This is a genomic window from Leptolyngbya sp. CALU 1928, assembly GCF_056784215.1.
Genome location: NZ_JBXBCE010000018.1, coordinates 460,784 through 515,688, shown reverse-complemented (window position 1 = coordinate 515,688; position 54,905 = coordinate 460,784). Strand labels below are relative to the sequence as shown.

The 54,905-nt window shown below is 49.1% G+C and carries 61 protein-coding genes and 1 tRNA gene (2 of these 62 running past the window's edge); 37 read left to right on the top strand and 25 right to left on the bottom strand.

The genetic code is table 11. The annotated features are described in order from the left end of the window. On the top strand, positions 1-171 hold the end of the coding sequence (locus tag AC1S5B_RS25180; protein WP_482038406.1) for an O-linked N-acetylglucosamine transferase family protein. The gene continues 2,859 nt to the left of window position 1, outside the view; 171 of the gene's 3,030 nt are visible here — the last part of the coding sequence; its start codon lies off the left edge, out of view; it ends in the stop codon at positions 169-171. Here the strand turns inward: AC1S5B_RS25180 and AC1S5B_RS25175 are convergent. Then, a complete protein-coding gene (locus AC1S5B_RS25175; protein ID WP_482038405.1) occupies positions 155-787 on the bottom strand; it encodes a Maf family protein in 633 nt (210 codons plus the stop codon). The two genes, AC1S5B_RS25180 and AC1S5B_RS25175, sit on opposite strands and share 17 nt — an antisense overlap. Positions 788-905: 118 nt before the next feature. After that, positions 906-1,445, bottom strand: coding sequence for a photosystem II reaction center PsbP (gene psbP / locus AC1S5B_RS25170; RefSeq protein ID WP_482038404.1), 540 nt, complete (start codon positions 1,443-1,445; stop codon positions 906-908). A 106-nt stretch (positions 1,446-1,551) separates the two neighbouring features. Between psbP and AC1S5B_RS25165 the strand changes: the two genes are divergently transcribed. Further along, positions 1,552-1,893 (top strand): hypothetical protein, encoded by a 342-nt coding sequence (locus AC1S5B_RS25165; RefSeq protein WP_482038403.1) that lies wholly within the window; start codon positions 1,552-1,554, stop codon positions 1,891-1,893. A gap of 119 nt (positions 1,894-2,012) precedes the next feature. Here AC1S5B_RS25165 and AC1S5B_RS25160 read toward each other — a convergent pair whose 3' ends face one another. From AC1S5B_RS25160 to AC1S5B_RS25150, 3 genes are all read right to left on the bottom strand, one after another. Beyond that, entirely contained in the window at positions 2,013-2,219 is a 207-nt protein-coding gene (locus AC1S5B_RS25160) for a glycogen debranching protein (protein WP_482038402.1), read from the bottom strand. Positions 2,220-2,368: 149 nt separating this feature from the next. Next, positions 2,369-3,031 carry a transposase gene (locus AC1S5B_RS25155; protein WP_482038401.1) on the bottom strand — a complete coding sequence of 221 codons (663 nt, stop codon included), beginning with the start codon at positions 3,029-3,031 and terminating at the stop codon, positions 2,369-2,371. Continuing rightward, entirely contained in the window at positions 2,923-3,312 is a 390-nt protein-coding gene (locus tag AC1S5B_RS25150; protein ID WP_482034976.1) for a helix-turn-helix domain-containing protein, read from the bottom strand. The genes AC1S5B_RS25155 and AC1S5B_RS25150 overlap by 109 nt, the downstream gene beginning before the upstream one ends. A 160-nt stretch (positions 3,313-3,472) precedes the next feature. On the opposite strand from AC1S5B_RS25150, the gene AC1S5B_RS25145 reads away from it, so the two are divergent. Beyond that, positions 3,473-3,676, top strand: coding sequence for a hypothetical protein (locus AC1S5B_RS25145; RefSeq protein WP_482038400.1), 204 nt, complete (start codon positions 3,473-3,475; stop codon positions 3,674-3,676). Positions 3,677-3,743: 67 nt separating this feature from the next. Here the strand turns inward: AC1S5B_RS25145 and AC1S5B_RS25140 are convergent, their stop codons facing one another. Then, positions 3,744-4,547 (bottom strand): ion transporter, encoded by an 804-nt coding sequence (locus AC1S5B_RS25140; protein WP_482038399.1) that lies wholly within the window; start codon positions 4,545-4,547, stop codon positions 3,744-3,746. Between the two features lie 91 nt (positions 4,548-4,638). Here AC1S5B_RS25140 and AC1S5B_RS25135 point away from each other — a divergent pair, with 91 nt between their 5' ends. Next, positions 4,639-5,544 carry a DMT family transporter gene (locus AC1S5B_RS25135; RefSeq protein WP_482038398.1) on the top strand — a complete coding sequence of 302 codons (906 nt, stop codon included), beginning with the start codon at positions 4,639-4,641 and terminating at the stop codon, positions 5,542-5,544. Positions 5,545-5,581: 37 nt separating this feature from the next. On the opposite strand, the gene mdh is transcribed toward AC1S5B_RS25135, so the two are convergent. Further along, positions 5,582-6,607 (bottom strand): malate dehydrogenase, encoded by a 1,026-nt coding sequence (gene mdh / locus AC1S5B_RS25130; protein WP_482038397.1) that lies wholly within the window; start codon positions 6,605-6,607, stop codon positions 5,582-5,584. Positions 6,608-6,789: 182 nt separating this feature from the next. On the opposite strand from mdh, the gene AC1S5B_RS25125 reads away from it, so the two are divergent. Both AC1S5B_RS25125 and AC1S5B_RS25120 read left to right on the top strand, forming a co-directional pair. Continuing rightward, positions 6,790-7,299, top strand: coding sequence for a GNAT family N-acetyltransferase (locus AC1S5B_RS25125; protein WP_482038396.1), 510 nt, complete (start codon positions 6,790-6,792; stop codon positions 7,297-7,299). A 33-nt stretch (positions 7,300-7,332) separates the two neighbouring features. Then, positions 7,333-7,572 carry a 2Fe-2S iron-sulfur cluster-binding protein gene (locus tag AC1S5B_RS25120; RefSeq protein ID WP_482038395.1) on the top strand — a complete coding sequence of 80 codons (240 nt, stop codon included), beginning with the start codon at positions 7,333-7,335 and terminating at the stop codon, positions 7,570-7,572. 112 nt (positions 7,573-7,684) lie between these two features. On the opposite strand, the gene AC1S5B_RS25115 is transcribed toward AC1S5B_RS25120, so the two are convergent. Continuing rightward, a tRNA-Gly gene (locus AC1S5B_RS25115) sits at positions 7,685-7,755 on the bottom strand. A gap of 78 nt (positions 7,756-7,833) precedes the next feature. Here AC1S5B_RS25115 and AC1S5B_RS25110 point away from each other — a divergent pair. The 6 genes from AC1S5B_RS25110 (at position 7,834) to AC1S5B_RS25085 (ending at position 10,696) form a co-directional block, all read left to right on the top strand. After that, on the top strand, positions 7,834-8,712 hold the full coding sequence (locus AC1S5B_RS25110) for an urease accessory protein UreD (RefSeq protein WP_482038394.1): 879 nt from the start codon (positions 7,834-7,836) through the stop codon (positions 8,710-8,712). 53 nt (positions 8,713-8,765) lie between these two features. Further along, positions 8,766-9,068, top strand: a complete 303-nt coding sequence (ureA, locus tag AC1S5B_RS25105; protein ID WP_482038393.1) for an urease subunit gamma — start codon at positions 8,766-8,768, stop codon at positions 9,066-9,068. 8 nt (positions 9,069-9,076) lie between these two features. Further along, positions 9,077-9,592 carry a GNAT family N-acetyltransferase gene (locus AC1S5B_RS25100; protein ID WP_482038392.1) on the top strand — a complete coding sequence of 172 codons (516 nt, stop codon included), beginning with the start codon at positions 9,077-9,079 and terminating at the stop codon, positions 9,590-9,592. Positions 9,593-9,604: 12 nt separating this feature from the next. After that, complete coding sequence (locus tag AC1S5B_RS25095) at positions 9,605-9,949, top strand: urease subunit beta (RefSeq protein ID WP_482038391.1); 345 nt, start codon at positions 9,605-9,607, stop codon at positions 9,947-9,949. A 137-nt stretch (positions 9,950-10,086) separates the two neighbouring features. Then, positions 10,087-10,314 carry a hypothetical protein gene (locus AC1S5B_RS25090; RefSeq protein WP_482038390.1) on the top strand — a complete coding sequence of 76 codons (228 nt, stop codon included), beginning with the start codon at positions 10,087-10,089 and terminating at the stop codon, positions 10,312-10,314. Beyond that, positions 10,298-10,696 (top strand): type II toxin-antitoxin system VapC family toxin, encoded by a 399-nt coding sequence (locus AC1S5B_RS25085; protein WP_482038389.1) that lies wholly within the window; start codon positions 10,298-10,300, stop codon positions 10,694-10,696. Before AC1S5B_RS25090 ends, AC1S5B_RS25085 begins: the two co-directional genes overlap by 17 nt. 116 nt (positions 10,697-10,812) lie before the next feature. Here the strand turns inward: AC1S5B_RS25085 and AC1S5B_RS25080 are convergent, their stop codons facing one another. Next, positions 10,813-12,588: a serine hydrolase gene (locus AC1S5B_RS25080; protein WP_482038388.1), complete on the bottom strand. Its 1,776-nt coding sequence runs from the start codon at positions 12,586-12,588 to the stop codon at positions 10,813-10,815. A gap of 301 nt (positions 12,589-12,889) precedes the next feature. On the opposite strand from AC1S5B_RS25080, the gene AC1S5B_RS25075 reads away from it, so the two are divergent. Beyond that, positions 12,890-13,456, top strand: coding sequence for a DUF1499 domain-containing protein (locus tag AC1S5B_RS25075; RefSeq protein WP_482038387.1), 567 nt, complete (start codon positions 12,890-12,892; stop codon positions 13,454-13,456). 24 nt (positions 13,457-13,480) lie between these two features. On the opposite strand, the gene AC1S5B_RS25070 is transcribed toward AC1S5B_RS25075, so the two are convergent. Then, entirely contained in the window at positions 13,481-14,374 is an 894-nt protein-coding gene (locus AC1S5B_RS25070) for a LysR family transcriptional regulator (protein WP_482038386.1), read from the bottom strand. A gap of 214 nt (positions 14,375-14,588) precedes the next feature. Between AC1S5B_RS25070 and AC1S5B_RS25065 the strand changes: the two genes are divergently transcribed. Continuing rightward, entirely contained in the window at positions 14,589-15,080 is a 492-nt protein-coding gene (locus tag AC1S5B_RS25065; RefSeq protein ID WP_482038385.1) for a redox protein, read from the top strand. 39 nt (positions 15,081-15,119) lie between these two features. Here the strand turns inward: AC1S5B_RS25065 and AC1S5B_RS25060 are convergent, their stop codons facing one another. Next, positions 15,120-15,998, bottom strand: a complete 879-nt coding sequence (locus AC1S5B_RS25060) for a carbonic anhydrase (RefSeq protein ID WP_482038384.1) — start codon at positions 15,996-15,998, stop codon at positions 15,120-15,122. Between the two features lie 562 nt (positions 15,999-16,560). On the opposite strand from AC1S5B_RS25060, the gene AC1S5B_RS25055 reads away from it, so the two are divergent. Then, positions 16,561-17,196 (top strand): hypothetical protein, encoded by a 636-nt coding sequence (locus tag AC1S5B_RS25055; protein WP_482038383.1) that lies wholly within the window; start codon positions 16,561-16,563, stop codon positions 17,194-17,196. Between the two features lie 132 nt (positions 17,197-17,328). Here the strand turns inward: AC1S5B_RS25055 and AC1S5B_RS25050 are convergent, their stop codons facing one another. Continuing rightward, positions 17,329-17,604, bottom strand: a complete 276-nt coding sequence (locus AC1S5B_RS25050; RefSeq protein ID WP_482038382.1) for a hypothetical protein — start codon at positions 17,602-17,604, stop codon at positions 17,329-17,331. Positions 17,605-17,829: 225 nt separating this feature from the next. Here AC1S5B_RS25050 and AC1S5B_RS25045 point away from each other — a divergent pair, with 225 nt between their 5' ends. The 5 genes from AC1S5B_RS25045 (at position 17,830) to AC1S5B_RS25025 (ending at position 21,549) form a co-directional block, all read left to right on the top strand. Then, positions 17,830-18,357 (top strand): RDD family protein, encoded by a 528-nt coding sequence (locus AC1S5B_RS25045; protein WP_482038381.1) that lies wholly within the window; start codon positions 17,830-17,832, stop codon positions 18,355-18,357. 48 nt (positions 18,358-18,405) lie between these two features. Then, positions 18,406-18,600 carry a 50S ribosomal protein L33 gene (rpmG, locus tag AC1S5B_RS25040; RefSeq protein WP_482038380.1) on the top strand — a complete coding sequence of 65 codons (195 nt, stop codon included), beginning with the start codon at positions 18,406-18,408 and terminating at the stop codon, positions 18,598-18,600. A 105-nt stretch (positions 18,601-18,705) separates the two neighbouring features. Next, a complete protein-coding gene (gene rpsR / locus AC1S5B_RS25035) occupies positions 18,706-18,921 on the top strand; it encodes a 30S ribosomal protein S18 (protein ID WP_171573157.1) in 216 nt (71 codons plus the stop codon). A gap of 193 nt (positions 18,922-19,114) precedes the next feature. Then, positions 19,115-21,112 carry a ribonuclease catalytic domain-containing protein gene (locus tag AC1S5B_RS25030; RefSeq protein WP_482038379.1) on the top strand — a complete coding sequence of 666 codons (1,998 nt, stop codon included), beginning with the start codon at positions 19,115-19,117 and terminating at the stop codon, positions 21,110-21,112. Then, positions 21,109-21,549 carry a C6orf136 family protein gene (locus AC1S5B_RS25025; protein WP_482038378.1) on the top strand — a complete coding sequence of 147 codons (441 nt, stop codon included), beginning with the start codon at positions 21,109-21,111 and terminating at the stop codon, positions 21,547-21,549. Before AC1S5B_RS25030 ends, AC1S5B_RS25025 begins: the two co-directional genes overlap by 4 nt. Positions 21,550-21,551: 2 nt before the next feature. On the opposite strand, the gene cax is transcribed toward AC1S5B_RS25025, so the two are convergent. Together cax and AC1S5B_RS25015 are read right to left on the bottom strand one after the other, a co-directional pair. After that, entirely contained in the window at positions 21,552-22,643 is a 1,092-nt protein-coding gene (cax, locus tag AC1S5B_RS25020; RefSeq protein ID WP_482038377.1) for a calcium/proton exchanger, read from the bottom strand. 101 nt (positions 22,644-22,744) lie between these two features. Continuing rightward, positions 22,745-24,328 carry an NAD(P)H-quinone oxidoreductase subunit N gene (locus tag AC1S5B_RS25015; protein WP_482038376.1) on the bottom strand — a complete coding sequence of 528 codons (1,584 nt, stop codon included), beginning with the start codon at positions 24,326-24,328 and terminating at the stop codon, positions 22,745-22,747. 712 nt (positions 24,329-25,040) lie between these two features. Between AC1S5B_RS25015 and topA the strand changes: the two genes are divergently transcribed. After that, the gene (topA, locus tag AC1S5B_RS25010) at positions 25,041-27,923 is read left to right on the top strand and encodes a type I DNA topoisomerase (RefSeq protein WP_482038375.1); all 2,883 of its coding nucleotides are present in this window, start codon (positions 25,041-25,043) and stop codon (positions 27,921-27,923) included. A gap of 113 nt (positions 27,924-28,036) precedes the next feature. Beyond that, positions 28,037-28,741 carry a CADD family putative folate metabolism protein gene (locus tag AC1S5B_RS25005; RefSeq protein WP_482038374.1) on the top strand — a complete coding sequence of 235 codons (705 nt, stop codon included), beginning with the start codon at positions 28,037-28,039 and terminating at the stop codon, positions 28,739-28,741. A 110-nt stretch (positions 28,742-28,851) separates the two neighbouring features. On the opposite strand, the gene AC1S5B_RS25000 is transcribed toward AC1S5B_RS25005, so the two are convergent. Continuing rightward, positions 28,852-29,523, bottom strand: a complete 672-nt coding sequence (locus tag AC1S5B_RS25000; protein WP_482038373.1) for a hypothetical protein — start codon at positions 29,521-29,523, stop codon at positions 28,852-28,854. Positions 29,524-29,712: 189 nt separating this feature from the next. Between AC1S5B_RS25000 and AC1S5B_RS24995 the strand changes: the two genes are divergently transcribed. From AC1S5B_RS24995 to AC1S5B_RS24985, 3 genes are read left to right on the top strand one after another with little or no spacing between them, the layout of a single operon-like run. Next, positions 29,713-30,384, top strand: a complete 672-nt coding sequence (locus AC1S5B_RS24995; RefSeq protein WP_482038372.1) for an SDR family oxidoreductase — start codon at positions 29,713-29,715, stop codon at positions 30,382-30,384. Positions 30,385-30,417: 33 nt separating this feature from the next. Beyond that, positions 30,418-32,052, top strand: coding sequence for a cyclic peptide export ABC transporter (locus AC1S5B_RS24990; RefSeq protein WP_482038371.1), 1,635 nt, complete (start codon positions 30,418-30,420; stop codon positions 32,050-32,052). A 1-nt stretch (position 32,053) separates the two neighbouring features. Then, positions 32,054-32,248: a hypothetical protein gene (locus AC1S5B_RS24985; RefSeq protein WP_482038370.1), complete on the top strand. Its 195-nt coding sequence runs from the start codon at positions 32,054-32,056 to the stop codon at positions 32,246-32,248. A 10-nt stretch (positions 32,249-32,258) separates the two neighbouring features. On the opposite strand, the gene AC1S5B_RS24980 is transcribed toward AC1S5B_RS24985, so the two are convergent. Further along, positions 32,259-32,714, bottom strand: coding sequence for an NIPSNAP family protein (locus tag AC1S5B_RS24980; protein WP_482038369.1), 456 nt, complete (start codon positions 32,712-32,714; stop codon positions 32,259-32,261). Positions 32,715-32,724: 10 nt separating this feature from the next. Then, positions 32,725-33,600, bottom strand: coding sequence for an oxidoreductase (locus AC1S5B_RS24975; protein WP_482038368.1), 876 nt, complete (start codon positions 33,598-33,600; stop codon positions 32,725-32,727). A 118-nt stretch (positions 33,601-33,718) separates the two neighbouring features. On the opposite strand from AC1S5B_RS24975, the gene AC1S5B_RS24970 reads away from it, so the two are divergent. From AC1S5B_RS24970 to AC1S5B_RS24960, 3 genes are all read left to right on the top strand, one after another. Beyond that, positions 33,719-34,666 (top strand): LysR substrate-binding domain-containing protein, encoded by a 948-nt coding sequence (locus AC1S5B_RS24970; RefSeq protein WP_482038367.1) that lies wholly within the window; start codon positions 33,719-33,721, stop codon positions 34,664-34,666. Between the two features lie 209 nt (positions 34,667-34,875). Then, positions 34,876-36,588 carry a M23 family metallopeptidase gene (locus tag AC1S5B_RS24965; protein ID WP_482038366.1) on the top strand — a complete coding sequence of 571 codons (1,713 nt, stop codon included), beginning with the start codon at positions 34,876-34,878 and terminating at the stop codon, positions 36,586-36,588. Between the two features lie 204 nt (positions 36,589-36,792). Next, a complete protein-coding gene (locus AC1S5B_RS24960; RefSeq protein WP_482038365.1) occupies positions 36,793-37,548 on the top strand; it encodes a 2-phosphosulfolactate phosphatase family protein in 756 nt (251 codons plus the stop codon). A 93-nt stretch (positions 37,549-37,641) separates the two neighbouring features. Here the strand turns inward: AC1S5B_RS24960 and petH are convergent, their stop codons facing one another. Next, complete coding sequence (petH, locus tag AC1S5B_RS24955; RefSeq protein ID WP_482038364.1) at positions 37,642-38,889, bottom strand: ferredoxin--NADP reductase; 1,248 nt, start codon at positions 38,887-38,889, stop codon at positions 37,642-37,644. 477 nt (positions 38,890-39,366) lie between these two features. Between petH and AC1S5B_RS24950 the strand changes: the two genes are divergently transcribed. Next, on the top strand, positions 39,367-39,891 hold the full coding sequence (locus AC1S5B_RS24950; protein ID WP_482038363.1) for a GNAT family N-acetyltransferase: 525 nt from the start codon (positions 39,367-39,369) through the stop codon (positions 39,889-39,891). Between the two features lie 7 nt (positions 39,892-39,898). Here the strand turns inward: AC1S5B_RS24950 and pyk are convergent, their stop codons facing one another. The 5 genes from pyk to efp all read right to left on the bottom strand — a co-directional run bounded on the left by pyk (position 39,899) and on the right by efp (position 44,916). Then, entirely contained in the window at positions 39,899-41,689 is a 1,791-nt protein-coding gene (gene pyk / locus AC1S5B_RS24945; RefSeq protein ID WP_482038362.1) for a pyruvate kinase, read from the bottom strand. Positions 41,690-41,977: 288 nt separating this feature from the next. After that, positions 41,978-43,276, bottom strand: a complete 1,299-nt coding sequence (locus AC1S5B_RS24940) for a HEAT repeat domain-containing protein (protein ID WP_482038361.1) — start codon at positions 43,274-43,276, stop codon at positions 41,978-41,980. 13 nt (positions 43,277-43,289) lie between these two features. Continuing rightward, entirely contained in the window at positions 43,290-43,640 is a 351-nt protein-coding gene (locus tag AC1S5B_RS24935; protein WP_482038360.1) for an ArsR/SmtB family transcription factor, read from the bottom strand. 140 nt (positions 43,641-43,780) lie between these two features. After that, a complete protein-coding gene (accB, locus tag AC1S5B_RS24930) occupies positions 43,781-44,296 on the bottom strand; it encodes an acetyl-CoA carboxylase biotin carboxyl carrier protein (protein ID WP_482038359.1) in 516 nt (171 codons plus the stop codon). Between the two features lie 62 nt (positions 44,297-44,358). Further along, the gene (efp, locus tag AC1S5B_RS24925; protein ID WP_482038358.1) at positions 44,359-44,916 is read right to left on the bottom strand and encodes an elongation factor P; all 558 of its coding nucleotides are present in this window, start codon (positions 44,914-44,916) and stop codon (positions 44,359-44,361) included. Between the two features lie 229 nt (positions 44,917-45,145). On the opposite strand from efp, the gene AC1S5B_RS24920 reads away from it, so the two are divergent. Beyond that, the gene (locus tag AC1S5B_RS24920; RefSeq protein ID WP_482038357.1) at positions 45,146-46,255 is read left to right on the top strand and encodes a peptidylprolyl isomerase; all 1,110 of its coding nucleotides are present in this window, start codon (positions 45,146-45,148) and stop codon (positions 46,253-46,255) included. Here AC1S5B_RS24920 and AC1S5B_RS24915 read toward each other — a convergent pair. Further along, on the bottom strand, positions 46,248-46,805 hold the full coding sequence (locus AC1S5B_RS24915) for a L,D-transpeptidase (protein ID WP_482038356.1): 558 nt from the start codon (positions 46,803-46,805) through the stop codon (positions 46,248-46,250). The two genes, AC1S5B_RS24920 and AC1S5B_RS24915, sit on opposite strands and share 8 nt — an antisense overlap. Positions 46,806-47,177: 372 nt before the next feature. Here AC1S5B_RS24915 and AC1S5B_RS24910 point away from each other — a divergent pair, with 372 nt between their 5' ends. Both AC1S5B_RS24910 and cobS read left to right on the top strand, forming a co-directional pair. After that, positions 47,178-48,536: a homoserine dehydrogenase gene (locus AC1S5B_RS24910; RefSeq protein ID WP_482038355.1), complete on the top strand. Its 1,359-nt coding sequence runs from the start codon at positions 47,178-47,180 to the stop codon at positions 48,534-48,536. 75 nt (positions 48,537-48,611) lie between these two features. Further along, the gene (gene cobS / locus AC1S5B_RS24905) at positions 48,612-49,388 is read left to right on the top strand and encodes an adenosylcobinamide-GDP ribazoletransferase (RefSeq protein WP_482038354.1); all 777 of its coding nucleotides are present in this window, start codon (positions 48,612-48,614) and stop codon (positions 49,386-49,388) included. A 66-nt stretch (positions 49,389-49,454) separates the two neighbouring features. Here the strand turns inward: cobS and AC1S5B_RS24900 are convergent, their stop codons facing one another. Continuing rightward, a complete protein-coding gene (locus tag AC1S5B_RS24900; protein ID WP_482038353.1) occupies positions 49,455-51,131 on the bottom strand; it encodes a NupC/NupG family nucleoside CNT transporter in 1,677 nt (558 codons plus the stop codon). Between the two features lie 469 nt (positions 51,132-51,600). Here AC1S5B_RS24900 and AC1S5B_RS24895 point away from each other — a divergent pair, with 469 nt between their 5' ends. From AC1S5B_RS24895 to AC1S5B_RS24875, 5 genes are all read left to right on the top strand, one after another. Continuing rightward, positions 51,601-51,888 carry a hypothetical protein gene (locus tag AC1S5B_RS24895; protein WP_482038352.1) on the top strand — a complete coding sequence of 96 codons (288 nt, stop codon included), beginning with the start codon at positions 51,601-51,603 and terminating at the stop codon, positions 51,886-51,888. 276 nt (positions 51,889-52,164) lie between these two features. Next, complete coding sequence (gene rfbF, locus AC1S5B_RS24890) at positions 52,165-52,938, top strand: glucose-1-phosphate cytidylyltransferase (RefSeq protein WP_482038351.1); 774 nt, start codon at positions 52,165-52,167, stop codon at positions 52,936-52,938. Positions 52,939-53,010: 72 nt separating this feature from the next. Continuing rightward, positions 53,011-54,135 (top strand): CDP-glucose 4,6-dehydratase, encoded by a 1,125-nt coding sequence (gene rfbG, locus AC1S5B_RS24885; protein ID WP_482038350.1) that lies wholly within the window; start codon positions 53,011-53,013, stop codon positions 54,133-54,135. Between the two features lie 12 nt (positions 54,136-54,147). Continuing rightward, positions 54,148-54,699, top strand: coding sequence for a dTDP-4-dehydrorhamnose 3,5-epimerase (gene rfbC, locus AC1S5B_RS24880; RefSeq protein ID WP_482038349.1), 552 nt, complete (start codon positions 54,148-54,150; stop codon positions 54,697-54,699). Further along, positions 54,696-54,905, top strand: the 5' portion of a protein-coding gene (locus AC1S5B_RS24875) for an NAD(P)H-dependent oxidoreductase (RefSeq protein WP_482038348.1). The gene runs 1,101 nt beyond the window's last position; the window shows 210 of its 1,311 coding nt (coding positions 1-210); its start codon is at positions 54,696-54,698; its stop codon lies off the right edge, out of view. The genes rfbC and AC1S5B_RS24875 overlap by 4 nt, the downstream gene beginning before the upstream one ends.

The following is a 54,905-nucleotide window of genomic DNA, read 5'->3' as shown; positions in this document are numbered from 1 at the left end:
AATATTGCCGTCAGATTAGCACAGGAGCCAGTTTGGAGGAGCGAAATTTCAACTGCAATGCAGGCACAGTGTTCGCAGGTATTTGATGACCCAACTTGCGTTACTGCCCTAGAAGAATTTTATTGCCGAGTGGTTGGGGAACGGTTGGAGGCAACTACCAAAAATCGGTGACATTGTAGCCAAATTCTGCCATCATCTGGCGTAATAACGGCATACTTAGCCCAATGACATTGGTGTGACATCCTTCTAGTTTCTCGACAAAAAAACTGCCTTTTCCTTCCAACGCAAAGCACCCGGCACAATACATCGGTTCACCCGTGGCAACATAATCTTCAATCTGGCGATCGCTGATGTTAGCAAAATGCACCTGCGTCACCTGACAGCGAACCAATGTTTTAAGGGACGTTTCAGAAGATTTTGTTCCAAGCAGCAGTTCAATCAGGGTATGTCCGGTGTAGAGTTCGCCGATGTGACCGCGCATTGCTTGCCAACGGGCGATCGCCTCTGCTGCACTGTCCGGCTTCCCATAAATCTCCCCATGAATCGCCAAAACCGAATCACAACCCAAAATCAGCATTGGCGTTGATGCCCCAGCCTTGGCTAATTGTGTCGCCACTGTATCCGCTTTACGCAATGCCAAAGTCCGCACCAGCAAATCAGCATCAGCACTAGTGATCTGAGATTCATCAAAATCACTTGCCTGCACGATCGGGTCAATTCCTGCAATTTGCAGCAATCGTCGTCGCGCTGGAGAAGCCGAAGCTAAAACAAATCGTGGAATTCCCATGAAAAGAGTTCTAAGTTTTGAAATTTAAGTTAGGAATTGGAAAATTTTGAATTAAGAAATTTAAGAAAGTTTTACTTCTCTCTTTTCTCGCCCTTGCCACCCAACACCTGACACCTAATTAATAGACTGAAAACGATCGCACTGTTTTTTCGATCATCTCTTTCATCCGTTCCCAGCGATCTTCGGTAGTAGAAGCGTTAATGGTGTAGAGTTTGCCCCGACTGACGGCGACGCTAGCCAGATTGTGACGAGCCTTATCACCGACCTTCACTGCATATTCCAGCAGATAGTAAGTTTTATCCCCGATTTCTCGCGCTTCGGCGTTGACCAATTCTGCTTCTCTGCCAGAGCCGGGAGGCGCGATCGCGCTTTTAGAAAGCTTATAGCCGACTTGAGTCGGATCGCCCAAATCTTTGAGCGATTTGCCAGTGGTCACTGGATTGATGACAACGCTAACATTTTCTGTCTGCTCAATAATGTCGTGGAATACAACATCCGGTCCATCTGACACTTTTACTTGGAGCCAACCGTTAGGATACAAAAACTGGTAACCATCCAAACTGTCTACAAAGCTTTTGAACCCAGTCGCGCTAGATACGCATCCTTGCAAACTCAGACTGATGACGACCATCAGCATTACCACTGTCCGCTTAAGCATCTCTCCAACTCCGCTGCTAGCCAATTATATTTTTTGTCTAGGCAAATGATTTCACTGCCTTGGTCAATTTTCCTATTCTCCCATCTCTTGTAACGAAAGATAAAATATGCTGAGAACTCTTGGTCTCTTGTTCACAACAACCATTGCCATTTTGCTGATATGGCAGAGTGGCACACGCGCTCAATCTACGTTCAACTTGCAGAGTGATATTAACCAATTGCGATCGCAGGTGCAGCAGTTGCGATCAGAAATAAGTCAACTGCGCCAGGGCAATGCCATTCCATCCAATCCAACCCCGGCGATTCCTCGCTCAACGCGCACTTCCACCCTGAGCGATCGCCAACTTATTGATCGGTTAGCGACGCTGGCGATCGAAGCGAAAGATCGGCTTAATGCACTGGAATCACGAGTTTCCAAGCTAGAGGCTCGCTTCAAGGAAGGCAGATAGCCTTTCCGATGGCAGGACGGTTTTTTGAAGCGGCAAAATAAAGAAAAACAGGTTTGAGAAGCTGCCTGGAGTCCGCGATAGCGGTTTATTCATGTCGCACTCTGCATCCCGCACTAAGCCTAATCCAGCTTCAAAGCGTTGACTGGAACCTCATCCCAAGATTGAACCTGACGCATACTTGCCGTCCATCCTTCTGATCGCTGCTGATCCGTTAGATTCTGTTTAAACGATTCATGGCAATCTTGCGCTTGGTTTTCATCGCAACACGCAATACAGGTGTGGAGGATTCCGCACGGATCAATTTGTTCATTCACCCAAATTTGCATGGCACCATCTCCCAACAGACTAAGCCTTTAAATCTTCACACATAAATCAAAATCAGACTTGATTTTTAACTGTAAATATCAAATTTTGCAAAGCAAAAATGTTTTTGGCTTAAATCAGATGAATAGAACTTATACAGCGGTTTGCAGACTCATGAGGGACAGTAGCAGCAGTGGGCAAACCAGTTTCGCAAATGCTTCGGATTCATTAAATCCATCGCCGTTGCAATCAGCGTATCGACCCGTTTCGAGGTCGTCGGCGAGAACTGCCTTAAGAAGGCTTTTAACTGCGACCACCAGTGTTCTATGGGGTTAAATTCCGGGGAGTAAGGAGACAGGTACAGCACCCTTGCGCCAACCGCTTCAATTAGAGGTGCTATCGCGTCTACTTTGTGGGTCGGCAGATTGTCCATGACCACAACAGCCCCTTGCCAGAGTTGGGGCACAAGACACTGGGAGACATAGACTTCAAAGGCAGCCGCGTCCATCGAAGCATCCATTGTCATTACAGCCAGGACTTTTGAGACCGAGATCGCACCAATGACACTCACCTTACTACCGCGATAAAAGGGTTTGAAGTCGTAAGCTCGTGCTCCAGACCTTGCACGGGCATGCGTTCGCATCAGTCCCAGCAAAACTCCCATCTCATCAAGAAACACTAAGTCCTTGAGGTCTACCCCCTTGACTTGGGTCCAATACTCCCCTCTTAAGCGTTGTACGCGTTCGCTCGTCGCTTGGTGGGCGCGGAGTGTTTTTTTTGGCGTGGTAAATCTAGTCGCTGGAATGTCCGACACATGGTGCTTTGGCTTACCCATAGTCCAGTCGCATCAAACAATAACTCACAGTATTCTGCCAAGGTCGCATCGGTCTGTTGCTCGAAGATCGCCATCAACTGATCTTGATGCTCCATCACCGCACTCACCGACCCACCCTGCTTGCGTGGCACCACATGACCTTCTGTCCGCTTCTGAGTGACCCACCGCTCGACACAGTTTTTGCTGACACAGAAGCGCTGCGCTACTTTTCTGAAAGAGCTATCTCCTTGTTCAATCGCACTGACAACTCGTTCTCGCAAGTCGATGGAATACGGCTTCATTCGTTACCTTCTTTTGCACCACTTTAGTGTCCCCTATCTGAACGCAAACCGCTGTATTTCATCGTTTTGAATCATCTCTTCATAGGGCTTTATCCTTTTTGATCAACAAGCCGGGAAAACTAGAGAAGCGATTAAAATCAGGGTGTAGTTAAGAAGATTTATGCAAACTCATTTAAACAAAGCAAATCCCATTTTTAGCTCTACGATCGAATCTATTCTTTCCTCTAAACAAGTTTCTCGCCGTCAATATCTGCAACTCACATCCATGCTGCTATCCAATCAGCAAGTCACCGAACTCGACCGATTCAACATCAATAGAGTTTTAGAAAAAGTAGAGTTGGGGCAGGTGGATGTCATTGATTAGATAGTACAGGTTTCAGGTTTCAGGTTTCAGGTTTCGGGTTTCAGGTTTCGGGTTTTATTACTTGTCCTTAATTCTCTACTCCTCGAATGGGGCACGCTTGTGCAAGTTTAGTGCCGCAGGCTCGACAGTATTGGGCATCTGCATCGTGAAACGCTAAGGCACAACCGGGGCAAATGATTTCTATCTTGTTAGCCGTTTTGACTAAGCGGCGAATTAGATCGCCCAGTTGCCAGGGAATTAGAGCAATGCCAGTGAGAATCATCAAAATGGTGAGGAATCGACCCAGTTCAGTCACGGGAGTGACATCGCCAAAGCCTACGGTCGTCATGGTGGCGATCGAAAAATAGACCGCATCCAAAAAGGTACCAAATTTTTCAGGATTTCTAAGATGTTCTGCCTGATAAATCAATCCTGAAAACACAAAAATAATAATAGACAGAGTGAGTAAGATGCGAGTGACGATCGCGCTGTCTTCCCGGCTGACGTAGCCTACAATCGTTTTGCCTTCCAGAAACCGAATCAGGCGCAATATCCGAAACCAGCGAAACACTCGGATAAACCGAATATCAAACACGCCAATAAATAGGGGCAAAATTGCCAGCAAATCAATGATGGCATAGAGGCTAAAGCAGTACTGCTGTTTGTTTTCTGCACACCATAGCCGCACTAAGTATTCCACCGCAAACAGATAGAGGATTGCCTGATCCGCAGTTTCTAGCAGCGATCGCACCGAGTCTGGCAGGGGATAGGTTTCTGCCACAAAAATGCTAGACGACACCAACACCAATCCAGTGATTCCCAGGTTCAACCCCTTACCAAGAGGCGTTTCAAAATCTTCTAGGTAAAAGCCAACTTGTTGCCGCAACTGCATAGAAATTAGGGTTGAAATGGTAACTTGAGAAGAATTGAAAAAAGCCTGATATGCCAACTTTACACTCCGTACCCTCCACCCCGCATTCCCAGTGACCCAATCTAAAGCTTCATCCAGTAAAGCGATTTTGGCGTTATTGCTGCTGGCATTTATCTGGGGCTACAACTGGATACAGATGAAAATTGCCGTGCAATATGCTTCTCCATTTACGTTTGCAGGCCTCCGTAATGGGCTGGGCGGTTTGGTGTTGCTGGGGGTAATGATTGGTTTGAGAAAACCCTTGAAGCCCCAAGCGATCGCAGGCTCTTTTTGGTTGGGTGTCCTGCAATCCTCTGGAGTGTATGGCTTGGCAAATTGGGCACTGGTCAGCGGCGGTGCCGGGAAAACGGCGGTTCTAGTCTACACCATGCCCTTTTGGGTGCTGCTGTTTGCGTGGTTTTGGCTAGGGGAACGGATTCACAAGCTGCAATGGGTGGCGATCGCCCTCAGCCTGACTGGGTTTCTGTTCATTCTCAATCCGCTGCACATGACCGGAACCCTACTGAGTACAATGCTGGCAGTGACGGCGGGAATTAGCTGGGGTGCGGGGGCGATCGTTGCCAAAAAAATGCAGCAGACGATGACACTCGATTTACTATCACTGACCACTTGGCAAACTCTGTTTGGCGCAATTCCCTTAGCGATCGCGGCGTTGATTGTGCCGTCTGAGCCGATCGTTTGGTCACCGGAACTGATCGGCGCATTAGTCTATAACGTGATTCCTGCCACCGCGATCGCCCAATTTCTCTGGCTCTATGCCCTGACTAATTTATCCGCTGGCACGGCGGGACTAGGCACTCTCCTCAATCCGGCTCTGGGTGTGCTGTTTGCCTGGATGCAACTGGGCGAAGTTCCCACCCAGAGTGAACTGATTGGCATGATGTTGATTTTCGTGGCTCTGTTGATGAATGCCCTGCAAGCTGTGGAGCGATCGCGCTTAGCTGCATCCCAGCGATAACCAGACTTGTCCTAACTCCAACGATTTATTCTAACCTTCACAGGCTCAACCCTAATTCAGCCAGCAGCACCACAAGGCGATCCAAATTTTGCCGGACGGCATCGGCTGAAGTTTGTAACTCCGACTGCTCTTGCGAGGTTAATTCCAGTTCCAACACACTTTCAATGCCCTGAAAGCCCAGACGACAGGGCACCCCCAGGAAAATATCCTTGAGTTGGTATTGTCCTTGTAAGTAAGCGGCAACGGGCAATATGCGCGGCTGGTTGAAAATGATCGACTCGACCATCACTGCAACTGCCGAAGCGGGAGCATAGTAGGCACCGCCTGTTTTCAGCAGTTCGACCACTTCTGCGCCGCCGTTGCGAGTACGATTAACAATTCCGGCGATCGCGGCTTCATCCAAAAATCGATCAATCGGGATGCCGTTCACCGTGGAATAGCGGGGCAATGGCACCATCAAATCCCCATGACTGCCCAAGACCATGGCATTGATGTCATTAATCGACACGCCCAATTCCATCGCAATAAAAGTTTGAAACCGAGAAGAATCCAGTACTCCCGCCATGCCCATGACTTTGTGAGTCGGTAAGCCGCTTGCTTTCCAGGCAACGTAGGTCATCACGTCGAGGGGATTGGTGACGACCAGCAAAATCGCATTCGGTGAATGTTCCATCACCTTGCGGGTCACATCCAGCACGATTTTACCGTTGGTCAACAGCAGATCATCCCGGCTCATTCCAGGGCGGCGCGGCAATCCGGCAGTAATCACCACCACATCACACTGGGCTGTGTCGGCAAAGTTGTTGGTGCCCACGATCTGGCGATCGTGGTGTTCTACGCCCCGCGCTTCCATTAAATCCAGCGCCACACCCTGCGGACGACCTTCCACCACATCCAGCAGCATGACATCGGCAATATTTTTTTCAGCCAGCCGTTGCGCCAAGGTTGCGCCCACGTTGCCAGCGCCAATTACCGCCACACGAGCGGTAGAACTAGGAACTTGAGAGGGACGAAGAGCCATCCCGTAAAGGTGAGAATCTGGATGATCAGAACTGGGAGTCATGGCGGTGAAATGCAGTCAGCAAAAAGAACTTGGCAAGATTTGAAAAGATCCTGAGCTTAAATTATGCTGCACTAGGCTGACAAAGTTGACGAAAGCCAGATTTTGATCGCCTTTGCACTTAAGTTCTCAATGTTTCTTTAAACAACCTGGTTAAGATCGAGGAATAACAGTTGATGATCGACATGGATATTCGTGCAGAAAAGCCAGGAGATGAGAATGCGATTCACCAAGTGAACAGGGACGCATTTGGGCGAGAGGCTGAAGCAGTTCTAGTCGATCAGCTAAGAGGTATTGCCTCTACGGTTTCGTTTGTGGCTGTTCAGTCTGGTCACATTGTGGGACATCTATTTTTTAGTCCAGTAACCGTAAACGGGCAATGTTCTAGCGATTTGGTGATACTTGGATTAGCACCCGTCGCCGTTCTACCCAAGTATCAGCGGCAAGGAATCGGCTCTTTATTAATCCAACGGGGTTTAGAGGCATGTCGCCAGTCCGGGTGTGATGCGGTGGTGGTGTTAGGCGATCGCAAGTATTATTCGCGGTTCGGGTTTGTGGCTGCCAGTACCCAGGGCTTGCGATGTGAGTATGATGTACCCGATGAAGCGTTTATGGTGTTGGAGTTGAACCGTGCAGCCTTGCAAGATTGCAGCGGAACTGTGCAATATCGGTCAGAATTTAAAGTGTGCGAGTAGCGATCGCTAAATAAAACCACTCATGAGTGCCTTATGACTGTTAGTGTGCATTTTTTGCCTGATGATGTGACGATTGAAGCGGCAGTCGGTGAACCTTTTTTAGAGGTTGCTAACCGCGCTGGAGTAACGATTCCCACAGGATGTTTGATGGGATCGTGCCATGCTTGCGAAGTGGAACTGGATGACGGGCGCAGCATTTGCAGTTGCATCAGCAGCGTCCCCCTAGGGCGATCGCACCTGACCGTCACCTTATTTTCTGACCCAACTTGGTGAACTAGGCAAAAGAGATCGCCCTTGAAAGCGACCCAGATTCTCAAACAACGAGCGTTGGAAGAAACAGAGGCGTGATTCTTCAACCCAATAGTTATTGGAGGTTTGTCTTCAAAGCGGGTAGCGAGAATCGAACTCGCAACTAAAGCTTGGGAAGCTTTCATTTTGCCACTAAACTATACCCGCAGAAAAAAGCTTTGAATTAAGCAACCTATATAGTAGCCCATAATTTTCATAAGTATTCATGTTCAACTAAAGTAAGCTTTGACCCATAAACAAGCAACTAGAGCGATCGCACAACCTATAATGACCCACTCTTCTACTCAACCTTGGCACGGACAACTGCACCTCAACTTTGCCCGACAGGGGGATGCGACGCGTCTCACCTCCGAGCAAGTAAAAGCGCCCCTTAAGGTACAGCGACCGTTTTATCCCGAAGGAGGAACAGTCTGTCATAGCGTGATTTTGCATACGGCTGGCGGCATTGTGGGCGGCGATCGCCTGTCTTTTGATATTTACCTACAGCCGCAAGCGCAGGCATTGATCACCACTGCTGCCGCGACCAAACTCTATCGCTCCACTGGATTAGAAGCCCAACAAACTATACAGATCCACTTGGCAGAAGGAGCTTGCTTAGAATGGCTTCCCCAAGAAACCATTGTGTTTGACCAGGCAATTTACCGTCAGGATATGCGGATTGATTTAGCGCCGGGTGCCTGTTGGCTGGGGTGGGATATGACTCGCTTTGGACGCACAGCGCGAAACGAAAAGTTTGTTAAAGGAAACTGGCGATCGCGTACCGAGGTCTGGCAAAACGATCGCCCCTTGTGGATCGATCGCCAATGGCTTCCGGGCAGTGAGGAAACCTTTCATAGTCCCCATGGGTTAGCGGGAAGCCCTATTGTGGGCAGTTTCGCTTTTGTTGGGCAGTCCGTGGAGCCTGAACTGGTCGAAAAAGCGATCTCGCTTTGGCAAGGCACCTCTGGCGAAATCGGTGTCACTCGTTTGCTGTGTGGGCTACTGTGTCGTTATCGCGGCAGTTCTACAATGGAAGCGCGGCAGTGGCTAATGGCAGTCTGGCAACTGGTGCGATCAACCCATCTCCAGCGCTCTGCCTGCACGCCTCGCGTTTGGCAACTTTAATTCAGGTGTTGATGATTTATATTCATATTTGGACGTGAGGAATAGAACGTACTATGCAATTAACTCCGCAAGAAAAAGATAAGCTGCTGATTTTTACGGCGGCACTGCTGGCAGAACGGCGGAAAGAACGAGGCGTAAAGCTGAATTACCCCGAAGCGATCGCCTATATTACCGCCGCAATCCTCGAAGGCGCACGGGATGGACGTACTGTATCGGATCTAATGAGCTATGGGACTACTTTGCTAACTCAAGCCGATGTCATGGACGGCATTGCCAGCATGATTCATGATGTGCAAGTGGAGGCGACCTTTCCCGATGGCACCAAATTGGTGACAGTGCATAACCCCATTCGGTAAGCGCCCTTATGTTGAAAAGCGATCGCCTGCTGCTATTGTCCTGTGACCTGGAACATTTAGACTGGCTAGAAAACAATCCCAGCAAACTAGAGCAGCACTTAGGCATCTCAATTCCTGAGCATTGGACGGAGTTTCCTGAAGTGATCCCTTACTCCTACAACGCATTGAAATTAGATCCATCGTTGGCGGGGTGGTGGATATATTTGTTTATTCACGCTGCCGACAAGATTTTGATTGGGTTTGGCGGATTTAAGGGCAAGCCAGACGACTCAGGCATGGTAGAAATTGGCTATGAAATTATACCTGCCTACCAAAATCAAGGACTGGCAACTGAAACGGCTCTCAAGCTGATTGACTATGCCTTTACTCATCCATTCGTGAAAGTCGTTCAAGCTCACACTCTGGCAGCGCCCAATGCCTCCACACGAGTGCTAGAAAAAGTCGGCATGAAACAGGTAGAAGCCTTTCACGACCCTGAAGATGGGGATTTGTGGCGCTGGCAATTAAACCGAAACGATGATTAAAAGGAGTGACTCATGATTCCCGGTGAACTGTTGATTGAAAATGGCGAAATTGAACTGAATGTGGGACGACCCACCGTAACGCTGATGGTGGCAAATACGGGCGATCGCCCCATTCAAATTGGCTCCCACTTCCACTTTTATGAAGTCAACGAAGCCTTGCAGTGCGATCGTAGCCAAGCGTTTGGAATGCGCCTTAACATTCCTGCTGGAACTGCCGTTCGGTTTGAACCGGGCGATGAAAAAGAAGTGACGTTAGTGGCGTTAGCAGGCTCCCGTGAAGTTTACGGCTTAAATAACAAAGTGGATGGTCATTTAGACAGTAAGCCGAAGAAGGAAAAAGGAAAAAAGAAGAAGTAGTCGCGATACGTTTAATCGAAATTACGATCTTGCTACTGATTGTGCTACTGCCAGTTTTACCGTAAAAGAAGGGCGATCGATCTTTTGTTACGGTAGCCTAATATGGAAATATTCTGAATCCACTTTTACAGCCAAAGATGGAAACTATTCGTCAGGTAATTGAGGTTAAGAGCGATCGCAAGGTAGAAATTACCTTGCCTAATACGATTCAGCCAGGATTGGTTGAGATAGTCGTTGTAGTTCAATCAATGCCACAGACTGATCTTGAAACAACACCTTCATCCAATAACCTGTTTGGCTTTTTGCCCCAACGTATTGATCCACTCCAGTTTCAACACCAGTTAAGAGATGAATGGAACAGATAGCCGTTATCTACTTGATACCAACATCTTCATCTACTATTTCAATGGTGATCCGGTCGTTCAACCAATCGTAGAAGACATTCTTACAGGAAATGTTTCGGGATTTTATTGTCCTGTTAGTTGGGTCGAACTCCTCTGCTACCCTAACTTGACAGAAGAAGAGGCGGAACAAATTCGAGCGTTTTTGAGATCGCTGACCTGTGTTACCCCTACAGAAAGCATCCTGGATCAATCTGCTCAAATTCGTCGGGATTATCGAACCGCCTTACCCGATGCCCTGATTGCGGCTTGTGCGTTAGCCATGAAAAGCACTCTGGTTACACGAAACATTCAAGACTTCCAACAAATCAACGGCTTGAGCATTGTCAACCCCTTCAATTCATGAAGGAATACTGGAAACTATTGCGATCATGATTGGGGTTGCCAGTGGGATGGGAAGCAGCCAGAGTTGTTTTGAAGCGCTGACCATTACAGGCGCACAAATTTTCACCTATAAACTTTTCAAGGTTTGGGGGCGATTCCCTCTGGGATCGTGGAACGAATCGCTGGGGTCGCTGTAGGGCTGGTAGCTGCCGCTTTCGGTTTGCTCAAGTGTTGGTAGCTGAGGCGAGAAATTTTTTGAACTAACTCGTAGGCGGCATCGTCGTTAAACCCGCGCTTGATGAAAACGGCGGTTGCGTAGCGTTTGCCGTTGGGCATATCAATCAGCCCCACATCCCCCACTAGCGTGCCGATGTCGCCAGTTTTATGGGCAATCGTTGCCCCTTCTCCCAGTCCTTGAGGGAGTTGGCTGTTGTTGACGGTACGACGCATGATGTCGAGCAGTCGATCGCGCGATCGCAGCGACACCAAATCACCTTGACTGACTCTCACCATCAAACTTGTGAGATCTTTGGGGCTTGAGGTATTGGTTCCCTGTAAATCGGGCAACAGTTTATTTAAGGTAGTGGTAGAAAGCCCCCAAGATTTGAACCGTTGATTGAGGGCTGGCATTCCACCGAGCCGTGCAATCAACATATTGGTGGCGGTGTTGTCGCTGATGGTAATCATCCGGGTGGCAACGTCCAGCGCCGTAAATTGGCTTCCCACTGGCAAATACTGGAGATCTCCAGACCCACCTCCGACCAGATCTTGACGCATCACAAGCTTTTCATCTAACCGAATTTTTCCACCATCTAAATCCTGAAAAAATGCAATCAGAATCGGCACCTTGATCATACTGGCGGCTGAAAAGCTGGCTGATCCGCTCACATCCAAGTAGTCGTTATTGTCTAAATCAACCAGAAAAACGCCAGGTTTGAATTTAGGATTTTGCTGGATCAAGGTTTGCAGACCCGCTTTGAGCGGCAGCATTTCTTGGGCAAGTCTCACTTCAGAAGCTGGGTTTTCTGGAGGGCTGGGTGCAGTTGCTTGCTTGACTGTTTGCAGACCCGCCGCAAAGGGCGCGTTGGTTGGGTTCCAGGCAGACAAAACGGTTCCAGCCAGCACGCCAACGCCAACGCTTAAAATCAGCATTCGCGCGGCATAGAGGGCGATCGCCATACTGCGCGATCGGGGAACAAAATTAATGGGTTCTTGTTTTCGTCGCTGTTTTCGGGAGCGAGAGCCGCCACGACTCTCCTTCTGCCCTTGTAATAGTGTGGTTTGTTGGAGCGAGGTTTGTTGCTGTAAGAGTGTTGGATGATTTGCCTGAAGTTGGGTATCGTGCCCTTTGGTCAACCCACGATTTTGAGAGGACTGCCTGCCCAAACCAAAAGCTCGAATGGAGTTTTTACCATTGCTTGTATAGGTGCTGCCGATCTGGTGAGACTCGGTTGAATGGGGTGAAGGCGATCGCTGTCTTTTGAGATCGCTGGGAGTCATGCGCCGCTGCGATGCTGATGATTTGCCGTTTCCATAGGATGTTGGAGTACTGGAGGCAGATAGGTCAAACGAGGAGGGCGATCGATTCAGGGCTTTACCATCTGTTTGTTGCCTTTTCTCTCTAGTACTGTCCGATCGCCGTCTAGATTGCTTCCCAAATAACCACCCAAACGGCTCAAAGCTAGCTTTTTTGGGCTTAACGGAACTTACCTTGCCCCGTTGGTAGACATCTTTTTGGCTAGGGGATGTAGATCCATTGGGATTAAGCGAACTAGATGCTGCGAGCTTATCCATCCAGGGAGGCTGAGCGGTTTCTTGTGCAGGTTTTTGGGCATGAGTAGACGACTGCTGCCGATTGAACAGTCTAAATCCAGTTCTACGCCGCTTTTTTGATGACGCTCCCAACTCTGGCATCTTCAATCCTCTATCTCCCGTTCATGGCAAACGTTAGCAGAATTGTCGGAAACTGTCGAGCCAAAATCTCCCCTAGTTTTAGCAGCCATGATTTGCCTATAGGAACCCGACAGCAGGAACTTGAACCAACCTACAGGATCGCTGCTATCAGTAATCAGCAGAGAAGCAGGTATTTTGGTTGGCATCTCTCATGAAAAGGCTTTTCTAGCTTAATCTGGTTTCATCTGCTGATTGATTTCATCCCGTTGTATTGCACACTGTAAAGAAACGCGATCGCACCCCCATTTATATTTAGCCAATCATGTTGAGCCAATTCTTTGGAAAACCGCGTATTTTCTGGCGCACTCCCCTAACTTCTGTTTTGTTTACCTTTGCACTAATTACCCTAGTGGGCTGGTTTGGGTTCGTCAATCCAGCCGCTGCTTATCCGTCTTCTCATACTGAGGTTATGGCAATGTCTGGCAGTTTATTTTCGTTTTCTGGGAGCCGCCCCAATAATTTAGGATTGACGGATGGAAAGTTGGCGGATTGTCCCAATTCTCCGAATTGTGTGAGCAGTCAGAGCCAAGATGATGAGCATCGAATCGAGCCGCTGCGCTATGAAGGCACCCCCGCAGAAGCGATCGCAAAACTTAAAACAACGATCGAATCTTTGCCCCGAACCAAAATTATCCAAACGACTGACAATTACTTGTATGCCGAGTTTACCAGCGCCCTCATGGGGTTTGTGGATGATGTGGAATTTTACGTCAATCCCGCTCAGCCCGTAATTGAAGTGCGATCGGCATCGCGGTTAGGCGAGTCAGATTTGGGCGTAAATCGTCAGCGAATTGAGGCAATTCGGAGCGCGATCGCTGGATTAGCCTGAAGATATTGATATAAATTAATCCCATCAATTTTTTGATGTGAACATACCTGTGCCCCGCAGTAGGTCTAGGAACGTGAACACCGCTGGCGAATGTAACCCGTTGGAGAGGATTGCTGAACCAATGATGCGTTCAAGGGGAATCGGGAGCGATCGCACCTGAATACCGTTGGGAATGGGGATTGCCGCAAACCGGGGTAGAACAGCGGCTCCTAGCCCTTGAGAAACCATGCTGACAATTGTGGAATCTTCCTTAATTTCGTGGGCAACCTTAAAGGATTGCTGCCACTGTGTCCAGTGATCCCGCACCGCAGAGGTACATTCGGCGTAGTTATAGAGAATGAAGGAATATTGAGCGAGATCCTGCCAGGTTAACCGCTGAGGAATGGGTTGATCAGAGGGCGGCAACAGCACCACAAATTCATCGCGGGCAATTTCCCAGGTTTCTAAGTCATCCGACGATCGCGGCAGGGGCACCAAGCCAATATCCACCCGTCCTTCCCGCAGTGCCAGTTCTACCCCGGTTGGATCATCTTCCGTCAACGTGACTTTGACATTAGGAAACCGCTGGCAAAACCGAGCGATCAACGGTGGCAGCAGATGAGTGGCGGCACTGCGAAACGAAGCGATGCGAATTCGTCCACCGCTGAGGTTTTTCTCTAGATCAATTTCGTGGTCGATGCGATCGCGCAATTGCAAAATCTGATGAGCATGAACCAGAATGCGCTCACCTACGGGCGTAAGCCGTGCCCCAAACCGACCCCGCGCCAGTAAAGAGGTGCCCAGTTCGTCTTCCAATGCCGCGATCGCTCGACTCACCGCCGATTGAGAAATCTCTAGTTGAAGAGCAGCCTCAGAAAAACTGTGATGCTCCGCTATGGTTGCCAAAATTTGCAACTGAAAAATAGTTATCGACTGCATCTATTCGTTTTCTGCATAGATGTAACTCGCGAAAGGCTTTGTTTATGTCTAATTACTCAGGCTATGCTGACTCTACAACTGTTAAGTTATTTGAATCTAACAGGGAGCGGCGGAAAACCAACGTGAGTGAGATAAGTTCCACTATTTGCATGGTTTTGTCTGTTTAGCCCAAACGATTCACAACTTGCACTTATTAGAATTGAGACTGAGCGATATGTTTGAGTTGATACCCTACCAAAAATTCCGCGACACGCCCAAGGTTCGTTTTTTTGACATTACCATTTCCGACTCCAATGCCCGCGATTTGGTATTTCATGATGGTCCGGCAGTGAGTCCCAACAGTGCTTCCGATGGTAGCTGGCAGTTTTATCTCCATCCCAAACAAGAAGATAATTTGTTGGCGCTATCCGGCGGACGCACCTTTTACCTAGTGAATTTTGACTGGGAGTATCCCTTTCACATTGTTCGGTTAGAGTCGGGCGGCGATATTCTCCGCATTCCTCCTGGCACCTTCCATCGTTCCGTTTCTGATCCTGATGGTTCATTGGTGTTGAATCAAGCGCTTCGTAAAGCTGAAGCAAAAGTCGAAAATGAGTTTCGAGTTTACAATAGCGCAGACATCCCTCGATTGCTGTGGGTCACCTCCAAAGCCGCGCCGCCGCCAAAACTCCACGGATTTGATCGGGCTGAGCTAAGGGTGGCTTAATCGCAGTTTGAGAAAATGAACGGATCAATATCCTCTTGTCTAAAATTTTGGGGTAGAGCCTCGATAGATACGATCGGCTTGTTCTGGGGGTAGCCAACTAATATCGCCGGGTGCTTTTTTAGGACTGCCATTTGTGTGCCCATTGCTGGTTGTTGTGCTTGGGTTCGGGGTACGACTATGGGCAGCGATCGCGGGCGAAGAGATAGTTTCCGGATCTGCGTTCGACTGGTAAGGCAAATCACAGGCAACTGGAGGAGCTTGGGTATAAAGATATTGCCCAGGTTTAGAAGGCTCGATCTGGCTTTGGGGGGAAATGTACCGATGAGTGACTGGATCATATGCCAGCACTTCACCCGTTTCAATTAGATAAACCCATCCATAAATCTGGAGCTTGCCCTGATACATCCGCGATCGCACCACTGGATAGGTTTTTAGATTTTCGATTTGAGTGAGAACATTCTCAGAGATCGTAATCTCCAGCATTTCATCTTTGGAATAGCCTTTATAGTTTTCTTGCACTAAACGGCGCGTTGCTTCGGCATGTTTTAGCCACTCGTAAACCAACGGCATCTCTTCTTGGAGGGAGCCAAGTTGCAGCAACCCTTTCATCGCGCCACAGTGAGAATGACCACAGACGATGATATCTTTGATGCCCAAAGCGTGGATCGCATACTCCACCGCTGCACCTTCGCCGCCATTCGCCGCCCCAAACGGTGGAATGATGTTGCCAGCGTTGCGAATTACAAACAGTTCGCCCGGTTCTGTTTGCATAATGAGACTGGGAACAATCCGCGAATCGGAGCAGGTAATGAAGAGAACTTTGGGTTTTTGTCCCTGAGTAAGTTCTTCAAATCGCTCTTGATAAGCAGAAAAGAATTCTGTTTTAAACTCGTGTAGACCTTGGATTATATTTTTCATCGGGTGTTTCCAGCGATCGGAGAAATATACTAAGCCGTCCAATAAGTTCTCCGGAAGAAGCATCACTTGCTTCGTTCTACTTAGGCGGCTTTAAAATTTTCCTTGATTTTGGTTGAGATAGTTAGACAAATCTAGATCGATTCAATAAAAGTAAATTGATTCAATAAAAGACTTTGAATTGTTAAATGGTCTTTTGCAAGGGTTTTTATGGGTAGAGGCTCTCAAAGGATCAGGCAGTATCTCGTATCAGAGCTTAACAAAGCTTTACGGAAAATGCTGGGAAATTCAATGAAATAGAAGCGCTTCCAAAGCCTACTTGCAGAATGGCATCAGCAAATTTCCAGAATTTATTCTATTAAAGAAGTGATAAGCGCATCTTTATGTTGAAAGTTTTAAGTATTTTCTCTACCCCCTTCCTTGAAAAAGAAAGACTAGCTTTGTTCTAAGTCTTACCTCTCACTCCTTCTGAAATTGTTGAATAGCGAATTCACAACTTTAGGCTTATGAGGCAAGGATGCTAATCAGTTCATTCAATCTGTTACTAGAGAAAGGATACACCGTTATGAATCTGAAAACGTTGTCTGTTTTAACCGTTGGAACAATGCTGGCAACCTTTACTGCAAGTGCTGTAAATGCTAAACCCATGCCTGCCGACCAATTCCATTGGAGCAGCGCTGTTGCCCCCGATGGAAATTTTCTTTACAACGGCAAAAAGCATACCTTAACGAGTGAAAAAGCGGGTGACGCGTTTGCCTTTGCAGACAAGTGCATGAGTAAGAACACGCCAGTAAGAGTTCGTGGATTTTTGAATTCCATGGGCAAGGAAGATTGGAGCAAGGCTGAAGTGTTGTGTGGCACGTTAAGTGTGGGCGGCGATGTCCGCATTGCGTACAACGAGGGTGGCGAAATCAAAGTGTTTGGTCCGATCTACAAGCCCGAAAAGAACAATGTTTTAGCTGGCTGTAAACCTTATAGCAATAGCGGTAGCCGAGTTTGGAGTAGCTGCGGCATGATTGTGCCGAACGATCGCACTTCTACGGTGTATGTGGGCGATGGCAAGAATGCTGGAAAAATCATGGAAACCGCAAACTTGGGTTCAGGAATTGAAACTGTTAAACCCATCCTCAATCCTGAAGTGGACGTAATGCGTGAGAAGATTTTCCGCGAGCGCCTGGTTTCGGGTTACTACACCAACTAACCTGCCTCTTCGGTGATTCTCAAATGCTCACACTCTAAAAAACGCTCCAGCAATTAAGCGTTATGGACAAGATGAAGGCTATCCTTCTTGATGTTCCATAACGCTTTTACATTGTTTATGGCAGAAGATTTTTTATGCCTGTGAACGTCCTTGAATGTAGTCTGCCACCAAGTTGCGAAGGTCTTGGATGCTGGCAGTCAGGGTATGAATACTCTCTTGATTGAGATGTCCTTGTCGAGTGTTTGCCTCAATCTGTCGGGCATTTGCTGCCTGTTGCTCATTTATTCTCTCAAGGGTTGCATTAATCCGGCTAAACTCGTTGTCATGTCTCACGCTGGCGGTGGCGAGTTCGAGCATGATGGACTCAATGCGATCGAGGCGGCTACCATTTTCATTACTTTGGGGCATTCCTTTACCTCCTCGAGTGGCTCTCCTCGACTTACCCACAATGAAATGATAGGCTCTCTGTTTGGAATTTTAACGCTCAAGGTTTTAAAAGTGTCGTCGCGCCCCAGCTAAGTGCAACGCTATCATGGCTAAGTGCTGCATCGTAAATTTAGCAAAAACTATTAACTCTTGATAAGTAGCATAGAAGGGTAATCTTTATTAAATTCCCATGAGCATTAAATTTCCATGAGCGCAGAGTTGAATCCAACGGGGCGGTATGTCAGAGTGCCAATGGCGCGGCGTGTAGCAGCGTTTGCGATCGATTTTGGCGCGGCGGCACTGCCCAGTTTGCTTTTGGGAAGCAGCCTTTATATGCCTGCGTTCATCATTTTGTGGGCAGTATTGCGGGTAGTGTTGGTGGTGCAAAACCGGGGGCAAAGCTTGGGACGCTGGGCGATGGACATGAAGGTGGTGAATCCTCGATTTCGGGTGATTCCAGGTTTAGTGGATTTAGGTAAGCGGGAGGCGATAACGGGATTTGGCGGTTTGCTCGTTCTGATTGGGCTTGCCACGCTTAGCCCAACTAATGGCTTTCTGCTAGTCGCCCCAATTCCCTTATTGGTGGATTGCAGCTTTGCGTTTACGGACACGAACAATCGGCAGGCATTTCACGATCGCGTTGCCCACACGATTATTGTTCAAAGCGGTCGCGGTTACTCGCTGGATATTAAAATTAAGCAAATATTTGCCGAAGCTAAGCGTCGTGTGAAATAATGGACATTCGTGTCGAAATTTTGTCTCAATCGCTGAGTTGTTAGGATTATGGCTAAGGGTAAGGACGTACGAATCATTATTACGCTGGAGTGCACTGAGTGCCGCACTAATCCGGATAAGCGTTCTCCGGGTGTGTCTCGCTACACTACCAAGAAAAACCGCCGCAACACCACGGCACGGTTAGAACTGAAGAAATTTTGTCCTCACTGCAATCAGCACACGGCACACAAAGAAATTAAGTAGAAGCGTCTGTCTGTTGATTGGGCGATCGCTCGATCAACAGAATAGATTGCAATGCTGTTTCTATTCCACTGAATCACCCACACTTTCCATTGACTATTCACACCTATGACCTACCTTCGCCGTCGCGTTTCTCCCATCAAGCCTGAAGATCCCATCGATTACAAAGATGTAGATTTGCTGCGTAAGTTCATCACGGAGCGAGGAAAGATTTTGCCTCGCCGCATTACCGGGCTAACCGCCAAACAACAGCGTAATTTGACTGAAGCTATTAAACGAGCGCGAATTGTAGCGCTTCTACCCTTTATTAACGCCGAAGGGTAAAGTCGTTCAAGGTAGACTGTCGCTGTTTACTCAAAGCAGTGAGATTGCTGGGCGTTCCATTTACGGTAGACTGTGCAGGTTTTTGTCTTTTGAAGGCTCGAATCCTGACAGTCGTTTTTTCTGGCTATCATTTTTCCTAGTGATGAATGGTGCGATTAGACGTTTTTACTGGTTGCAGCTTGCTTTTTAACCGATGGAGAAGGGAACCCTCGTAGAATTTCGGGTCAACAGCGATCGCCGTCTCGCAGTGATCGAGCGTCCAGAAGGCAAAAAACACTGGATTGCGATCGACGAACGCGCCCAATCTCATACGCTCCATCCTCGCCAAATTGAGTACAAAGTTACTGGAGAAAGCTACAAGCCGTCTAGCATTCCAGGTTTTTTAAAGCAGGTCGAGCCTTACTTAGATCTGTCTAATTTAGAAGTTGCCTGGGAACTGTTAGTCGAAGATCGGGAAACAACTGATCCAGCAGAAATGGCGCTGCTGCTGTTCTCTGAGCAAAGTCCGCTGCTTTGCTACGCGGCTCACTGGCTACTGTCGGAAGATAAGCTGTACTTTAAATCGAAAGGCGATCGCTACGAGCCACGTCCTAAGCTTCAGGTGGCAGAACTAAAGCACCAGATGGAGATGGAAGAACAGCGCCAGCAGGAACTGCAAGGATACTTCACCCGGTTGCAGCAAGCGCTGGAGCATGAATCAGTAGAGTGGCAAAGCAGCGATCGCTTGCGTTTGGAGGCGTTGGAACGTTATGCCACCTTGGGCGATGAAGCCACTCAGCGGACGACGGCCCTTGAAACCTTGATACACTTAAAGCGATCGGAGAGTCCGCAGGCAGCCTTTCAACTCCTAGTAGATTTGGAAGTGTGGACTCCCCACGAAAATCTGTCTCTGCGCCGTAGTCAAGTTCCGATTCAATTTCCGCAAAAGGTTTTGGAAGTGGCGCATGATCGCTTAAGTTCTCCTCTGTCTGATGCTCATGGCGATCGCCTAGATTTAACTCACCTCAAGGTTTATACCATCGATGATGAAAGCACCCAGGAAATTGATGATGGGCTGAGCTTAGAATATTTACCCGAAGGGAAACAGCGGCTCTGGATTCACATTGCCGATCCGACTCACTGGCTCACCCCTGGAGATGAACTGGATTTAGAAGCCCGTCGCCGCAGCACCACGGTCTATCTACCCACGGGCATGATCCCCATGTTTCCCTCGGAACTGGCAACAGGACCCATGAGTTTGGTGCAAGGGCAGGTATGCAATGCCCTCAGCTTTGGCGTGATCTTAGACGAGCAGGGCGCGATTCAGGATTACAGCATTCATCCCAGCCAGATTAAAACGACCTATCGCCTCACCTACGAAGATGTGGATGAAATGCTGGAGTTGGGCGGAGTTCAAGAGGAGTCGGAGCTAGAGGCGATCGCTATTTGGGCGAAACAACGGCAAACCTGGCGGCAGTCCCAAGGGGCAATCAGCATTCACATGCCAGAATCCTCGATCAAGGTCAGAGAAGGTGAAATTAGTATTGACGTTCTGCAAGACTCGATCGCACGGCAGTTAGTCGCTGAGATGATGATTCTGGCAGGAGAAACTGCCGCCCGTTACGGACAAACTCACAGCTTGCCAATTCCTTTCCGCCACCAACCTCAACCCGAATTGCCACCGGAACAGGAATTGATGCAGCTACCCGCAGGGCCTGTGCGGTTCTGTGCCATTCGCCGCTGTATGCCCCGCAGTGAAATGAGCATTACCCCAGCACGTCATGCCAGTTTAGGGCTGGAAACTTATACCCAGGCGACTTCCCCCATTCGTCGCTACACCGACCTCTTGACCCATTTTCAGCTAAAAGCCCATTTGCGGGGCGAACCGCTGCCCTTTTCGGCAGAGCAGGTGCAAGAAATAACCATGACTCTGAGCAGCACGTTGTACGAAGCGGTTTCGGTTGAGCGGCAAACGAATCGTTACTGGGGACTGGAATTTCTGCGGCGATCGCCCGACGAAGTCTGGCACGCTCTGATGCTGCGCTGGCTGCGGGAACACGAAAACCTGGGTCTGGTGCTGCTAGAAGATTTAGGGCTAGAAATGGCGATGCGGTTTACGCGATCGATTGAACTTGGCGATCATCTGCAACTGCGCGTGAGCCATGTTGATCCTCGCCATGACACAATCAATTTTGAGGAAGTGATCCTGTGAGTCAGCCACTCAGCGAATCGGAGTATGCCGCCCAACTTGAGCAGGCGCTCGCCGTGCTGAAGCAGGATTTACCGACTTTGTTTTCCCAAGACATTTCTTACGACATCTATAGTCAGGATATTTTCTTTCGTGATCCGGTCAATAGCTTTAAGGGTAAGTTCAATTATCGAATTATTTTCTGGACACTCCGATTTCACGGACAGTTGTTTTTCACAGAATTATATTTCGATGTCCATCAAGTTTGCCCAGCCAGTGAAAATACTATTCGGGCTGACTGGACGGTCAGAGGAACCTTGCGTCTGCCCTGGAAGCCCAAGTTATTATTCAACGGCTACTCGATTTACACCTTGAATGCAGACGCGTTGATTTATCAACATATCGACACCTGGGATCGCCCACCGGGTGAGATTTTGGCTCAGTTTTGGCAAAAGGGGTAACTTTAGACGACGGGATGGTAATAAAACGCGGCACCCAAGATCGCGTAAGTTGCTAGCAGCAGCATTCCTTCCAGCCAGTTGGAGCGACCATCTAGGCTGATCAAGTTAGCAGTAATCACCGCGATCGCGATCGCCACCACCTCAAACAAATTAAAATTCAGATCCATCGGTTGCCCAATCACTTGCCCCACAATCACCAGCAGGGGTGCCACCAGCAGAGCCACTAGCAGGCTGGAACCCATCGCCACAGAAACCGACAAATCCATATTATTTTTCAAGGCGCACCGCACCGCCGTCACGTATTCAGCGGCACCACCCACCAAGGGCAGCAAAATCACCCCGGTAAACAAGGGAGTCAATCCTAATCCCGCTGTCGCTTCTTCTACGGCTCCAACAAAAATTTCTGAGATAAACGCTACTCCAATTGTGGCAACCAACAAAACGCCCATCCACAGCCACAGATTCGGTTTTTCGTGCCCCTCTCCGTCCGTTACCCCTTCTCCCTCTAACTCCACCACACTCACTTCATAGAGATAGCTGTGAGTTTTTAGGGAAAATAGCAAGGTGAACGCATAGACCGCAATCATCACCGCCGCTACAAATATAGATAATCCAGTAATCGAACTCGGCTCCACCACATTTGAGGTTGAAATCACCATGGCAGGCAACACGATCGCAATCACTGCCAGCGTCATCGTCGAGCCATTCATTCGGGCAACTACAGGCTTAAACTCCTGTTCTTTGTACCGCAAGCCTCCCAGAAACATCGATAGCCCCATCACCAGCAGCAGATTGCTAACAATGGTTCCCGTGATGCTGGCTTTGACGATATCTACTAAGCCGGCTCTCAGGGCAACCAGGGCAATAATCAATTCCGTTGCGTTGCCAAACACGGCATTTAGCAAACCACCGATGGTTGGACCGAGCGTGACCGCCAACTCTTCAGTAGCCGTGCTGAGCCAAATCGCTAAAGGCACGATCGCCACCGCTGACAGTCCAAACACCAGCAGGGCATCCCATTCCAGTTTTTCAGCCGCGATCGCGATCGGGATAAAAATCAGTAAGCCAAGAGAAATCAGATTTTTGATAGACATAGGAGCAAGGAGCAGGGTTTAAGAACTAGATTAAACTCTATAAAGCTAAGCGATCGCCCACTCTGATGGGCGATCGCCAAATCGAAAAACCAATCCTAAAACTACAGTTTTACGTCCGGCTGAACTGGAGCCACAGCAGCGGCTTTTTCAAACGCGGGTTTCTTTACGCCCACCAACACAGATTGCAGCATCGGTGTTTTTGCTACTGATTGAGTCGCTAAGGTAAACAACGGATTTGCTAAAATTCCGGCGAGAGACGTGGCAATTAAAGTCAATAGCAACCCAACCTGTAATGGGCGCATCCCTGGAATATTCCAGCGAATCTCAGGATAGTTTTTCACCGATTCAGACATTTCCTGCGGCTCTTTCACTACCATCGCTTTGACCACGCGAATGTAGTAGTAAATCGAAATTACACTGGTGACTAAGCCTAAAATGACCAACCCGTAAGCCCCTGCTTGCCAGCCAGCCCAGAATAGGTAAATTTTCCCAAAGAAGCCGACAAAGGGAGGAATACCCCCCAAAGATAGGAGGCAAATGCTGAGGGCAAGCGTCAGTAACGGATCTTTTTGATACAACCCGCCGTATTCGCTGATCTGATCGGTGCCTGTTCGCAAGGAGAACAAAATTACGCCAATGAATGCGCCCAAATTCATGAATAGGTATGCCATCAAGTAAAACACCATGCTGGCATAGCCATCTTCCGTGCCCACGACCAGCCCAATCATCACAAACCCGGCTTGACCGATGGAAGAATAGGCAAGCAGTCGCTTCATGCTGGTTTGGGCGAGAGCGACCACATTCCCCAAAATCATACTCAGCACCGCCAAAGTGGTGAGGACAAATTGCCATTGGTCAGTCAGCAGCGGAAAGGCAGTTACTAGCAGGCGAATTGCTAGGGCGAATCCGGCAGTTTTCGACCCCACCGAGAGGAATGCGACTACGGGAGTTGGAGAGCCTTCATAGACATCGGGAGTCCACTGGTGAAAGGGCACGGCGGCAATTTTGAAGGCGATTCCGGCAATCACAAATACTAAGGCGATCACCATGCCAATTGATTCGCCCAAGCCTGCGGCTTCAATTTGAGTTGCGATCGCGCTCAAATTGGTTTCACCGCCCGACAAGCCATAGAGCAACGAACTGCCATAGAGAAAAATTGCGGTGCTAGAAGCGCCAATCAATAAATACTTCAGCGCCGCTTCATTGGAACGAGGATCGCGCTTTGTATAGCCTGTAAGTAGATAAGACGAAATACTCAAGGTTTCTAATGCAACGAAAATCATCACCAATTCGTTTGACCCAGAGAGAAACATGCCGCCTAAGGTTGCCGTCAGCAGAATGGTGATAAATTCTGCCAGAGCCGTTCCCGATTGCGCGATGTATCGCACCGACATCAAAATAGTGACGGCGGCGGACAGCGCAATAATTCCACGAAAAACCACGCTCAGGGCATCGCCGTTGAAGCTGCCCAAAAATGAAATCGGATTGGTAATATCCCATTGGAAGTAGAGGGCACCCACCGCGCTAAGCAATCCAGCGATCGCCACATAAGGAGTCCATTGGGAGGAAGCGGCTCGTCCCACGATGAGATCGCCAACGATCACCACAAGTAACGTAATGATGACAATTAGCTCAGGGAGAATCACTCCAGTATTCAGTTGAGCAGCAAGCGTGGCAAAATCCATGGGGCGTTATCCGAGTGAAAGATTTACAAACGACTACTTTACGAAGCAAGCAAAACAAATATTATGGCTTACTGTAACAGCCCAATAAAGTTCAGCATTCATCAGGCACTTATAACTTACAGTGAATTCTACCCTGTCAGGTTCCCTGTAGATTGTTTGTCAGACTTTGGTTTGCTCATCACTTCCATTGCCCATACTCTATAGACGATCAACTCTCTCATTACAAAAGCCCCCCATTACAAAAGTAACCTGCTGTGCAACTAAGATTCAGCCCACCCTGCGGGAAGCAATCTACGTCCCCAGCCCTTGCTAAACACGCCCTACGGTTTACTCAAAAGCAGGAGAAGGAGAGCAAGAGGCTCTCAAAAGCTCTCTCTCTGGGAGAGTGATTTAGGGTAAGGGGAATCAGGAATAGTTGCACATCGCGTAAAGTAGCTGAAATAAACTAGTCAAAAAACTTGATGATTTGCGATCGCGCTTTTGACAACTGTGCTTAAAGCATTACTGTTCAGGGAACACCATCACCTAAAAACATCTTTATAAATATTCTAAAAAGTGGCAAAAATTCATGACAGTCAATCATTATTAGTTATAAGGGAAAAGAAAGATTAGTTATAAGTGAAAGGAAAGAGGCGCTAACCTAGACTGTTATAAGCCCTTGTCTGCTCCGCTGGAGTGCCCTACTCGTCTAGTTCCATTGATTAAAAAGCCCATGTCAACCCTGGTTATTGTTGAATCTCCAACCAAAGCTCGAACCATCCGCAACTACTTGCCAGCAGGCTACCGGGTAGAGGCATCCATGGGACACGTGCGCGATCTTCCCCAGTCTGCAAGTGAAATTCCCGCGAGTGTCAAAGGGCAAAAATGGGCGCAGTTGGGTGTGAACGTAGAGTCCAACTTTGAGCCACTATATGTCGTTCCTCAAGACAAAAAGAAAATTGTCAAGGAACTCAAAGACGCACTCAAAAACGTGGACGAGTTGATTCTGGCGACAGACGAAGACCGCGAGGGAGAAAGCATTAGCTGGCACTTGTTGCAATTGCTTCAGCCGAAAGTGCCGATTAAGCGTATGGTGTTTCATGAAATTACCCAAGAGGCAATTCAGGAAGCGATTCAAAATTGCCGCCAGGTGGATGAGCGGCTGGTGAGAGCGCAGGAAACCCGCCGGATTCTAGATCGGTTAGTGGGCTACACCCTGTCGCCATTGCTGTGGAAAAAAATTGCCTTTGGGCTATCGGCAGGGCGAGTCCAGTCTGTGGCAGTACGGCTGCTGGTGCGGCGAGAACGGCAGCGCCGAGCTTTTCGCAAAGGGGCATATTGGGATTTAAAGGCGATCCTAGAAGCCAATGGCGCAACGGCAGCAGCGAAAGGAAAGTTTGAAGCGCGACTAGTCAGTTTAAGCGGAGTCAAAGTTGCTACGGGCAGCGATTTTGATGAATCAACTGGGCAAATTATTCAGGGACGCACGGTCGTGTTGCTGAATGAAGCTGAGGCAACCTCTTTGCGGGAGCGGATTCGAGATCGCCCTTGGACAGTCACCAACTTAGAAGAGCGCCCGGTAACTCGCAAGCCCTCGCCGCCTTTCACTACCTCCACTTTGCAGCAGGAAGCAAACCGCAAGCTCGGTTTATCCGCACGGGACACGATGCGGGTTGCCCAAAGCTTGTATGAGCAAGGCTACATCACTTATATGCGGACGGACTCAGTGAGCTTATCAAAGCAGGCGATCGCGGCGGCTCGTGACTGCGTTCAAGAGAAGTACGGCACAGAATACCTCAGCCCAGAACCGCGCCAGTATTCCACCAAATCGAAAGGTGCCCAAGAAGCCCACGAGGCGATTCGTCCCGCTGGAAGCAGCTTCCGCACTCCCCAACAAACAGGCTTAAAAGATCGGGAATTTCGCCTATATGACTTGGTTTGGAAGCGCACCGTTGCCTCTCAGATGGCAGAAGCGCGGCAAACCAATATCACCATGCAAATTCAAGTTGAGGATGCGGGCTTTCGGTCTAGCGGCAAGCGGATCGATTTTCCGGGTTTCTTCCGCGCTTATGTAGAAGGTTCCGATGATCCTGATGCGGCGATAGAAGGACAAGAAGTAATTTTGCCGAACTTGCAAGTGGGGGATACTCCAGCCTGCACTGATTTGGAAGCAATCAGCCACGAAACCCAACCCCCTGCTCGATTTACCGAAGCATCTTTGGTGAAAACCTTAGAAAGTGAAGGCATTGGTCGCCCCAGCACCTACGCCAGCATCATTGGCACCATCATCGATCGCGGCTATGCCCACATGGTCGGCAATGCCCTAGTGCCCACCTTTACCGCCTTTGCCGTTACCACCCTATTAGAAAAACACTTTCCCGATCTGGTTGATCCCAGCTTCACGGCTCGAATGGAGCGCACCTTAGACGACATCTCCACAGGGGAAGTGCAGTGGTTGCCTTATCTGAAAGAGTTTTATGGCGGCAAAGACGGGCTAGAAACTCAAGTAAAAGAGCGAGAAAGCCAAATTGATCCCACTGAAGCACGCACGGTAGTGTTGGAAAATTTGGATGCAAAAGTGCGGATTGGTCGCTATGGGGCGTTTATCGAAGTTGAACGGGAAGAAGGTTCTGTCAAAGCGTCCATTCCTAAAGATTTGACTCCTTCAGATCTTGACCCAGAGCAGGTAGAAACCCTGTTGCGGCAGAAGACTGAAGGTCCCGACAAAATCGGCTTGCATCCCGAAACAGGCGAACCCATTTATGCTCTGATCGGTGCCTATGGTCCTTATGTGCAATTGGGGGACGTGAGCGACGACAATCCCAAACCTAAACGGGCTTCCCTTCCCAAAGGAGTGACCACCGAAACGGTGACGCTCGACTCTGCCGTTGGCTTGCTTGCTTTACCCCGTTTATTAGGTGCCCATCCTGAAACGGGGGGCAAACTTCAAGCCGGATTGGGGCGCTTCGGTCCCTATATCGTTCATGACCAAGGCAAAGATGGCAAAGACTATCGATCGCTGAAGGCAGGGGATGATGTATTAACCATTGACCTAGAACGGGCGCTGGCACTGATCGCAGAACCAAAAGGTGGACGAGGAAAACGAGCCGCTGCTAAGCCAATTCGTGAGTTGGGTGCCCATCCTGCCGATGGGGAACCCGTAAATATCTATGATGGTCCTTATGGTCCTTACATCAAGCATGGCAAGGTGAATGCGTCTCTGCCAGAGGGGCAAACCGTGGAAGCGATCGCCATGGATATTGCCGTAGAAGCGTTGAATGCCAAAGCAGGCACCAAAAAAGGCACCAAAAAAACAGCGCGATCGTCCAAAGCCACGGGTGGAAAAGCTGCGACCAGTAAAGCTACGACCAAAACAACCAAGAAAAATACAGCAACCAAGTCCACAGTGGCTAAATCTACTGCTGCCAAATCTACCGCGACTAAATCCACAGCAACTAAATCTAAGGCAAAATCTACTGCGGCAAAGCCCGAAGTTGAAGAAACCATTCCAGAAGCATCTACTGAGGCAACTGTGAATGCTGCGACCAAACGGGCAAGCACTGCTAAAACGGCTGCAAAACGCACAACTACCAAGCGCACTACTGCCACTGCTTAGGTCGGTTCAACCGCAATTTCTGCGGGATTAGTGTGCTAACTTCTCTATTTTTGCGTATTGTGGGTTAGATGGTGTTTGCCACACCCAATTAGACCTTATTTCCAGGAGGATTCATGGTACTTCGCGACCATTTGCAAGCCGTAGTTGAGCAAAAACATCTGCTCACCCATCCCTTCTATCTCGCTTGGACAGAAGGTAAACTCACCCGCGACCATTTGAAGCATTACGCCATTCAGTATTTTCAAAATGTATTGGCGTTTCCCACCTACGTCAGCGCTGTGCATTTCAATACTCCGCATGTGGGAACCTCGATCGCTCTTCGCCAAGAAATTCTAGAAAATCTGATCGAAGAAGAACGTGGTAGCCAAAACCACCCCGAACTGTGGCGCAGATTTGCTCTCGCTCTGGGTGCCACTGATGCAGAGCTAGCCAACACCGAAGTATTACCCACGACAAAAAATTTGATAGATACCTTTCGTCACCTTTGTCTTACCTCGCCGTTTTATGTGGGCTTGGCAGCACTTTATGCCTATGAGTCGCAGATCCCAGCGGTGGCAACTACTAAAATCGATGGGTTGAAACGGTTCTATGGCATGACTGATGCCAATGACTATCGCTTTTTCACGGTTCATCAAGCCGCTGATGAAGCCCATGCCGCAGCCGAACTAAAAATGATTGAAGACTATGCCGATACACCCGAAAAACAAGCGGAGGCGCTAAGAGTTGCGGCTCTGGCGGCGGATGCTTTATGGCAATTTTTGGATGGAGTGTATGACGAGTATTGCAGTGACTTGAAGTTAGAGACTGCTTGCGTCTAAGTAAGACTTGAGGCTAGGAATTAGATAGGCAAATCCGATGTAGGGGGCATCTTCGCAGGTGCCCTTAATTCTTATCAGCAGACACAGGACCAGTTCTTACAGAATCCTCCCTATTTAGGTTGCTCAAAAAGTTCTCGTTGACTGGCTCTGAGGGCAGATTCAATTTGCACTTCGCAGGTGACGCGATCTGCGATAGTGTTCCTGGTATAAAAATCGAGTGGAGAGGAAAGCTGATTCGTGTTAGAGAGATAAGGCACAGACTGAAGCTTGCTGACATCTACCTGACTAAAATCGCAGGTGTAAGCGCCTGCAAATCGGGCTTGATTGTCAAAAACGCGAATGTTGTAGCCATAGCTGCGGGCGATCGCGCTGAACCGATTCACAAATTCATAGCGCTGCAAATAATCCAGCAAACTCCATTGCTGACGATTGACAACCAAATCGACCCGACCTGGTGTTTCAACATTGCCGGGATAAGCAATCCAGTTCTCTAGAAGTTTATTGCCAAATTGGGGATTATGGGCGACCTGCGCCTGAGTCCACCAGAGGCTTGGTCGCGTGAGTCGCGTGAGTGCAATGGTTTGAGAGGTAACCACGCCAGCAGGGATTGCCCCCGTTTTTAAAAACTTGACATCCAACGGAGTCAAATCGGGTCGTAAGGGATTAGATGGTAGGGGCACGGGTGGTAACTGAGGTGCTTCCACCGCGATCGCGTTTTGTCCCATTAGCATCACGATCGCCCCTAACTCTAAGCAGACTGAATCCATCCAAATTCGTTTCACAAGTCAGTACTTCAAAAAGCTGCTAAGGCATCACTGCAAGCTTACAACATGGATCGATTGTCTTACCAGTTAGGATTAATTGATGATTAGCAGCGCTACCTGCACGTTCCAGTGACCTGCTAAAACAGAAGAACGGTGTAGCGAGCCAGCCATACTCAATTTAAGACTGATGAGGACGTGCAATATCTTATGACAGATACTATTTTTTTGGCGGGTGCAAGTCGCGGCGTTGGACAAGAAATCGCTAAGTGTTTAAGGAAGCAGCAGATTAAAATTAGGGCAATGGTAAGGTCTGAAAGTACCCGCACCGAGCTAGAAGCCTTGGGCATCGAAGTCGTAATTGGCGATGCACTTAACCTGGCAGAGGTAGAACAGGCGATGGGTGGCGAAGCGCTTGCTGCGGTCATTAGCACCATTGGCGGCAAGCCAACGGATGGCGAACGGGCAGACTTTAAAGGCAATCGAAATTTGATTGATGCCGCTGTGAAGGCTGGAGCCAAAAAGTTTTTATTGGTCACCTCCATTGGCAGTGGCAATAGCTCTCCGGCGCTGCCGCTGCAAGCCTTAGAAACCCTTAGTTCTGTGCTGGCAGAAAAAGAACAGGCAGAAAATCACCTGATTGCCAGCGGTTTGACCTATACGATTATTCGACCCGGTGGGTTAACATCCGATCCGCCCGCCACAGGGCAAGGCATTCTGACCGAAAATCCTTTAGTGGCTGGTGTGATTCATCGGGCAGATGTGGCGGCTCTAGTCTGTCAATGTCTGATATCTGACCGGGCGAACGGTAAGATCTTGTCGGCAGTGGATCGCAATTCAATTTATGGAAAGCCCATATTTGAAGAATTCCAGTTGGATTAAGGGCATCTCGATGAAAAGATTGGCTGGAACGACATGAACTTGATGGTTTTTTTGATGCGATCGTCCTGGAAAATGGTGGCGATCGCCATTGTGACCGGGTTTCTCAGCGGGGGCAGTAGTGCGGCGTTGATTGCCCTGATCAGCCGAGCCATGAGCCAAGGAACCACTGGCTCATTAGATACTCTGGCGATCGCCTTCGTGGGTTTGGCACTGATAGCCCTGACTTCCAGCATTATTTCTCAGGTGATGCTGATTCGACTAGCGCAACAAGCCGTATTTCAGCTTCGGCTGAGCCTCTGCCGCCAGATTTTAGCAACCGAACTGTCACAGTTGGAAAAATTGGGCAATGCCCGATTGCTGGCCACCCTGACGGATGATGTCCAAGCGGTATCCGATGCGGTGCGGTTGATGCCCTTTTTATGTATCGATCTGGCGATCGTCGTGGGTGGACTGGCTTATATCATCTGGCTTTCCTGGCAAGTATTTCTATTGGTCTGCCTATTAACGGTTGTCGCCTTGGGAAGCTGTCAGTGGTTGCTGAAACGGGGGGAAACTTGGCTAGAACGAGCGCGAGACGAACAAGACGCTCTGTTCAAGCACTTTCGTACCGTCACCGATGGCACCAAGGAACTCAAGCTGCACTACCGCAGGCGACAGGCATTTCTTCAGGAAGATTTGCAGCAGTCCGCCGCCACGTTTCGCCGCAACAGCGTTAGAGGGCTAACCCTGTTTGCCATGACCTCTAGCTGGGGCAAGCTGATCTTTTTCTTTGCGATCGGTTTTGTGCTGTTTGGCTTGCCTAAACTGATGATCATTAGCCCTCAAACCTTGGCAGGCTACGTGCTGACTTTCACCTATTTGATGCTGCCCATGGATGGATTGATCAATTCCCTGCCTGTGATCAGCCGCGCTGGAATTGCGCTGAAGAAAATCGAAGCTCTTGACATATCCCTGACAGAATGGACAGAAGCCACTTCCACCCCCGATCGCATTCAGCAGCAGTGGCAAGAACTCCGGTTACAAGGGGTAACCCACGCGTATCAAACTGAGCAAGAGGATAGTAGTTTTGGCGTGGGTCCGATTGACCTAACCCTTTATCCAGGAGAGTTGGTGTTTATTGTTGGTGGCAACGGCAGCGGTAAATCCACTTTAGCAAAGCTGTTGCTGGGGCTGTATGTGCCTCAATCCGGCGAAATTCGCTTTGATGGACAGCGGATTGATGATCACAATCGTGAATGGTATCGCCAGCATTTTGCGGTAGTGTTTGCCGATTTCTTTTTGTTCGATCGCCTATTGGGACTCGATCGCTCCGATCTGGATGCCGCCGCCCAAGAGTATCTGCGACGCTTAAAGCTGGATCATAAAGTGAGTGTGAAAAACGGCAGCCTTTCCACTACCGCCCTTTCCCAAGGACAGCGTAAACGGTTGACCCTGCTGACTGCATACCTGGAACAGCGACCCATTTTTCTGTTTGACGAATGGGCAGCCGATCAAGACCCCGTGTTTAAAGATGTGTTCTACACCGAACTGCTGCCTCAACTGCGGGAACAAGGCAAAACGATTCTTTGCATCAGCCACGATGACCACTATTTTCATCTTGCCGATCGCATTATCAAGCTCGACTATGGACAAATTGAGTACGACAAGTCCCTAAAATCACTGCCATAAGATGAAGCTTCATAACGTTCTGGTTGAGCAGCAGCAGATCAACCAGAACGATAGACGAGACGAAAAAACACTCAACTTTCCGCTCCAACCGGGTTGTTATACCGTTTTTTACGATCGACTCTCCGTACATCGATCGACTTCAGATTTATACAGAGCCGTGGAGTTGTTGCTGAAACTGAACTTCCTCCTGACTTAAATTCTGAACTTTAGTTTGCCAGTCGTCCGCCCGGTGAGTAATCTGTCAATTCTAATGTCCGATCCTCAATGTCGCCGACAAGTGTGCCATGCGCCTCAGCCGTCACCTTCTTGATCTCCGCCCACTCTTGATCAACCATGAACGCCGCCCACCGCTCCTTCATCGTTTTCGTGTCAGTCCACTCAAGTAGATAGACCAACTCAGTGCGGTTATCGTGCCGAGATTCCCATGTTGCCACAATTTTGAAGCCGTATCGCGTCATGATCCGCATCGCATGATCGCGGAACCGTTCGTGGAACGCCGTTTTATTACTGTCGAAGATTTCGTAGATACGCAATTGATGGATGACGCTGCCTGTCGCTTTGCCCCCTTTGCTGGAAGTTTGTGAGAGTCCAACAGTGGTGCTCATTACAACAATGAACAAGATAACTAGAGCAACACGCAGAAATGTCTTGGTGTGAATCATGGATAATCCTCTACTTGGCATAGTTGACGTGTTTTGGATAATCCGTACTGACAGTCACCTGCTGCCAAGCATCCAAATCTGTTTTGACCGATTCCAGTTTTTCTTGAATCAAGCTCATGGCATCGGTGCCTAATGCCAGCCGCATGGGTGGATGAGGACTTTCCACGGCTTGAATAATGGCTTGCGCTGCTTTCTCTGGATTGCCAGGTTGCTGACCATCCATCTCTTTGAACCACTGCAACGAAGCAGCGCTCACGGTCGCATAGGCATCAATAGATTGTTCAACTCCTGCCAGAGAGCGTCCGTTGAAGTCTGTGCGAAATGCCCCAGGTTCAATTAAAGTCACTTTAATTCCAAAGGATTCGACTTCTTTAGCTAGGGCTTCAGATGCGCCTTCCAGGGCAAATTTAGCGCCACAGTAGAGACTGCTGCCGCCAAACCCCACTAATCCTGCTGTAGATGACATATTGACAATGTGACCGCTGCCTTGGTGACGCATCAAAGGCAAGACCGATTGCATCAGCCGGACTGCCCCAAAGAAGTTTGTTTCAAAAAATTGGTGAATAGCCACATCACTGACTTCTTCGAGGGCGGCAATGAGTCCATGTCCGGCATTATTGACCAGCACATCAATTCGACCAAAGGTGGCGATCGCGGTATCAATCGCTGCTTGTACGTCTTGGGGCGATGTTACATCCAGACGTACAGCCTTTGCGGTTTCTGGATAGTGTTCAGTCAATGTGCGAAGTTGCTCTGGTTTGCGAGCAGTCGCAATCAGGGAGTCGCCCTTCTCTAACACCGCTTCTGCTAGGGCGCGTCCGAACCCGGTCGAACAGCCTGTGATCAACCAAACTTTAGGAGCAACACGATTTTTATTTGAGTTCATTTGCTTTCTCCAATATCAGAACGATGAGATGCGTCTCATATCTCTTACGGTAGGAGACAGCTATGTGACTGTCCAATATATATATGGCTATGATTAATAGGTTATAGATATAAGTGTGATGGAACTACGACACCTGCACTATTTCATCGCAGTGGCTGAGGAACTGCACTTTAGTCGAGCAGCAGAGCGGTTGCACATTTCCCAACCTCCGCTCAGTCAGCAGATTCGCAGTTTGGAAGAGGAACTCGGAGTCAAGCTGTTTGAACGAACGAAGCGGCAAGTGCATCTGACCGAAGCAGGCAAAGTGTTTTTAGAGCGCGCCTATCTGGTGTTAGCGCAACTTGAACAGGCGATCGACGTGACCCAACAGATCGGGCGGGGTGAGGTAGGACGGTTGGCGATCGGCTTCGTTGACTCTGCAATGTATACGTTACTACCAAAGATTGTAAGGATCTTTCGAGCACAGTTTCCGGCGGTAGAACTGCGATTGCATGAACTGACGACGGCTCAACAGATTCAAGCGCTGCATCTCAAACAGGTTGATATCGGTATTGTTCGTTCTGCCATCAGCGAACCAGGTTTGAGTGTGGAGTGCCTTTTGCCAGAATCATTGGTCTTGGCATTGCCAGAAACCCATCCGTTGTCTGCCCAGACTCAAGTGTCGCTCTCCACATTGGCAGATGAATCATTCATCCTATTTCCTGCCAAAATGGGACCTATCTTTTACGAGCAGATTATTACCATTTGTCAACAAGCTGGATTTCGTCCGAAAGTGGCTCAAGAGGCAGTTCAGATGCAAACGATCATCGGCTTAGTTGCAGCAGGACTGGGCATTGCGATTGTTCCTGCCTCCTTGCAAAACTTCCACAGAAGCGGAGTCGTTTACAGACCCTTCCAAGAACAAATCCCTAATACTGGACTTTATCTGACTTGGCGGCAGCATGATTCCTCTCCAGTCATCAGCGCATTTCTCAGCTTGGCACGGAGGACGACAGAATGGGAGCCAAATCGAGACGATACGTGGGCATTTAGGGAGCGATCGCCTCACCGAATAGCGCCTTCATAGTACTGTCTTAGTAGTAATCTGAATTTTCATAGCGACAGCATGACTCGTATCCTGACAAAAGCAGGCAAAACTTCATCCAGTCCCTATACTCTCTTGCAATAATTTTCCCGGATCCCTTACTTTGGATTAGGAAACCAATAAAGGGTTTACTTTAAACTGCGCGACCTCTTTGATTGGTACTCTATCCTTATCCATTAGGAGGCTCCCCTTTGTTTTCTGAGCAACCCGCTCCCTCTCAGCCTGTTGTCCAAGTTCAGCCCCAACAAGTTGATGTTGCTACCCCGCACCTGGCTCCTAAGGCTTCAACTCCGTCAAACTTGGCTTCTCCAGAGTCACTGCCAGCGCGATTAACCTCCCCACCCGCAACGCTGTCTGCGCCAGCCCCTAAGCCTGCTTCTGCGAATGCTACAGTTGATTGGATAGAGTCGGCGAAAGCCCAACGACGGCAGGAAGTAGCGCAGACACTACTACAGATTACCAGTCAAGCACGCGCCCAAAAGCAAGCCCAGCAGAATCAGGAAGCCGCGCAAGAATCGGCAAAATATGGCGAAGCGGGTGACTATGAGAAAGCCCGCCAAGCGATTAACAAGCCGCTCTTACCCGCTCAAATTCGGGCGAATTTGTTGCGTAAGCTAGGCGCAAAAGAAATGGCAAAAACTGGAAAATTATCCGCAGGCGCGATCGCCAAAAAACCAGGGATAAATCAACCTGCGCCCGGTTCTTCTCAACCGCCGATCAGCGGTTCTTTCTCAGGCGTGTCGTCAGGGTACACACCTCCACCCATAGGCTACTCTACCCAAGCGCTGATTCCGTCTAATCAAGCCGCGCTTCAGTTGCCGATTAGTCAACTGCTGGGCAAAACAGGCTTGAATTTGATTTTGCCATTGACAATCCCTGCGGCAATTACGTCTGCCTTTGGTTGGCGAACTCATCCCATTACCGGAGAAGCTCGATTCCATCGCGGTATTGATTTAGGAGCCGCCTATGGCAGCCCGATTGTTGCGGCAAAAAGTGGTCGGATTTATCTTGCTGATATGTATGGCGGTTATGGGTTAACCGTGATTGTGCAGCACAACGCGATGCAGCAAACCCTGTACGCACATATGTCGCAGTTATTCGTAAAACCGGGAGAATGGGTGCGGCAGGGGCAGTTGATTGGTCAGGTGGGCAGCACAGGGGCTTCGACGGGACCACATTTGCACTTTGAGTTTTTGCAGCAAACGGCTCAAGGTTGGAGTGCGCTTGATCCGGCGGAGATATTCCAGCAGGCGATCGCCATGGCTCAGAGCCAGAATACCCAACCTACGGCAAAAGGCTTGGGCGATCAGATCAACCTGTCCGCTTCTGGCGTAGTAGACATTTCGGCTATGACTCCAGCGTTGGGAGATCAACTCGACGGAAAGTTGCTTTCTAGTGTGATTCAGCCGACTTCTTTCAATGTAATGGGGCTGTTGCTACCATTCACTTTGATCCCCCAAGCTGCTGTCCCAGAATTGGGCTGGTTATCTCCCTTTGTCAATGACTTCCTCGCGGTTCAGTTTGATCCACTTTTGCAACTTCCTATCTTGTCGGAACCGCCTCAGTCTGTCAGGTTTCAAGCGATCACGGCTTTAACAGAGTTGCCGAAAACCACCCAAATGCCACCAGCGAAGGCATTTGAGACAGGAACCATCCAGGTAGCAACTACTAAACCGCTGGCAGATTTAACGATCGCGGCTACAATCCCAGGAATCGTCCATTTAGAAGCGCTGTATCAACCTCGCCCTCAACAACTCTCCACAATTCTGCCAACTGGCTCTTTCCAGGGCACTGCGTCTAGGGTTGCAGCCAAAACCCGGTTTGCCCCAACCCCGCTGAAGCTCTCGGACAATCGCGTTAAAATCTTGCCGTCTAAACTGCCGCTTTCCGTAGATCATCGGTGAAGTCTGAACTGTAGAAGCGATCGCCCAATCTGAACCATCGACTGAAACCATTGAATACTTTGGAGTTTTTCTCCTTACAGTTCGTATAGCTCACTGGGATAAGCTTTCGTTTTCGCTCTCATCGGTGCTGTATTCTAAGTATTTATAGCTTTGCCCTAAGAGCTTTTTTATCGCTTAACTACTATTTCAACAAACTTCTTATCTATGAAGCTATCGATTTTTCACACCCCTGAACTGGCTCCGACCAAAACGGATGCGGATTGTGCGATCGCGGTTGATGTATTGAGAGCCACCAGCACGATGGTTACGGCTCTGGGCGCAGGAGCAGAAGCCGTTCAAGTGTTTAGTGATCTGGATAAGCTTTTAGAAACGAGCGATCGCTGGGCACCCGATAAGCGGATTCGGGCAGGAGAACGGGGCGGCGCAATGGTAGAAGGCTTTGATTTTGGTAACTCTCCGCTTGCCTGCACTCCAGAGCGAGTAGCGGGTCGGCGGTTGTTTATCAGCACCACCAATGGCACCCGCGCCCTGAAACAAGTGGAATCTGCTCCAATCGTGCTGGCAGCAGCCCTGATTAATCGCCAAGCGATCGTCCAATATTTGTTAGAGCAGCAGCCCGAAACGGTGTGGATTGTGGCTTCAGGCTGGGAAGGCAGTTTTTCCCTGGAAGATACAGTCTGTGCAGGGGCGATCGCCCATAGTCTACAAGCTGCGCTCAATTGTTCACTCGATAAACTGGCTGGCAACGATGAAGTGATTGGAGCCGTTAGCCTCTATCGCCAATGGCAAGATTCGTTACTCGACCTGCTGCATCATGCCAGCCACGGAAAGCGTCTTTTGCGGTTAGAGTGCCATGATGATCTAAAATATTGCGCTCAAACTGATACTTCAGCCGTGGTGCCGATTCAGCGAGAACCCGGAGTGTTGGTGAGTCAAAAACAGTTCGCGATCGCCCACTAAACTGCTGAATTGCAACTGATAAAATAAATGCCTTGGTGGATATTGAATCTACCAAGGCATTTCTAATGATTAAAAGGAAAGGAATAGAAAAACTTAATAAGTTTCTACGTGCCAGCGACCTTCTTTCTTCAATTGACGCTGATACTCTTTCAGGTTCACCCCATTTTGAGATGCAACTGCCCCAAGAGCCTCATCAATTCCATCCTCCATTCCTTTCAAACCACACATATAAACGTGAGTTTTAGGGCTTTTTAGCTTTTCCCAAATTTCCTCAGCGTGTTCTGCCACCCGGTGCTGAATATACATTCTGCCGCCTTCAGGGTTTTTCTGTTCTCGGCTAATGGCATAAGTTAAGCGGAAATTATCAGGATACTGCTCCTGCATTTCTTCAAGCTCTTGCTTGTAAAGCACGTTTGGAGTCGTAGCCACTCCGAAAATCAACCAGGCAAGCCCCTTAAACTGATATTCAGGATTGAGCGCTCGCTCACCCTCTTTAAACATCCGCCATAAATAGGCACGGAAAGGCGCAATTCCGGTGCCTGTTGCCAGCATGATGATATTGGCATCAGGATCATCGGGCAGCAGCATTTCTTTGCCCGTTGGACCACTAATCTTGACCTCATCTCCCGGCTTCATGTTGCAAATGTGAGTTGAGCAAACTCCATACACGGTTTCGCTCGTTTCAGGGTGCTTATACTCAAGCTGACGAACGCATAAAGAAACTGTCTTTCTATCGAGATCATCGCCATGACGGGTTGATCCAATTGAATAAAGCCGCAGTTTCTCAGGTTTGCCGTTTTTATCCGTGCCGGGGGGAATAATCCCAATGCTCTGTCCTTCAAGATATTGGAGATCGCCACCAGAAATATCAAACTTCACGTGTTGACAGATGCCAATGCCGCCTTCTTCAACCAAAGGCTCATTGGAAATGCATTTACCAATAAAAGGAGCATTCGGACGATAGATATTAACTGGAATGTCCTTCTTCGCAGCTTTCGCTTGAATCATGGGCTTACTCTCATTTGCGGATGGTGGATTTCCCTCACCAGTTTCGCTGGTCACCTCGCTTTTTTTCTGTTCTGGAGTAACGTTTCCGTTACCTTCATTCACCCCATTGATCGGTTGAATGCTGATAATTTTGCCGCCCATGCGGGTGACTCGCTGCATTACTTCATTCATTCGGCTGTAGGGAACAGTGATGAATGTGCTGCCACTTTGGCGAATTGCATAGTTTGCTTTGTCAGATTCTTGATTCTGGCGCAGACCCGCTATTTCATATCGATACATGCGACTTCCAAATTGAGTATTTGATGCTGCGCCTACTGCGCTTGGGTTTTGCATTTTGCCTGGATCTCCGATTCACCTAACTTATTATTGTGCTGCAACATGCCGTTTTTAACCAATGCTGGAGATCGCGGCTCCTCTCCAAAACCGTTAGGGTAGATATTAGCTGACTTTAAGCTACCTGACTTTAAGCGCGCTCCACTCAAAAAACATTTGAGTCACACTATTGGGTTTCAACCAATGACCTGTAGTCTTAAAAATGCTTCCCTTTACTGTTGTACCAGGGGCTACAAACAGGGGAGAGCCGAGGGAGTACTCGATCAGATTCGCGGTTGGGAACCATCGAAATACGGTGCAAAGTGGCTATTGACCTATCGCACCTGAGGAGTAGAAGCAATACTAGAAATCAATTGCACGATCTTCTGTTGCGCGATCGCAGCGTCATCATTGAGAAAAATGATCGGTTTCCACAAGCTAAGGAGACAATGCACTCAATTTTTTATGATTGAAAAAATAGGAACCAAGGATTAATCAATGATCGAAATTATTCATGCAGATCTTTATACGCCTCATCATGCAAAGGCAGTAGTGCAATTGATGAATGAGTATGCACTTGATCCGATGGGGGGTGGTAAAGGTCTATCCGAATATGTCAAAGCAAACCTTCCAATAGAACTTGCAAAGAGAAAAACAGTGCATGTCATTCTTGCATTTGTTGATGCTGAACCCGCCGGACTCATCGTTTGCCTAGAAGGGTTTTCTACCTTTGCGTGTAAGCCATTACTCAACATCCATGATGTTATCGTTGCCCAACCTCATCGCGGCAAAGGCTTGTCGAAACTGATGTTGCAAAAGGCAGAAGCGATCGCGCTTGATTTAGGCTGTTGTAAGCTCACTTTAGAAGTACTCGAAGGGAACCAGGTTGCCCAGTTAGCATACAAGGCTTTTGGATTCAGTGGCTATGAGCTAGATCCGCAGATGGGCAAGGCACTTTTCTGGGAGAAAAAACTTTGTGCTTTTCCAGAGCAAGATCAACAGCCTATTTCAACCATGCCTTAAACCAACATTAAGGATAGGCTGGAGATAGTGCTGCATCAGTTTGGCTAGCACTAGCACCGGAGTAGACCAAGCCGCGCTGCATATCCAGCGTGATGATCTCGCCTTCCCGAATCGCGGAGGTCGCATCCTTCACGCCGACGATCACTGGAATTCCCAGCCTCAAGCCAATCACGGCAGCATGGCTGGTTAAGCTACCATCTTCCGTAATAATTCCAGAGGCTTTTCGCACCGCTTCCATCAAATCAGCGCTAGTGCCAGAAGCCACTAAAATCTCTCCAGTGTTAAAAGTGCTTGCCTCAAAGCCATTGTGCAAAATTCTTGCCCGACCACTAACCGACCCACCTTGCCCAATGCCGATCCCTTTACCCCGCACCGCTGTCACGACTTCCACTTTCACTAAATCGGTGGAGCCAGAGACACCCTGAAGGGTTCCCGCCGTCATCACGACCAGATCGCCTTCTTGCAGCAGTTGGTTTTCTTGGGCAACGCTAACGGCTGCTTGAAAGGTTTGCCCAGTAGAGGGAAGATCTAACACTAACAAGGGTTTTACGCCCCAAACGAGTTGCAGTTGTCGCGCCACATCGACATGGGGAGTGATTGCCAAAATCGGCTTTTGAGGACGAAACTTAGACACATTCCGCGCCGTTGCGCCACTTTTGGTGAGGGTCATAATGGCTGCCGCATCGAGTTGTCCGGCAATCCGCGCCACTGCTTGACTGATAGCATTGGGGATCGATCGCCCGCTGTCGGTGATTTGTCGAATGGGTGGCTCTTGCTCCATCCGCAGGGCAATCTGCGCCATGGTTTTAACTGCTTCAATGGGATATTTGCCCACCGCCGTTTCATTCGATAGCATGATCGCATCAGTGCCGTCTAAAATTGCGTTTGCAATATCTGAAACTTCGGCACGAGTCGGGCGGGGACTATGTACCATGCTGTCGAGCATTTGGGTGGCGGTAATCACTGGAATTCCACGACGATTTGCCGTGGCAATCAGGCGCTTTTGCAAAATGGGCACATCTTCAGCAGGCAGTTCTACGCCAAGATCCCCCCGTGCCACCATGACCCCATCGCTGATGGAGAGGATGGATTCCATTTCTTCGATCGCCTCGTGTTTCTCAATCTTGACGATCACCGGCACTTGCTTGCCCGCCGCAGAAATTAGCTCTTTAATTTCCAGCACATCTTGCGGATTGCGGACAAAGCTGAGCGCCACCCAATCGACTCCTTGGTCTAAGCCAAAGGTGAGGTCTTTGCGGTCTTTATCGGTAATTGCCTTAATGGACAAATACACACCGGGAAAGTTTACGCCTTTGTTGTTGGACAGTACGCCACCCACTATCACCTGACAGTGCAGCTCTCCGGCAGATCGCTTTACTTCTTCCACCCGCATTTCCACTCTGCCGTCATCTAGCAGAATCGTGGCACCGACCGGCACTTCATCGGCGAGAGGCTCATAGGTAACGCAATTCATGGTTTGGTTGCCCATCATCAAATTGCTGGTGAGAATGTAGCGATCGCCCGTTTTCAAGACAATGGAGCCATCTTCAAAGCGTCCTAGTCGGATTTTTGGACCTTGCAAATCCTGCAAGATGCCCACGGGTTGATTTAACTCAAAGGAAATTTGTCGAATTAACCGAACGCTGCGCTGGTGGTCGTCGTGGCTGCCATGAGAAAAATTGAGTCGGAGAGTGGTTGCACCAGCCTCAATCAGCGATCGCAGCACTTCTGGGCTACTTGTCGCGGGACCAATCGTTGCAACAATCTTCGTTCGGCGCTGGGATGCTTGCAATTGCATGGATGACTGTAAGGGTAAGGATTACTTAAAACTCAAAGACTGTCACTTTGGAACATTGGGTTAAAACGTTCCCCCGGCTCATACTCTATTCCGTACTTTTTTTAAGTCTCCGGTTGCTTTTTAGTTGAAAAACTCAGTCAGAGCATTCAGAGAAGATTTAACAGAGCTTGAGAGCAAAAAATGAAACCAACGAAATCTAGGAAATTTGACTGAAAATGGAAGCAGTAGCAGAAAAGGTATGCAGGAAAGCATTTGAAGCCAGCAAAGGGATACTATCACGTTATTGGTCTATCCATGGGGCAATTCAATTTGCCATTCTTGCAGGGCGATCGCGATTCCATGACATAGCTCTGGGGAAAGCTCCTGGCTAGTCTGTAATTCTGCGAGATGCTGATGGGTTTGTTGAGGCTGAATCTGCTTTAGCGCCGCGATCGCGTGGAGCCTAACGCCTGCATCGTGACTTGCCAAAAGCTGAATCAATGGCTTGATCGCGATAGGTTGCTGAAGCTGACCGAGTGCCAGCGCGATCGCTTTCTGAATTAAGGGATCGTGAGCATTGGTTAAAGACTGGATGAGGGCTTGAGCGGCTGAGTTTTGCAGCGTGGGATCAGTCCACCGTCCCAAAGCGATCGCAATTTCTTGATTCACCTCAGCCGCTTGACGACTCGGATTATCCAGCAAATTTTGCAGGGCGTTGAATGCCGAGGGGGTGCCAATTCGTGCCAGCGCTCGAACGCTCTCAATTTGCAGGGTCGCAGGCGTGTTGGCGGCGACGATCGCACGGCTGAGGGCATCGATCCCTGCATCGGTGCCAACTCGTCCAAGGGCGATCGCGGCTTGCTGACAAACACCGATATTCAAATCCCACAGGCGATCGACGAAGCGGTTCACTAGACCTAAAGTCTCGGTTAAATCTTTGCGGACGGCTAACCCGGTGATCGCCGCGCGGCGCACGGGCGCAGCCGGATCGGTGAGGGCTTGAATTAAGACTGGCGGCACTTGGGAATCGTGAAAGCTACTGAGTGCCTCAATTGCCAGCGCTCGAATTGTGGCGTTTTCATCTTGTGCCACCGTGAGTAAGGGCGAGATCGTGGCAGAGTGGCGAATTTGCGTGAGGGCTTGAACGGCAAGCAAGCGGGTCTCGGATGCATCTAACAGAGTGGCTAACGGCGCGATCGCGTCCGTGCCAAAGGTTGCCAACACCTCCGATGCCATGGTGCTAAGGTCATCTTCGTCAGAATTCAACAGTTCCACTAGTGCTTGAATCGCAGCAGGATGATTGGCATTCCCTAAAAGGCGCACTGCAAACCAACGAGTGTCGAGTTCCTCGTCTTCGTCCTCGACTAGCCTAATCAATGGCAAGATTGCCGCCTCTCCAAAGCCAGGAAATATTTTGGCAATATCCCAGCGTTCTTGAAAGTCGCCCGATCGCAGCACCGCGATCGCAAGACTGATCAACCTATCCGTTTCATCGGGCGATAGCTGAGTCCAATCGCCTGCATGATAATGCTGTTGTAGCGCTTGGGTTACGGCAGTCCAGTCACCCTGCTGAGCCATGTCTTGTAACTGACTAACCCAACTCACCATAACAGCGACCTAATTACTTTCCTAAAAAGCTAAAGGCCCGAAACTTGTGCGCCTGTATTTCAATACGTTTTGCAAGGCGATCGCAGACTAAGTGACAGAGTTCAAAAATCAGTTCATCTTCCACTTTGTAATACGCCAGCGTTCCCTCGCTGCGTCGGCTTAATATACCTGCTTGCACCATGACCTTCAAATGCTTAGACACATTCGCCTGACTGGTATCCATTGCCTCAACTAAATCCTGTACGCATCGCTCCCCATCTCGAAGCAAGTTCAATATTCTGAGACGGGTTGGTTCACCCAAAACGCTGAAGTAAGCAGCCAGTTGTTGAACAACTTCTGGCGGAACCGGCTGGGAAGAGTTCATGGGCAATTATGAAATGTGTGAGAAGCGTTGATCCCCAGATTTTAACGAGTCACCCGAAACACCGCAAGGGAGGAGAACAACCTTAATTAAACTTCATTAGAATTTTACGGGTATTCATTTATCCCAAAGTCATTGAGTTATTACGGATTCACCCGCATTAATGGCTGATTATATTCCACTGGCTCTCCATCCTGAACCAATATTTCAATAATCTCCCCCGATACTTCTGCCTCAATTTCATTCATCAGCTTCATCGCTTCAATAATGCACACGGTTTGCCCCGACCGAATGCGATCGCCCGGTTCCACAAACGGCAGTTCGTCCGGTGCAGGGGCGCGATAGAACGTTCCAACCATGGGAGACAAAATTTCGAGATGGCGGCGATCGCTGGTGGGTGGCAAAGAGCCGCTCGGTGAGGGTGGTGATGGCGCAACATCTGAAGATTTAACATCTCCGCCTGCCATTGCCGATGGCGAAGATGAGAACACAAGATTAGGGGTGTCCATCGGGGTCGCCCCGGTCAAAAGCTGTTCATCTCCGCGCAACCCTCGGCGGATAATCAACTCGAAATCGGAGCTTTTTAGCGTTAACTCTGCAATATCCGTCTGGTTAATCGCGGCTAACAGTTCACGAAGTTCATTCAAATTCAGCGACACAGTGCGTGCAAACCTCTTAGATAGGGGCTAGAAATGATCAAAACTAGAAATTGCAATTCACCTTATTCACGCCCCAAATAACTATCTGTGCGAGTGTCAATTTTGATCCGTTCGCCCGTGGTAATAAACAGAGGCACCATGATTTGGGCACCTGTTTCGACAATGGCAGGTTTGCTGCCACCCGTAGCGGTATCCCCCTTGAAACCTGGATCAGTTTGAGTAATTTCTAACACTACAGAATTGGGCAGTTCCACTTCCATAATTTTCTCACCCCAGCGAACCACGTTGACTTCCATGCCTTCTTTGAGATATTTAACGCGATCGCCAATTTGGGCAACACTTAACTGAGTTTCTTCATAGCTTTCCATATCCATAAAGACAAAGCTATCGCCATCTTTATAGGTATATTGCATCGTTGCTTTCTCCAAATTAGCTTGAGGAAGCGTTTCGCCTGCCCGAAACGTTTTTTCAACCACACTACCCGTTTGCACATTCTTCAGCTTTGTACGAACAAAAGCGGCTCCTTTTCCTGGCTTCACATGGAGAAACTCCACTACTCGCCAGACATTACCGTCCAGTTCAATACTCACGCCGGGTCGAAAATCATTACTGGAAATCATTGGTCTAGCGCTTTAGCAAATAATGATTGGCAATTCATTTTACCGCTCAGATGAGCGTAATCAATCAATCCAGCTAAACGAACCTGAGCAAAACCAATTTATCCCCGCGATCGCCAGAACGATAGCCAAACATCCATCAGCATTTTCAGCGTCGCCCTATGGCAAGATAATAGGGTGAGACAGCTAGTCTAAGCGCTCAACCGTTGTGCCAATTTAGCGAGCAGTAGACATGCAATACCCTGGAATAAATCTCCTAAAACACTGGTTAAAAATGGGGCTAAACCTATTCTTGCTAGTCACCTTTGCGATCGGGCTAAGCGCCGCGAAGCCAATTCAAATTAGTCGCCTCCCCGCAGGGAACGCCATTACCGACGGCAGTGCCCTGTTGCGGGATGCTTTGCCCATCGACAACCCTGCCATTCGAGATTTGCAAGAAAGCCTGGAAGATATTACTGGAAAACTACGCTCACAGAGTCGGTGGGGCGCGATTACCGGCGATATTAGCCGCGCTACGCGCATTGCTAGCGATAAACAGGCGGCAATTTTGGCAAGTATTCCTAGCGACAAACAGCCTAGCGCGATCGCCTTGCTCGATCAGATCAAAACCGCTTTGCCTGATTTGCAAGCCGCAAATGAAGCAAAAGATCGAGTGCGGGTGATGGCTGAACGAGCCAAAGTTCTAGATTTTGTTGGGAAAATTGAAGAACTCATGGTGCAGCAGTTTCCCTATGAAGTGCCTGAAGCCTACAGCAATTTACCCCAGCTAAAAGGACGAGCGAAGGTAGAATTCACCACCAACAAAGGCAAAATTATTTCCGTAATCGATGGCTACAGCGCCCCAGTTACGGCAGGTAACTTCATTGATCTGGTGCAGCGGGGGTTTTATGACGGACTGCCCTTTACCCGTGCAGAAGAATCCTACGTGCTGCAAGTGGGCGATCCCGCCGGATCGGAAGTGGGTTTTGTCGATCCCAAAACTAAGCAATACCGGGCGATTCCCTTGGAAGTCAAAGTCAAGGCTGATCCGGTGCCAGTCTACGGCATCACATTAGAAGATGCCGGCCGATTCCGCGAACAGCCTGTTTTGCCGTTCTCTGCCTATGGCGCAATGGCGTTGGCGCGCCCGGACACCGACCCGAACGGCGGTTCATCCCAGTTTTTCTTCTTTCTGTTTGATTCGGAGCTAACCCCTGCTGGAGCAAATTTGCTAGATGGGCGCTACGCCATTTTTGGCTTTGTGGTGGAAGGGAAAGAGGTGCTGGATGAGCTTAAGGCAGGCGATAAGATCGAGTCTGCCAGGGTGATTGAAGGCTTAGACAAGTTTCAGGAGCCTACTTGAGTCCATAATCTACAATCAGCGTTTTGACGTTGTGAGTAGCAACAAAGTCTGCGACGGTTTCAATCCCGGCTTGGTTGAGCAGACCGAGGCAGCCAATGGTTCCCGATCCACCCGGAATCATGCGATCGGCATCACGATGAATGCCAATGCCGCTGCGGGCTGTGGTAAATTTCGGGGTCACTGGAATAAATGTTTTCCCCATAGCAAACGGCAATCCTGCACCCCGATCAACTTGCCCGATCGCATAAATTCCTTGAGGTAATGGTTCCCGCGAACCCGCTTTCGATTCACTGCCCACCCGAAAAGCCTGCTTTCGAGGCTTGCCAGACACCGCTTGAAGTCGTTCTAGCACTTCGCCGCCGCGCACCAAATCCACATTGAGAATGCGCTCTCCAGTCTCCGTAAATTTAGAACTTAGGGTGACCCGCAACGCGGCTTCTTTAGGATGCACCCAGCTTATTTTCGTGTTTGGAGTGTCTGCATAGGCTAAAGATGCTAACGGTAGTATTCCAATGAAACCGATTGCGATCGCCCCAATTAGTCTCTTCATTTTCATCCCCTTGTAAACTCCAACCGTGAATAAAAATCCGCAGCACAATTTTTGCTCTTGACATACTCCAAGCAAGCCAAAAACAGAAGGTCTTGGGATGGGTCTATGGGTGAAAAACCCATGAACCAGCAAAACCTAGAAGAACCCTGTTATCGAGAAAAAGCTTAATAGCGACCGACTACATTTAGGGTCGATGCCGTTGAGGTTGGCTACAGTCCGTCTCTGCAACTTTCCGTAGAAACAGTGGGTTATCTTGCCGATAAACTACTACTATTTATCGAACAAGACGGTGAGTTTTATGCCGTGCTTATCTAAGTAGAGACTTCATCCTTCGTCATCCGACATTTGTCCTTCCTTTCTCGCCTAAAATTGGTGGGAGAAGCGATTCAGGATAAGCCGACCGTGGGATTCAAAATTGGTTTGTTGGGGTTAGGAACTGTGGGGACTGGAACGGCACAAATTCTGCTAGACCCGGTGCAGCGTCATCCATTGGTGCAAGAGTTAGAACTGTATCGAGTAGGGGTGCGATCGCTCGATAAGCCCCGTAATGTGGATTTACCAGCCGATCGATTTACGACTGACCTGGAAAGTATCGTCACTGATCCAGCGGTGGATATTGTGGTGGAAGTGATTGGTGGGTTAGAGCCTGCGCGATCGCTGATGTTGACCGCGATCGCCCATGGAAAGCATGTGGTGACGGCAAACAAAGCCGCGATCGCCCGTTTTGGTGATGAAATTTTTACTGCCGCCACAAAAGCGGGGGTTTATGTATTGCTAGAGGCGGCGGTGGGCGGCGGCATTCCTGTCATTGAGCCACTCAAGCAATCTCTCTGCGCTAACCGGATTGATACAGTGATGGGCATTGTCAACGGCACCACCAACTATATCCTGACGCGGATGCAAACTGAAGGCAGCGACTTTGCTGATATTCTGGTCGATGCTCAACAGTTAGGGTATGCCGAAGCCGACCCTACCGCCGATGTAGACGGACTCGATGCTGCCGACAAAATTGCGATTTTGGCATCTCTGGCGTTTGGCGGACGGATCAAACTGCCAGAAGTGCATTGTGAAGGCATTCGCCAAGTGAGCGGGGCAGACATTGCCTATGCCGACAAACTGGGGTTTGTGATTAAGCTATTGGCAGTGGCGAAACGCAACCCTCAAGCATCCCTAGATGATCCCGAACAACTACAAGTGCGTGTGCATCCAACGATGGTTCCCAAAGATCATCCGCTTGCCAGCGTTAATCATGTCAACAACGCAATTTTGATTGAAGGCGATCCCGTTGGGCAGGTGATGTTTTTTGGTCCTGGTGCGGGAGCCGGTCCTACTGCCAGCGCGGTTGTGTCGGATATTTTGAATATTGCTGCAATTTTAAAAGTGGGGCTTGGCAGTCAAACCTCGCAAGATGGCAAGGCATTGCTTGATCCGCTGTTAGCTTGTTCGCATCAACACTATTGCGCGATCGCCCCCATGGATGAGTTGATCACTCGTTTCTATGCCCGATTTTCTACTAACGATACTCCTGGCGTAATTGGCAAGCTAGGCACCTGCTTTGGCGATCATAACGTCAGCCTAGAATCAGTCGTGCAAACCGATGTTCACGGCGAATCTGCCGAAATTGTGGTCGTCACTCACAATGTGCGCGAAGGCAACTTCAACCAAGCGTTAGCCGAAATTCGCGCCATGGCATCGGTCAACCGCGTTGCCAGCGTCTTGAGAGTGTTGTAAGCGACCCAGTTTTTGCTTTTTAGTAATGGACACCGCTGCACCCGATATCCCTGAGACTTAAACAAGCAATTGGTCATGCCATTTCAAGAGAGAGTTGGACGATCGCGGCTGCCAGTTTTTTTGGGTGCGATCGCATTTTATACCTGTATTCCTTTGCCGATTCATTGGCGTTTGCAATTTCATGGAATTGCAGCGTGGGCACCTGTGATTGGCTTGCTGATTGGAGGGTTATTAGGATTATCCGATTCTGGGTTGCAAGGGTTGGGAATGCCAATTTTGGTTCGCAGTGCGCTGATTGTAGTCGCTTGGATTGGCATTACGGGCGGGCTGCATTTAGACGGGGCAATGGATGCTGCTGATGGGTTAGCCGTTCTTGATCCCACTCGACGATTAGAGGTGATGGCAGACAGCCGAACCGGTGCTTTTGGGGCAATGGTCGCTGTGGCAATTGTGCTGTTGAAAACGACTGCTTTAGCTAGCCTAGAAACCGATCGCTGGATTTACTTGATGGCGGCAGCAGGCTGGGGGCGCTGGGGACAACTGGTGGCGATCGCTCGATATCCTTACCTCAGGCTTGAAGGGAAAGGCGCTTTGCACAAAGTCGCCATTCAATCTAGTTGGCAAGCTTTGCCTAGTTTGCTGTTGCTGTTGGGCGGCTGCGGACTTTGGGGCGGGCTAAATTCTCCGCAGTGGGGTGAGGCAATTGGTATGTCGCTGGCGGGTAGTGCGATCGCGGTTCTAACGGGAGCCTGGTTTAACCACAAGCTGGGTGGTCATACAGGCGACACCTACGGAGCCGTGGTGGAATGGACTGAAACACTATTGTTGTGTGTGCTAACAACAATGGGCTAAAACATACAACTTGCAATGGATTCGGGTGCGTTTCATAAAGCTCAACTCACCCTACGCGATCGCGTTTTATTTGGGAGAGGGTTGTGGTGCCGCTTGAGATTGCTGGGGGGTGGATGGGGGAACAGGTGCAGCAGATCCTTTAGGCGCAATGGCAGGTGCAGAGGTTGGAATAGTAGGCGCAGCAGTGGGTGGAGTGGTTGGACTAACCACAGGCATGGGGGCTGACTTCTCGCCCAAAATGCTGGCATTTCCAGGAACGTAGTAAACCCCAGAGACGGCGGCGATCATCAGGGTTGCCAGGGTGCCGACAAAAAGAGCTTTCCAGCCTAATTCAGAAATATCTTTGCGGCGAGAAGGAATCAGGGCAATCGTGCCGCCGACAAAAATCCCTACAGAAGCGAGGTGGGCAAAACCAGATAAAGCATAGCTGACAACCAACACGGCGCGATCGCTCAGGGAACCATCGGCGGCGGCAGCGGCTAATGCTTGATAGGGTGGAATCGCCGTTTCGAGTAAGCGTCGTCCAATAATCACGGAAGACAGCCAGAGTTCATTCCAGTCGAGGGAAACTCCAGTGAGAAAGGTGAATGGAAGGAATAGAAAACCGAGAATGTTCGCTAAGGTCACGACTTTAAACACATCCCCGATCGGACTGGGTAACGTCGCCAGCCAAAAAAAGATTTGGTTGAACAAATAGACTAAGCCCAAAATTAAGATCAGGACAGCGGCGATCGAGACTGCCATTTTTACCCCATCCAATGCCCCAATAATTGCCGCATCCAAGGGACTAATGCGCTCAATTGGTTCTCCACCGACGGTTTCCTGAGAAATGGGTTCTTCAACGTTGTCTGATTCGCTGGCTGTGCGGCTTAAAGGCTGTTCGCCTCGTAGGAGCCGAGCAATTTCCTCATCCTCAGCAGTGACAGGCACTTCTGCCACCGGAGTTCGATGGGCATCCTCTAGTAACTGCCGTTTGCTAGTTGGAGATCGCAGTTTGGAGGCTTTCGGCTCTTTGGGGATGCCACCCAAGGTCAGCGGCACCTCTGTTTCCGGCACCAGAATTTTGGACAAGACAAAGCAGGCAGGAATCGCCATGATCGACGCAGACACTAAATGCCCCAAAATATTCGGAAAAACGGGTTTGAGAAAACTCACGTAAATTGCCAACGTGGAAGAAGCAGCCGTGCCAAAACAGCAAGATAGAATCGCACACAGTTCGCTGCGAGTCATTTTGGCGAGAAACGGCTTAACCACGATCGCCGCTTCAATCCCCACAAAAATATTGGCGGCACCACTCAACGCTTCTGCTCCACTTAATCGCATGGTTGAGTAGAAAATTTTGGCGAACACATTGGTCAGCACCTGAATCACACCAATGTTATAGAGCAGCGCCATCAAGCCAGAGAAGAAAATTACCGTGGGCAGCGCTCGAAAGGCAAAGATATAGCCCAAATTTACATCAGGTGGCTTATCTGGCTTAGGCACAATATTTTGCCCAAACACAAACCGCGCCCCCGCATCCGCCGCATCAAACACCACGTTGAGCAAGTCGCTAAACGCTTTGAGCGCATCTCTTGTAGGCGGAAACAAAAAAACCGCTGACCCTAAGGCAAGCTGCAATAGAATTCCCATAATCATCACCCGCCAGGGAAAGTAGCGCAGACGGCGGTTTTCTGAAAACAACCAGGCGACAAAGCACAGCCCAAAAATGCCAAGAAACGAGATCAAATTCAGAATAGACATAGGCTCGGCACTCGATGAGGGAAACGGTGAACAATCGATAGCGGTTTGGCAGTTTACAAGGCGCGATCGTGGATGAAACCAGTATGTGTACTGCTTATGCACTTAGCTAGAGACTTGCGCCCCAATAAATATCGCCTGTCATAACGCAGCAATTCTATAAAGTGACTACATATCTGAACATCTGCCCCAACCCGTTGGTCTTTTATTTACCTGTAAATGCCTTCATTGACCAAGAAATCAACCTAAAGATAGAGGCAAATATCCTTAAGACAATACTCAACAATTTCTACCTTGGCACAGGTGAAAGGACTACATTCAACCGAATGTTACAAAAAAAGTCATAGCTTCAAACTTAATCATCTTATTGAAGTGCGATCGCCTTTGCCATACCGCCCCCTGTTTTCTTACCATCCTTTTTTCTAAAAGGTTGATAATAGGCGAGTCAACCTGTAGACTTCTGGCTATTTTTATGGAAGCGTTTGAGCTAATCCCGCCTGAGTGGACCCAATTGGCGGTTCATGCCGCAACATTTCAGTGTCCTAATTGTCATGCCAGCAGCAAATCAGCAAATCAGGTTTGGATCAATCGCCGATCGCCCGTTTTTACGGAAGACCACCACCGCAAGTGGCAAGAATTTTATCAGTGCCATTGTGAAACGGTTTGGTGGGGCTGGAGCAGCGATCGCCCTCCTTCTGAACTGGCAAGCCAAGAACGAGAACTCCCTCCCCCTCGCCTTTTCAACCCTTTTGAAGAATAAAATTGGCATCTAACAAAAACATTTTTTTTACCAGTGCCCAGCGCGATCGCCAATCGTTCAGTGCTGATAGTTTTACGGGCAGTCAAATCCAATTATTTTTTCAAGCGTTAGTGCATGGTAGATCTAGGGAAAGCTGAGAAGTATTCTGACTTTTTTATTCCTTTACAAACCAGCTTGCTTGAACATTGTCATTTCACACATACCCACTCGTATAGGCATTAGAATTGACGGAAATTGGGTGGAAGCCATTACAACATAGCTAAAACTGGAAGACTTATGAAAGCAGTCATTCTTGCAGGCGGACTAGGTACCCGGCTCAGTGAAGAAACTTCGGTCAAACCAAAGCCCATGGTAGAAGTGGGTGGGCAGCCGATCCTCTGGCATATTCTGAAGATTTATTCTTCTCATGGCGTGAATGATTTCGTCATTTGCTGCGGCTACAAGGGCTACATGATTAAAGAGTATTTTGCCAACTACTTTCTTCGCATGTCTGATGTCACTTTTGACATGCGCTTTAACCAGATGAATATCCATGCCGGCAAAGCAGAGCCTTGGCGCGTCACTTTGGTAGATACCGGGGAAGATACTTTGACTGGCGGACGGTTGAAGCGAGTGCGGGAACACATTGGCAATGAAACATTTTGCTTTACCTATGGAGACGGAGTAAGCGATGTCAACATTACCAAGCTGATTGAATTTCACAAACAGCAAGGAACCCTCGCCACCCTCACCGCCGTGCAGCCTCCGGGACGATTTGGCGCGATCGCCCTAGGTCACGAACAAACCAAAATCAACACCTTTCACGAAAAACCCGATGGCGATGGTGCTTACATCAACGGCGGATATTTTGTTTTAGAGCCTAGCGTGATTGATTACATCGCCGATGACCTCACCACCTGGGAGCAAGAACCTCTGCAAAAACTGGCTCATTTAGGGCAAGTCTCCGCTTTTCGACACCATGGTTTCTGGCAACCCATGGACACCTTAAAAGACAGGAACGATCTAGAACGCCACTGGCAAAACGGCACAGCCCCCTGGAAAGTTTGGTAAGTGAGGTTTATCCCCTTTCGTTCATACGACTGTCCCCTGAAACCTAAAACCTGTCACCTCACAAGGATCTCAATGGAATTTTGGTCTAACAAAAAGGTTCTCATTACCGGACACACCGGATTTAAAGGGAGTTGGCTTTCTCTGTGGCTGCAACGCTTGGGTGCCAGTGTAATTGGCTACTCGCTCCCCGCCCCGACTCAACCCAATCTGTTTGAGGTTGCTACCATTAAGCAGGGACTCACCAGCATCGTTGGCGATGTTCGGGATCTGGCAGCCTTGCAGGCAGTCATGACGGAACATCAGCCAGATATTGTGTTTCACATGGCAGCCCAGCCCTTGGTGCGATACTCTTACGAAAATCCGGTAGAAACCTATGCCACCAACGTCATGGGGACGGTGAACCTTTTAGAATCAGTTCGTCATAGTTCAAGTGTGCGCGTTGTCGTGGTGATTACTACTGATAAGTGCTACGAGAATCGAGAATGGGTTTGGGGCTATCGGGAGAATGAACCCATGGGAGGGCGAGATCCCTATTCCAGCAGTAAGGGCTGTGCAGAATTAGTGACAGAAGCCTATCGCTCATCGTTTTTTGCCCCGCAATCGGATCTGGCTCAGCCTGCGGCGATCGCCAGTGTGCGGGCAGGCAATGTGATTGGGGGTGGCGATTGGGCAAGCGATCGCCTGATTCCTGACATCATGCGGGCCATCCAAGCAGAGCAGCCCGTGCTAATTCGCAACCCTCATGCTACACGCCCCTGGCAGCACGTTTTGGAACCTCTGGGCGGCTATATGCTTTTGGCAGAGCGCTTATGGCAAGACGGAGCCGCCTATGCGGAAGGCTGGAACTTTGGACCCAATGATGAAGATGTTAAACCCGTCTCCTGGATTGTGGACTATTTGACCCAGCGGTGGGGTGAGGGCGCAACCTGGAAACTGGATGCAGGCGATCATCCCCATGAAGCAAACTATCTGAAGCTCGATTGCTCGAAGGCAAAAGCGCGGTTAGGCTGGCATCCTCGCCTATCTTTAGACACCACTCTAGAATGGATCGTGGAATTCTATCAGGCGTATCGTCAACATCAAGACATGGCAAAAGTCGTGGAAGCGCAAATTCTTCGCTATCAGGCGTTGCAGTCAACTGAGGCAGCTATTCCCGCTATGTCTCCAGTCTCTTTCGTTCACCCCAATCATGCCTGATTTGGAGCGCTTATGATCTTCACTGAAACCGGATTAAAAGGGGCATTCATCGTTGATCTCGATCGCAAATCGGACGATCGCGGTTACTTCGCCCGGATGTTCTGCGGCAACGAGTTTGAGCAGCATGGCTTGAAACCCATTATTGCCCAGTGCAACCTCTCGTTTAATCATCACAAAGGCACCCTGCGGGGGATGCACTACCAGATTGCACCCGCCACGGAAACGAAACTCATTCGCTGCATTCGGGGTGCAATTTATGATGTCATCGTCGATCTGCGTCCCGATTCGCCCAGCTATCTTCAGCATGTGGGCGTGGAACTAACTCCCGAAAATGGGCGATCGCTGTACGTACCGGAATTATTTGCCCACGGCTATCAAACCCTAACGGATGATACGGAAGTCATGTATGCCGTCAGCGAATTTTATACGCCCAACTGTGAACGGGGTGCCCGATACAACGATCCCGCCTTTGAGATTGAGTGGCGTTTGCCAATTACGACGATCTCAGAAAAAGATGCTTCCTGGGCATCCTACGAACCTATTGCGATTGGAGTTCCATCATGATTATTGTTGATACTGCCCTCAAAGCACGGGCTGAAGCCGGAAACCCAGTTCGAGTGGGTATGGTCGGGTCAGGGTTTATGGGTTGGGGGATTGCCAATCAAATTATCAACTCGGTGCCTGGGATGGAGTTGGTGGCGGTGGCGAGTCGGCATTTGAGCAATGCCAAACGCTCTTACGATGAGGCGGGCGTTGAGGATGTCCGAGAA

What these genes read in the sequence shown, in the direction of transcription:
- AC1S5B_RS25175 (WP_482038405.1), bottom strand. Translation starts at nt 787, where the DNA reads ATGGGAATTCCACGATTTGTTTTAGCTTCGGCTTCTCCAGCGCGACGA.
- psbP (WP_482038404.1), bottom strand. Translation starts at nt 1,445, where the DNA reads ATGCTTAAGCGGACAGTGGTAATGCTGATGGTCGTCATCAGTCTGAGT.
- AC1S5B_RS25165 (WP_482038403.1), top strand. Translation starts at nt 1,552, where the DNA reads ATGCTGAGAACTCTTGGTCTCTTGTTCACAACAACCATTGCCATTTTG.
- AC1S5B_RS25160 (WP_482038402.1), bottom strand. Translation starts at nt 2,219, where the DNA reads ATGCAAATTTGGGTGAATGAACAAATTGATCCGTGCGGAATCCTCCAC.
- AC1S5B_RS25155 (WP_482038401.1), bottom strand. Translation starts at nt 3,031, where the DNA reads ATGGGTAAGCCAAAGCACCATGTGTCGGACATTCCAGCGACTAGATTT.
- AC1S5B_RS25150 (WP_482034976.1), bottom strand. Translation starts at nt 3,312, where the DNA reads ATGAAGCCGTATTCCATCGACTTGCGAGAACGAGTTGTCAGTGCGATT.
- AC1S5B_RS25145 (WP_482038400.1), top strand. Translation starts at nt 3,473, where the DNA reads ATGCAAACTCATTTAAACAAAGCAAATCCCATTTTTAGCTCTACGATC.
- AC1S5B_RS25140 (WP_482038399.1), bottom strand. Translation starts at nt 4,547, where the DNA reads ATGCAGTTGCGGCAACAAGTTGGCTTTTACCTAGAAGATTTTGAAACG.
- mdh (WP_482038397.1), bottom strand. Translation starts at nt 6,607, where the DNA reads ATGACTCCCAGTTCTGATCATCCAGATTCTCACCTTTACGGGATGGCT.
- AC1S5B_RS25125 (WP_482038396.1), top strand. Translation starts at nt 6,790, where the DNA reads ATGGATATTCGTGCAGAAAAGCCAGGAGATGAGAATGCGATTCACCAA.
- AC1S5B_RS25120 (WP_482038395.1), top strand. Translation starts at nt 7,333, where the DNA reads ATGACTGTTAGTGTGCATTTTTTGCCTGATGATGTGACGATTGAAGCG.
- ureA (WP_482038393.1), top strand. Translation starts at nt 8,766, where the DNA reads ATGCAATTAACTCCGCAAGAAAAAGATAAGCTGCTGATTTTTACGGCG.
- AC1S5B_RS25100 (WP_482038392.1), top strand. Translation starts at nt 9,077, where the DNA reads ATGTTGAAAAGCGATCGCCTGCTGCTATTGTCCTGTGACCTGGAACAT.
- AC1S5B_RS25095 (WP_482038391.1), top strand. Translation starts at nt 9,605, where the DNA reads ATGATTCCCGGTGAACTGTTGATTGAAAATGGCGAAATTGAACTGAAT.
- AC1S5B_RS25090 (WP_482038390.1), top strand. Translation starts at nt 10,087, where the DNA reads ATGGAAACTATTCGTCAGGTAATTGAGGTTAAGAGCGATCGCAAGGTA.
- AC1S5B_RS25085 (WP_482038389.1), top strand. Translation starts at nt 10,298, where the DNA reads ATGAATGGAACAGATAGCCGTTATCTACTTGATACCAACATCTTCATC.
- AC1S5B_RS25080 (WP_482038388.1), bottom strand. Translation starts at nt 12,588, where the DNA reads ATGCCAGAGTTGGGAGCGTCATCAAAAAAGCGGCGTAGAACTGGATTT.
- AC1S5B_RS25075 (WP_482038387.1), top strand. Translation starts at nt 12,890, where the DNA reads ATGTTGAGCCAATTCTTTGGAAAACCGCGTATTTTCTGGCGCACTCCC.
- AC1S5B_RS25070 (WP_482038386.1), bottom strand. Translation starts at nt 14,374, where the DNA reads ATGCAGTCGATAACTATTTTTCAGTTGCAAATTTTGGCAACCATAGCG.
- AC1S5B_RS25065 (WP_482038385.1), top strand. Translation starts at nt 14,589, where the DNA reads ATGTTTGAGTTGATACCCTACCAAAAATTCCGCGACACGCCCAAGGTT.
- AC1S5B_RS25060 (WP_482038384.1), bottom strand. Translation starts at nt 15,998, where the DNA reads ATGAAAAATATAATCCAAGGTCTACACGAGTTTAAAACAGAATTCTTT.
- AC1S5B_RS25055 (WP_482038383.1), top strand. Translation starts at nt 16,561, where the DNA reads ATGAATCTGAAAACGTTGTCTGTTTTAACCGTTGGAACAATGCTGGCA.
- AC1S5B_RS25050 (WP_482038382.1), bottom strand. Translation starts at nt 17,604, where the DNA reads ATGCCCCAAAGTAATGAAAATGGTAGCCGCCTCGATCGCATTGAGTCC.
- AC1S5B_RS25045 (WP_482038381.1), top strand. Translation starts at nt 17,830, where the DNA reads ATGAGCGCAGAGTTGAATCCAACGGGGCGGTATGTCAGAGTGCCAATG.
- rpmG (WP_482038380.1), top strand. Translation starts at nt 18,406, where the DNA reads ATGGCTAAGGGTAAGGACGTACGAATCATTATTACGCTGGAGTGCACT.
- rpsR (WP_171573157.1), top strand. Translation starts at nt 18,706, where the DNA reads ATGACCTACCTTCGCCGTCGCGTTTCTCCCATCAAGCCTGAAGATCCC.
- AC1S5B_RS25030 (WP_482038379.1), top strand. Translation starts at nt 19,115, where the DNA reads ATGGAGAAGGGAACCCTCGTAGAATTTCGGGTCAACAGCGATCGCCGT.
- cax (WP_482038377.1), bottom strand. Translation starts at nt 22,643, where the DNA reads ATGTCTATCAAAAATCTGATTTCTCTTGGCTTACTGATTTTTATCCCG.
- AC1S5B_RS25015 (WP_482038376.1), bottom strand. Translation starts at nt 24,328, where the DNA reads ATGGATTTTGCCACGCTTGCTGCTCAACTGAATACTGGAGTGATTCTC.
- topA (WP_482038375.1), top strand. Translation starts at nt 25,041, where the DNA reads ATGTCAACCCTGGTTATTGTTGAATCTCCAACCAAAGCTCGAACCATC.
- AC1S5B_RS25005 (WP_482038374.1), top strand. Translation starts at nt 28,037, where the DNA reads ATGGTACTTCGCGACCATTTGCAAGCCGTAGTTGAGCAAAAACATCTG.
- AC1S5B_RS24995 (WP_482038372.1), top strand. Translation starts at nt 29,713, where the DNA reads ATGACAGATACTATTTTTTTGGCGGGTGCAAGTCGCGGCGTTGGACAA.
- AC1S5B_RS24990 (WP_482038371.1), top strand. Translation starts at nt 30,418, where the DNA reads ATGAACTTGATGGTTTTTTTGATGCGATCGTCCTGGAAAATGGTGGCG.
- AC1S5B_RS24985 (WP_482038370.1), top strand. Translation starts at nt 32,054, where the DNA reads ATGAAGCTTCATAACGTTCTGGTTGAGCAGCAGCAGATCAACCAGAAC.
- AC1S5B_RS24980 (WP_482038369.1), bottom strand. Translation starts at nt 32,714, where the DNA reads ATGATTCACACCAAGACATTTCTGCGTGTTGCTCTAGTTATCTTGTTC.
- AC1S5B_RS24975 (WP_482038368.1), bottom strand. Translation starts at nt 33,600, where the DNA reads ATGAACTCAAATAAAAATCGTGTTGCTCCTAAAGTTTGGTTGATCACA.
- AC1S5B_RS24970 (WP_482038367.1), top strand. Translation starts at nt 33,719, where the DNA reads ATGGAACTACGACACCTGCACTATTTCATCGCAGTGGCTGAGGAACTG.
- AC1S5B_RS24960 (WP_482038365.1), top strand. Translation starts at nt 36,793, where the DNA reads ATGAAGCTATCGATTTTTCACACCCCTGAACTGGCTCCGACCAAAACG.
- petH (WP_482038364.1), bottom strand. Translation starts at nt 38,889, where the DNA reads ATGCAAAACCCAAGCGCAGTAGGCGCAGCATCAAATACTCAATTTGGA.
- AC1S5B_RS24950 (WP_482038363.1), top strand. Translation starts at nt 39,367, where the DNA reads ATGATCGAAATTATTCATGCAGATCTTTATACGCCTCATCATGCAAAG.
- pyk (WP_482038362.1), bottom strand. Translation starts at nt 41,689, where the DNA reads ATGCAATTGCAAGCATCCCAGCGCCGAACGAAGATTGTTGCAACGATT.
- AC1S5B_RS24940 (WP_482038361.1), bottom strand. Translation starts at nt 43,276, where the DNA reads ATGGTGAGTTGGGTTAGTCAGTTACAAGACATGGCTCAGCAGGGTGAC.
- AC1S5B_RS24935 (WP_482038360.1), bottom strand. Translation starts at nt 43,640, where the DNA reads ATGAACTCTTCCCAGCCGGTTCCGCCAGAAGTTGTTCAACAACTGGCT.
- efp (WP_482038358.1), bottom strand. Translation starts at nt 44,916, where the DNA reads ATGATTTCCAGTAATGATTTTCGACCCGGCGTGAGTATTGAACTGGAC.
- AC1S5B_RS24920 (WP_482038357.1), top strand. Translation starts at nt 45,146, where the DNA reads ATGCAATACCCTGGAATAAATCTCCTAAAACACTGGTTAAAAATGGGG.
- AC1S5B_RS24915 (WP_482038356.1), bottom strand. Translation starts at nt 46,805, where the DNA reads ATGAAGAGACTAATTGGGGCGATCGCAATCGGTTTCATTGGAATACTA.
- cobS (WP_482038354.1), top strand. Translation starts at nt 48,612, where the DNA reads ATGCCATTTCAAGAGAGAGTTGGACGATCGCGGCTGCCAGTTTTTTTG.
- AC1S5B_RS24900 (WP_482038353.1), bottom strand. Translation starts at nt 51,131, where the DNA reads ATGTCTATTCTGAATTTGATCTCGTTTCTTGGCATTTTTGGGCTGTGC.
- AC1S5B_RS24895 (WP_482038352.1), top strand. Translation starts at nt 51,601, where the DNA reads ATGGAAGCGTTTGAGCTAATCCCGCCTGAGTGGACCCAATTGGCGGTT.
- rfbF (WP_482038351.1), top strand. Translation starts at nt 52,165, where the DNA reads ATGAAAGCAGTCATTCTTGCAGGCGGACTAGGTACCCGGCTCAGTGAA.
- rfbG (WP_482038350.1), top strand. Translation starts at nt 53,011, where the DNA reads ATGGAATTTTGGTCTAACAAAAAGGTTCTCATTACCGGACACACCGGA.
- rfbC (WP_482038349.1), top strand. Translation starts at nt 54,148, where the DNA reads ATGATCTTCACTGAAACCGGATTAAAAGGGGCATTCATCGTTGATCTC.